At 57.6% G+C, this 57671-nt stretch carries 58 protein-coding genes and 1 tRNA gene (2 of these 59 running past the window's edge); 18 read left to right on the top strand and 41 right to left on the bottom strand.

Annotated features, from left to right (window positions below):
• The 7 genes from G439_RS11380 to rpmB all read right to left on the bottom strand — a co-directional run.
• Positions 1 to 133, bottom strand: partial view of a putative quinol monooxygenase gene (locus G439_RS11380; RefSeq protein WP_022868341.1) — the 5' end (the start) only. The gene continues 185 nt to the left of window position 1, outside the view; only the first 133 of its 318 coding nucleotides appear in the window; its start codon is at positions 131 to 133; its stop codon lies off the left edge, out of view.
• Positions 134 to 347: 214 nt separating this feature from the next.
• Entirely contained in the window at positions 348 to 518 is a 171-nt protein-coding gene (gene rpmF / locus G439_RS0106295) for a 50S ribosomal protein L32 (RefSeq protein ID WP_022868340.1), read from the bottom strand.
• A 150-nt stretch (positions 519 to 668) separates the two neighbouring features.
• Positions 669 to 791: a type B 50S ribosomal protein L36 gene (gene ykgO / locus G439_RS0106290; RefSeq protein ID WP_022868339.1), complete on the bottom strand. Its 123-nt coding sequence runs from the start codon at positions 789 to 791 to the stop codon at positions 669 to 671.
• Between the two features lie 11 nt (positions 792 to 802).
• Positions 803 to 1069 carry a type B 50S ribosomal protein L31 gene (locus G439_RS0106285; protein WP_022868338.1) on the bottom strand — a complete coding sequence of 89 codons (267 nt, stop codon included), beginning with the start codon at positions 1067 to 1069 and terminating at the stop codon, positions 803 to 805.
• Between the two features lie 58 nt (positions 1070 to 1127).
• Positions 1128 to 1433, bottom strand: coding sequence for a 30S ribosomal protein S14 (gene rpsN, locus G439_RS0106280; protein WP_022868337.1), 306 nt, complete (start codon positions 1431 to 1433; stop codon positions 1128 to 1130).
• Entirely contained in the window at positions 1433 to 1603 is a 171-nt protein-coding gene (gene rpmG / locus G439_RS0106275; RefSeq protein WP_022868336.1) for a 50S ribosomal protein L33, read from the bottom strand. The genes rpsN and rpmG overlap by 1 nt, the downstream gene beginning before the upstream one ends.
• Positions 1603 to 1839 carry a 50S ribosomal protein L28 gene (gene rpmB / locus G439_RS0106270; RefSeq protein WP_022868335.1) on the bottom strand — a complete coding sequence of 79 codons (237 nt, stop codon included), beginning with the start codon at positions 1837 to 1839 and terminating at the stop codon, positions 1603 to 1605. Before rpmB ends, rpmG begins: the two co-directional genes overlap by 1 nt.
• A gap of 108 nt (positions 1840 to 1947) precedes the next feature.
• Between rpmB and G439_RS11375 the strand changes: the two genes are divergently transcribed.
• The 5 genes from G439_RS11375 (at position 1948) to G439_RS0106245 (ending at position 6200) form a co-directional block, all read left to right on the top strand.
• Positions 1948 to 2991: a GTP-binding protein gene (locus tag G439_RS11375; RefSeq protein ID WP_022868334.1), complete on the top strand. Its 1044-nt coding sequence runs from the start codon at positions 1948 to 1950 to the stop codon at positions 2989 to 2991.
• A gap of 78 nt (positions 2992 to 3069) precedes the next feature.
• Positions 3070 to 3726 carry an IMPACT family protein gene (locus G439_RS0106260; protein ID WP_022868333.1) on the top strand — a complete coding sequence of 219 codons (657 nt, stop codon included), beginning with the start codon at positions 3070 to 3072 and terminating at the stop codon, positions 3724 to 3726.
• A gap of 212 nt (positions 3727 to 3938) precedes the next feature.
• Entirely contained in the window at positions 3939 to 4871 is a 933-nt protein-coding gene (gene cysK, locus G439_RS0106255) for a cysteine synthase A (protein ID WP_022868332.1), read from the top strand.
• A 96-nt stretch (positions 4872 to 4967) separates the two neighbouring features.
• Positions 4968 to 5576 (top strand): serine O-acetyltransferase, encoded by a 609-nt coding sequence (gene cysE / locus G439_RS0106250; protein WP_022868331.1) that lies wholly within the window; start codon positions 4968 to 4970, stop codon positions 5574 to 5576.
• Between the two features lie 129 nt (positions 5577 to 5705).
• The gene (locus tag G439_RS0106245; RefSeq protein ID WP_026459463.1) at positions 5706 to 6200 is read left to right on the top strand and encodes a GNAT family N-acetyltransferase; all 495 of its coding nucleotides are present in this window, start codon (positions 5706 to 5708) and stop codon (positions 6198 to 6200) included.
• Positions 6201 to 6286: 86 nt separating this feature from the next.
• Here G439_RS0106245 and G439_RS0106240 read toward each other — a convergent pair whose 3' ends face one another.
• The gene (locus G439_RS0106240) at positions 6287 to 7249 is read right to left on the bottom strand and encodes an Fpg/Nei family DNA glycosylase (protein ID WP_022868329.1); all 963 of its coding nucleotides are present in this window, start codon (positions 7247 to 7249) and stop codon (positions 6287 to 6289) included.
• Position 7250: 1 nt separating this feature from the next.
• Positions 7251 to 10181 (bottom strand): leucine--tRNA ligase, encoded by a 2931-nt coding sequence (locus G439_RS0106235; RefSeq protein WP_022868328.1) that lies wholly within the window; start codon positions 10179 to 10181, stop codon positions 7251 to 7253.
• A gap of 117 nt (positions 10182 to 10298) precedes the next feature.
• Here G439_RS0106235 and G439_RS0106230 point away from each other — a divergent pair, with 117 nt between their 5' ends.
• On the top strand, positions 10299 to 10745 hold the full coding sequence (locus G439_RS0106230) for an HIT family protein (protein ID WP_022868327.1): 447 nt from the start codon (positions 10299 to 10301) through the stop codon (positions 10743 to 10745).
• A gap of 10 nt (positions 10746 to 10755) precedes the next feature.
• Here the strand turns inward: G439_RS0106230 and G439_RS0106225 are convergent, their stop codons facing one another.
• Entirely contained in the window at positions 10756 to 11469 is a 714-nt protein-coding gene (locus tag G439_RS0106225; RefSeq protein ID WP_022868326.1) for a metal-dependent transcriptional regulator, read from the bottom strand.
• The gene (bcp, locus tag G439_RS0106220; protein WP_022868325.1) at positions 11469 to 11945 is read right to left on the bottom strand and encodes a thioredoxin-dependent thiol peroxidase; all 477 of its coding nucleotides are present in this window, start codon (positions 11943 to 11945) and stop codon (positions 11469 to 11471) included. Before bcp ends, G439_RS0106225 begins: the two co-directional genes overlap by 1 nt.
• Positions 11946 to 12027: 82 nt before the next feature.
• Between bcp and G439_RS11370 the strand changes: the two genes are divergently transcribed.
• The 5 genes from G439_RS11370 (at position 12028) to G439_RS0106195 (ending at position 18256) form a co-directional block, all read left to right on the top strand.
• Positions 12028 to 13665, top strand: a complete 1638-nt coding sequence (locus tag G439_RS11370; RefSeq protein ID WP_022868324.1) for a Na+/H+ antiporter NhaC family protein — start codon at positions 12028 to 12030, stop codon at positions 13663 to 13665.
• 18 nt (positions 13666 to 13683) lie between these two features.
• A complete protein-coding gene (locus tag G439_RS11365) occupies positions 13684 to 15051 on the top strand; it encodes a sensor histidine kinase (protein WP_022868323.1) in 1368 nt (455 codons plus the stop codon).
• A 19-nt stretch (positions 15052 to 15070) separates the two neighbouring features.
• Complete coding sequence (locus tag G439_RS0106205) at positions 15071 to 15820, top strand: response regulator transcription factor (RefSeq protein ID WP_026459462.1); 750 nt, start codon at positions 15071 to 15073, stop codon at positions 15818 to 15820.
• A gap of 97 nt (positions 15821 to 15917) precedes the next feature.
• Positions 15918 to 16676 carry an ABC transporter ATP-binding protein gene (locus tag G439_RS0106200; protein WP_022868321.1) on the top strand — a complete coding sequence of 253 codons (759 nt, stop codon included), beginning with the start codon at positions 15918 to 15920 and terminating at the stop codon, positions 16674 to 16676.
• On the top strand, positions 16673 to 18256 hold the full coding sequence (locus G439_RS0106195; RefSeq protein WP_022868320.1) for an ABC-2 family transporter permease: 1584 nt from the start codon (positions 16673 to 16675) through the stop codon (positions 18254 to 18256). The genes G439_RS0106200 and G439_RS0106195 overlap by 4 nt, the downstream gene beginning before the upstream one ends.
• Before the next feature lie 42 nt (positions 18257 to 18298).
• Here G439_RS0106195 and G439_RS0106190 read toward each other — a convergent pair.
• The 5 genes from G439_RS0106190 to G439_RS0106170 form a co-directional block, all read right to left on the bottom strand.
• A tRNA-Leu gene (locus tag G439_RS0106190) sits at positions 18299 to 18379 on the bottom strand.
• 45 nt (positions 18380 to 18424) lie between these two features.
• A complete protein-coding gene (gene mnmA / locus G439_RS0106185; protein WP_022868319.1) occupies positions 18425 to 19519 on the bottom strand; it encodes a tRNA 2-thiouridine(34) synthase MnmA in 1095 nt (364 codons plus the stop codon).
• Positions 19516 to 20727: a cysteine desulfurase family protein gene (locus G439_RS0106180; RefSeq protein WP_026459460.1), complete on the bottom strand. Its 1212-nt coding sequence runs from the start codon at positions 20725 to 20727 to the stop codon at positions 19516 to 19518. The genes mnmA and G439_RS0106180 overlap by 4 nt, the downstream gene beginning before the upstream one ends.
• Entirely contained in the window at positions 20724 to 21722 is a 999-nt protein-coding gene (locus G439_RS0106175) for an electron transfer flavoprotein subunit alpha/FixB family protein (RefSeq protein WP_022868317.1), read from the bottom strand. Before G439_RS0106175 ends, G439_RS0106180 begins: the two co-directional genes overlap by 4 nt.
• Before the next feature lies 1 nt (position 21723).
• Positions 21724 to 22515: an electron transfer flavoprotein subunit beta/FixA family protein gene (locus G439_RS0106170; RefSeq protein ID WP_022868316.1), complete on the bottom strand. Its 792-nt coding sequence runs from the start codon at positions 22513 to 22515 to the stop codon at positions 21724 to 21726.
• A gap of 177 nt (positions 22516 to 22692) precedes the next feature.
• On the opposite strand from G439_RS0106170, the gene glgX reads away from it, so the two are divergent.
• From glgX to glgB, 6 genes are all read left to right on the top strand, one after another.
• Positions 22693 to 24984 carry a glycogen debranching protein GlgX gene (glgX, locus tag G439_RS0106165; protein WP_022868315.1) on the top strand — a complete coding sequence of 764 codons (2292 nt, stop codon included), beginning with the start codon at positions 22693 to 22695 and terminating at the stop codon, positions 24982 to 24984.
• Between the two features lie 50 nt (positions 24985 to 25034).
• Entirely contained in the window at positions 25035 to 26135 is a 1101-nt protein-coding gene (trpS, locus tag G439_RS0106160) for a tryptophan--tRNA ligase (protein WP_022868314.1), read from the top strand.
• A 142-nt stretch (positions 26136 to 26277) separates the two neighbouring features.
• Entirely contained in the window at positions 26278 to 27030 is a 753-nt protein-coding gene (locus G439_RS0106155) for a VIT1/CCC1 transporter family protein (protein WP_022868313.1), read from the top strand.
• Between the two features lie 66 nt (positions 27031 to 27096).
• The gene (locus tag G439_RS0106150) at positions 27097 to 29136 is read left to right on the top strand and encodes an alpha-1,4-glucan--maltose-1-phosphate maltosyltransferase (RefSeq protein ID WP_022868312.1); all 2040 of its coding nucleotides are present in this window, start codon (positions 27097 to 27099) and stop codon (positions 29134 to 29136) included.
• Positions 29133 to 30170 (top strand): phosphotransferase, encoded by a 1038-nt coding sequence (locus G439_RS0106145; protein WP_022868311.1) that lies wholly within the window; start codon positions 29133 to 29135, stop codon positions 30168 to 30170. The genes G439_RS0106150 and G439_RS0106145 overlap by 4 nt, the downstream gene beginning before the upstream one ends.
• Positions 30171 to 30271: 101 nt before the next feature.
• A complete protein-coding gene (gene glgB / locus G439_RS0106140; RefSeq protein WP_022868310.1) occupies positions 30272 to 32458 on the top strand; it encodes a 1,4-alpha-glucan branching protein GlgB in 2187 nt (728 codons plus the stop codon).
• Positions 32459 to 32558: 100 nt separating this feature from the next.
• Here the strand turns inward: glgB and G439_RS0106135 are convergent, their stop codons facing one another.
• The 25 genes from G439_RS0106135 to G439_RS0106020 all read right to left on the bottom strand — a co-directional run bounded on the left by G439_RS0106135 (position 32559) and on the right by G439_RS0106020 (position 56227).
• The gene (locus G439_RS0106135; protein WP_026459459.1) at positions 32559 to 33452 is read right to left on the bottom strand and encodes a tetratricopeptide repeat protein; all 894 of its coding nucleotides are present in this window, start codon (positions 33450 to 33452) and stop codon (positions 32559 to 32561) included.
• Between the two features lie 71 nt (positions 33453 to 33523).
• Positions 33524 to 34537, bottom strand: coding sequence for a hypothetical protein (locus tag G439_RS0106130; protein ID WP_022868308.1), 1014 nt, complete (start codon positions 34535 to 34537; stop codon positions 33524 to 33526).
• Positions 34537 to 36042, bottom strand: a complete 1506-nt coding sequence (locus tag G439_RS0106125) for a hypothetical protein (protein WP_022868307.1) — start codon at positions 36040 to 36042, stop codon at positions 34537 to 34539. The genes G439_RS0106130 and G439_RS0106125 overlap by 1 nt, the downstream gene beginning before the upstream one ends.
• 127 nt (positions 36043 to 36169) lie before the next feature.
• Entirely contained in the window at positions 36170 to 36394 is a 225-nt protein-coding gene (locus tag G439_RS12770; RefSeq protein ID WP_424133827.1) for a hypothetical protein, read from the bottom strand.
• 71 nt (positions 36395 to 36465) lie between these two features.
• Complete coding sequence (locus G439_RS0106120; protein WP_026459457.1) at positions 36466 to 37689, bottom strand: N-acetylglucosamine-6-phosphate deacetylase; 1224 nt, start codon at positions 37687 to 37689, stop codon at positions 36466 to 36468.
• Between the two features lie 38 nt (positions 37690 to 37727).
• The gene (locus tag G439_RS11360; protein WP_022868305.1) at positions 37728 to 38951 is read right to left on the bottom strand and encodes a winged helix DNA-binding domain-containing protein; all 1224 of its coding nucleotides are present in this window, start codon (positions 38949 to 38951) and stop codon (positions 37728 to 37730) included.
• Positions 38952 to 38954: 3 nt separating this feature from the next.
• A complete protein-coding gene (gene nucS / locus G439_RS0106110; protein WP_022868304.1) occupies positions 38955 to 39653 on the bottom strand; it encodes an endonuclease NucS in 699 nt (232 codons plus the stop codon).
• Positions 39654 to 39677: 24 nt separating this feature from the next.
• Positions 39678 to 40085: a DUF2550 family protein gene (locus G439_RS0106105; RefSeq protein ID WP_022868303.1), complete on the bottom strand. Its 408-nt coding sequence runs from the start codon at positions 40083 to 40085 to the stop codon at positions 39678 to 39680.
• Between the two features lie 62 nt (positions 40086 to 40147).
• Positions 40148 to 40414, bottom strand: a complete 267-nt coding sequence (locus tag G439_RS0106100; protein ID WP_026459456.1) for a F0F1 ATP synthase subunit delta/epsilon — start codon at positions 40412 to 40414, stop codon at positions 40148 to 40150.
• Positions 40411 to 41859 (bottom strand): F0F1 ATP synthase subunit beta, encoded by a 1449-nt coding sequence (gene atpD / locus G439_RS0106095; protein WP_022868301.1) that lies wholly within the window; start codon positions 41857 to 41859, stop codon positions 40411 to 40413. The genes G439_RS0106100 and atpD overlap by 4 nt, the downstream gene beginning before the upstream one ends.
• A gap of 23 nt (positions 41860 to 41882) precedes the next feature.
• The gene (locus G439_RS0106090; protein ID WP_022868300.1) at positions 41883 to 42812 is read right to left on the bottom strand and encodes a F0F1 ATP synthase subunit gamma; all 930 of its coding nucleotides are present in this window, start codon (positions 42810 to 42812) and stop codon (positions 41883 to 41885) included.
• A 3-nt stretch (positions 42813 to 42815) separates the two neighbouring features.
• Positions 42816 to 44456, bottom strand: coding sequence for a F0F1 ATP synthase subunit alpha (gene atpA, locus G439_RS0106085; protein WP_022868299.1), 1641 nt, complete (start codon positions 44454 to 44456; stop codon positions 42816 to 42818).
• 45 nt (positions 44457 to 44501) lie between these two features.
• Complete coding sequence (locus G439_RS0106080) at positions 44502 to 45320, bottom strand: F0F1 ATP synthase subunit delta (protein ID WP_022868298.1); 819 nt, start codon at positions 45318 to 45320, stop codon at positions 44502 to 44504.
• Entirely contained in the window at positions 45317 to 45883 is a 567-nt protein-coding gene (locus G439_RS0106075) for a F0F1 ATP synthase subunit B (RefSeq protein ID WP_022868297.1), read from the bottom strand. The genes G439_RS0106080 and G439_RS0106075 overlap by 4 nt, the downstream gene beginning before the upstream one ends.
• A 10-nt stretch (positions 45884 to 45893) precedes the next feature.
• Positions 45894 to 46103, bottom strand: a complete 210-nt coding sequence (atpE, locus tag G439_RS0106070; RefSeq protein ID WP_022868296.1) for an ATP synthase F0 subunit C — start codon at positions 46101 to 46103, stop codon at positions 45894 to 45896.
• A 53-nt stretch (positions 46104 to 46156) separates the two neighbouring features.
• The gene (gene atpB, locus G439_RS0106065; RefSeq protein ID WP_022868295.1) at positions 46157 to 46999 is read right to left on the bottom strand and encodes a F0F1 ATP synthase subunit A; all 843 of its coding nucleotides are present in this window, start codon (positions 46997 to 46999) and stop codon (positions 46157 to 46159) included.
• A gap of 182 nt (positions 47000 to 47181) precedes the next feature.
• Positions 47182 to 47601, bottom strand: a complete 420-nt coding sequence (locus tag G439_RS0106060; RefSeq protein ID WP_022868294.1) for a hypothetical protein — start codon at positions 47599 to 47601, stop codon at positions 47182 to 47184.
• Complete coding sequence (locus G439_RS11355) at positions 47598 to 48782, bottom strand: glycosyltransferase family 4 protein (RefSeq protein WP_022868293.1); 1185 nt, start codon at positions 48780 to 48782, stop codon at positions 47598 to 47600. The genes G439_RS0106060 and G439_RS11355 overlap by 4 nt, the downstream gene beginning before the upstream one ends.
• 19 nt (positions 48783 to 48801) lie before the next feature.
• Positions 48802 to 49446 (bottom strand): L-threonylcarbamoyladenylate synthase, encoded by a 645-nt coding sequence (locus tag G439_RS0106050; RefSeq protein ID WP_051125715.1) that lies wholly within the window; start codon positions 49444 to 49446, stop codon positions 48802 to 48804.
• A gap of 2 nt (positions 49447 to 49448) precedes the next feature.
• Positions 49449 to 50318, bottom strand: a complete 870-nt coding sequence (gene prmC / locus G439_RS0106045) for a peptide chain release factor N(5)-glutamine methyltransferase (protein ID WP_022868291.1) — start codon at positions 50316 to 50318, stop codon at positions 49449 to 49451.
• Positions 50315 to 51427 carry a peptide chain release factor 1 gene (gene prfA / locus G439_RS0106040; protein WP_022868290.1) on the bottom strand — a complete coding sequence of 371 codons (1113 nt, stop codon included), beginning with the start codon at positions 51425 to 51427 and terminating at the stop codon, positions 50315 to 50317. Before prfA ends, prmC begins: the two co-directional genes overlap by 4 nt.
• Before the next feature lie 107 nt (positions 51428 to 51534).
• On the bottom strand, positions 51535 to 51756 hold the full coding sequence (gene rpmE / locus G439_RS0106035) for a 50S ribosomal protein L31 (RefSeq protein ID WP_026459451.1): 222 nt from the start codon (positions 51754 to 51756) through the stop codon (positions 51535 to 51537).
• A gap of 266 nt (positions 51757 to 52022) precedes the next feature.
• Positions 52023 to 53738: a transcription termination factor Rho gene (gene rho, locus G439_RS0106030; RefSeq protein WP_022868288.1), complete on the bottom strand. Its 1716-nt coding sequence runs from the start codon at positions 53736 to 53738 to the stop codon at positions 52023 to 52025.
• Positions 53739 to 53975: 237 nt separating this feature from the next.
• Positions 53976 to 54920: a homoserine kinase gene (thrB, locus tag G439_RS0106025; RefSeq protein ID WP_040434737.1), complete on the bottom strand. Its 945-nt coding sequence runs from the start codon at positions 54918 to 54920 to the stop codon at positions 53976 to 53978.
• Positions 54917 to 56227 carry a homoserine dehydrogenase gene (locus G439_RS0106020; RefSeq protein WP_022868286.1) on the bottom strand — a complete coding sequence of 437 codons (1311 nt, stop codon included), beginning with the start codon at positions 56225 to 56227 and terminating at the stop codon, positions 54917 to 54919. Before G439_RS0106020 ends, thrB begins: the two co-directional genes overlap by 4 nt.
• A gap of 355 nt (positions 56228 to 56582) precedes the next feature.
• On the opposite strand from G439_RS0106020, the gene G439_RS0106015 reads away from it, so the two are divergent.
• A protein-coding gene (locus tag G439_RS0106015; RefSeq protein WP_022868285.1) for a pyruvate formate lyase family protein crosses the window boundary here: on the top strand, positions 56583 to 57671 show its 5' portion. It continues 1038 nt past the right edge of the window; only the first 1089 of its 2127 coding nucleotides appear in the window; its start codon is at positions 56583 to 56585; its stop codon lies off the right edge, out of view.

Here is a 57671-nt window from a genome sequence, read left to right as displayed (position 1 = left end):
CCTCGTGTTGGAAGGGTTCGAAACGAATATTGCCGGGTTCTTGATGAACGTTGCGTGCAAGGTCGGCAAGCATGCTTGCGACCTCGTCAGCATTGCCCTGGGTGGCTGTGAACTGTGCGTACAGGATCTTCATTTCTGTCCTCTCCTCAATCGCTCTTGTCAATGCTGCACCGTCGCAGTCTGACCCGATTCTACTTCCCTTACTCCCCTGCGCCGAGAGCAGACTTTTTGGTCAAAATCGCCCATTTTCGGGCCGAAAACGACCATAAGGTCTGCTCTCGACGGGAAGGCAAAAAGAGCATGGAAAAGCCCGACACAAAAGTGCCGGGCTTCTGCAAAAGTCGAGATCAGGCCTCGACGTCCAGCAGACCATTCTTGTACGCCTTCGCCAGACGACGGGGGACGCGGACCTCACGACCGGAAACCTTGATGGTGTTCAGCTCGGTGAGATCTGCCTTCCATGCAGACCGGCGAGTGCGGGTGTTCGCACGGGACATCTTGCGTTTGGGAACTGCCATGTCCTATCCGCTCCTCTTCTCAATCGGATGATTGTCTTCACCGGGAGATCGCCCACAGGCATCTCATGCATTCCGGCAACCCAGAAACTTTAACATGAGTCCTGCCTCTCAACGAAGTCAGGACACCTCTCCAGCGGTGCGATTCTCGTCTCAGCCTTGGCGCGCCTTGAGTCGCGGATTCTTCTTATTAATGACGTACAGGTGACCGCGCCGGCGCACCACCATAGACCCCGGTTGCTTGGCCAGGGAACGAATCGATGCTCGTACTTTCATGTTAGGACTCCTTAATTTCCAGCGTTGGGGCGCGTGCGTTCGCCGTAACGCGCACGGAATTTCTCGACACGGCCAGCGGTGTCAACCAGACGAGATTTACCCGTCCAGAAGGGATGTGAGGCTGAGGAGATTTCAACGTCAACTACGGGGTAGGTATTGCCGTCTTCCCATTCGATGGTTTGCGCAGAGGTCATCGTCGACTTGGTGAGGAACGCAAAGTCGGCTGCACGATCGCGGAACACGATCGGATGGTAGTCGGGGTGGATTCCAGGTTTCATTCATGTGTCCTTGTATTTGAGGCTCGTCGCATTGTTTGAGGCTTACCACGTACGAGGTTCACCAAGACGACTTCGTGACGCCAGGCAGTTCCCCGCGCAGGGCCATCTGCCTAAATTGGACGCGGGACAAACCGAAGTGGCCCAGGTATCCACGAGGGCGGCCGTCACTCACCCCTCGGTTGCGTAGTCGCGTCGGGGAGGCATTGCGGGGCAGGGCGTGCAGGGCAGCCATAGCCTCGTCCCTTTCAGCCTGAGAAAGGTGGGGGTTAACGGAGGCTGCTTTGAGCTCGGCGCGACGCTGCGCATATTTAGCGACGACAGCTTCGCGTTGGATATTGCGAGCGATTTTGGATTTCTTAGCCATCAGCGGGTCTCCACGAATTCAACATGTCGGCGAGCAATCGGGTCATATTTGCGGATCCGAAGACGATCCGGGTTATTGCGTCGGTTCTTGCGGGTCGTGTAACGAAAGCCTGTGCCGGCGGTGGATTGCAAGATGATGATGGGACGCACATCGGCGCTTTTCGATGCCATTAGAACTTCTCCCCTCGGGCGCGCATGTTGGCAACAACGGCTTCAATACCAAGTTTGTCGATGGTTTTGATTCCCCTGGCTGAAACGGTGATGGTGATATTGCGCCCAAGTGAGGGCACCCAGTACCGCTTGGTTTGGACGTTTGGGTCCCAGCGTCGCGAGGTGCGTTTGTGCGAGTGGGAGACGGACTTGCTGAAACTAGGTTTGGTTCCCAGGATTTGGCAGCGCCTGCTCATATTGTTCCCTTCGGGTTGTGCTCATTTGGGTCATGTCGACCGTTCACTAGATTAGTTATAGTATTGATAATCATTTTCATCAAATGTGTGAGACTGAAAGAACATTCAATGAAGCTCTGTGCACTGACGAGCGGCTCTGCCCTGCTCCGATCCGCAGCACTCATGGCGTGCGCCGACCTATCCCCCATCCTCACCGTCGACATCGACGACGAGGGCGTGTCCATGCGTCTGACCAACGGATGGGAAACACTCCAAGACAGCCGCGTACCCTTAGCTCACTCCTGCATCACGTGCTCGCTTCGTGAGGGCATTCTCCCGTTGATCGCTGAACTTAGCGCCGATGGCCTCCAGACTCTAATCCTCGCTCTGCCCGTGGGCGTTGAAGCACTCAACGCTCTGCCTTCAATCTGTGATGCCTGCGAGGAACATCATGCCCTCAACGATGTCACTCTTTCGTCGAACCTCCACCTTGCAGACGCCGACACCGCAGCCTCGGACCTCTTCGAACACGTCCCATTGAACGAGGCCGGCATCGACCTGTTTGAAGGAGACGAGCGTTGCACCGGCGAACTCCTGATGAATGGAGTGGGCTACGCCGACCTCGTCTGTGTCTTGGGTGAAAACCAGCTCGGCCTCGACCTCATCGAGCACCTGCGACCACTCGACACCCTCATGGTCCACCACTTCGACGAACTCACCGAGGACCTTCTCTTCGCTGGCCGCCACGATCCTGACGAAGCCATCGCCCGCATCCATCCGGCCTCCACCCGTGCATGGGGCGGACCTGAGGCGGAAGGCGTGTGGACCCTCGACTTACATTCAGACCGGCCTTTCCATCCCGAGCGTCTCGCCAATGATGCGGCGATGCTTGCACCGCAAGGGGTCTGCGCGCGAGGCTGCTTCTGGATCCCGTCGCGCCCCACAATGGTGGGAACGTGGGAAGTCAGTGGCGGCGGCGCCTCAGTCGGGTCAGCAGGAGAATGGGTGGGCAATGCTTTCACTCACCTGGTCGTTACAGGAACCGGCCCACAGTCAGACAAACAGATGATCCTGGATGCTTTCGAATATCTTTTAATGACCGAAGAAGAAATGACTCAGGCTCTGCAATGGGTGGGCGTCGATGACGGAATGACTTCCTGGTTCGAAGGGTGATCTAGCAGCCTACGCCAACGTATTGAGCCGAATCTGCGTACTCTTGACCCCGGAAGGACCGGCAGACAAGGAGCAGCGATGGCCACGATCGAGACCATCAAAGCAGGCACCCGCATCTGCCATGAGATCGAGATTAAGAAGTCTCGGTTCATTGCCACCATCGCACGCACAGATTCTGTCCAAGACGCGCGCGCCCTCATTGATGAGGTCAAGGCCAGCCACCCGCAAGCCCGTCACAACTGTTCCACCTACCTGATTCACGCCGACGGTCTGAATCCTCAGCAGCATTCCAGCGATGATGGGGAGCCATCTGGCACTGCAGGAACTCCCATGCTTGAGGCCCTGCGACTTGCCGGTGTATGGAATGTGACAGGCGTGGTCACCCGATATTTTGGAGGCATTCTTCTGGGCGGCGGCGGCCTGATCCGCGCCTACTCGTCAGCAGTTTCCGAAGCGTTAGCGCTGTGCCCACGAGCACACCTGGCCGACCTGCACATCTTGGAAACACAACTCAATCCCGGCGACGCTGGGCGCATTGAAGCCGAGTTACGGGCCACCGGCGCCCACGTCCTGGGCACAGACTGGGCCAGCAAAGTCGCGTTACGCATCGGCGTTTACGAGGGCGAGCTGGGATCCTTCGACAATCTCCTGGCCGAGTTGACCAGCGGTGTTGCAAAGTTTCAACACGTGGGCACTGAGCAAATTGAAGTGGACGGCCCCTCCAACCAGGAATAGGGTGGCACACGTGAACGCCATGATCTGCATGAACTTAGGGCCCTGCCACCGTGCGGCCTCGTCCATGGCATCTATCTGCACCTGTCCTAGGGGCGAATGACCCTATTGGGTACACCTCTGTGTGCCGTCATTCGCCCTCGTTGCCGGTCTGAACGGCGCGGCCCACAAGCCGACTTCCCACTTTTCTGAACCCACCCATTTACGGAGAAATTATGTCTCGCATTGCTTCCAACGTCGCCGACCTCATCGGCGGATCTCCCCTCGTCCGCATCAACAAGGTCGCCGGCGAAGGCGTAGACGTCGTCGCCAAGGTTGAAGCCTTTAACCCCGGTTCGTCGGTCAAGGATCGTATTGCCCGTTCGATCATCGATGCCGCTGAGGCTTCCGGCCAGCTCAAGCCCGGGGGCACCATCATCGAAGCCACTTCGGGTAACACCGGTTTGGCTTTGGCCATGGTGGGTGCAGCTCGCGGTTACAAGGTCGTCATTGTCATGCCGTCTTCCATGTCCGTGGAGCGCCGCGTAATCGTGCGCGCCTTTGGTGCAGAACTGGTACTAACTGATGCCAAGGGCGGCGTTTCTGCTGCCGTGGCCGAGGCCGAGCGTATCCGCGATGAGCGTCCCGGCTCGATCATTGCCTCCCAGTTCACCAACCCTGCCAACCCCGCTGCACACGTGGCCACCACCGGCGAGGAAATCTGGGCAGACACCGACGGTCAGATCGACGTCTTCGTTGCTGGTGTGGGCACGGGCGGCACTATCTCTGGTGTGGCCGAGGTGCTCCACCGTCACAACCCCGACATTAAGATCATTGCCGTTCAGCCCGCAGAGTCTCCTCTGCTGTCAGGCGGTCAGCCTTCCCCTCACGGTATCCAGGGCCTCATGCCGAATTTCGTCCCGGATACCTACAACGTCAAGGTCGTTGACGAAGTGATCTCCGTTGCTTCAGACACTGCTATCGAGTTTGCGCGACGCGCTGCCGCCGAAGAGGGCCTACTCGTTGGTATTTCTTCGGGAGCTGCCCTGGCCGGAACCGCTGAGATTGCAGCCCGCCCCGAATTCGCAGGCAAGAAGATCGTCACAGTTTTGCCCGACACCGGTGAGCGTTACCTTTCGACGAAGCTCTTCGAAGACCTTCGCGACTGATCACCCTTTAGACTCGTCCTCGGGACCTCGCTTGATGGGCAAGGACCCGGGGGCGTTTCACCCTCGCAGCCCTCACGATAAGACTGAGAGTCACCCATGCCACTGCTGCCCCGCACGGCCATCCGCCTCTTCAAAGAGGATCTGCAGACCGCCCGCAGGCGCGACCCTGCGGCCACCAGCACCCTTGAGGTTGCATTGGCATATCCGGGGGTTCACGCGCTGTGGGCTCACCGCGTCTCTCACGCCCTGTGGAATCGCGGCGCTCACACGCCCGCGCGCGTCTTGTCTTCCATTAGCCGTACCTTTACCGGCGTGGACATTCACCCGGGCGCCAAGATTGGACGCAGGGTCTTTATCGACCATGCCACCGGCGTCGTCATTGGTGAAACAACTGAGGTTGGCGAGGACGTCGTGATCTTCCACGGCGTAACCCTGGGTGGCGTATCAATGAATCCCGGCAAGCGTCATCCCACTGTGGGATCACATGTGATGATCGGTGCGGGTGCAAAAGTTTTGGGGCCGATCACTTTGGGTGAGGGCGTCAAAGTAGGCGCCAACGCCGTGGTCACAAAGGATGTTCCCTGTGGGAAAGTGGCCATCGGTGTGCCTGCCAAGCTGCGACCCAACCCGGAGAAAAAGCCTGAGGATCAAGATCTGATCGTCGATCCTAACTACTTCTTTGACGAGCCTGAACTCTATATCTGAGCAGGAGTCCTAGCTGAGTCGGAGCCTGAGCTGCACAAATGCCCAGCCCAGGCCTCCTAGAATCGAGCGGACCGGCATTTTTGCATGGCACAGCCGGACAGAGTGATACCCGTCACCTATGCTTGGGTCATGGAACAGCGAACGTTACAAGCCCAGTTGGATGCGTTGGCCGAAACCGCCCGCCCTGCGGGTGTTGAAATTGCCACGCTGACCCAGTACGACATCCCCACCCTCGCAGTCCTCACCCTGGATGCCTACGGGGAGCCCACCACGCCAGAAAATCTCCTGGAAACCTCCGAAGAACTACGCCTCACCTTCGAAGGAGCTTTCGGCGAAACCACCGAAGACTCATTCGTTGGCGCATGGGATGGAGGAAGCCTCGTCGGAGCGATCCTGGTCGTCAAAGAATCCCCGTGGGACGATGCACCCGACGGCCCCTTCGTCACCGACCTCGTCGTAGACCCTGAATATCGCAGGAGAGGAATCGCCACCGCCCTCGTCAACGAGGTCGCCCAACGCTGTCAAGCCTGGGGATACGACAACCTTTCACTCCGCCTCGACGCCAGCCACGGGGACGCTTCCAAGCTCTACAACATGCTGGGCTTTGAGGAAGTAGACGGTTAACTCCTACCGCCAGCGCAAAGCTAGCCCCCCACACACAGAAGTGGCCACCGCTACCCCAGCGGCACTCCCTTGCGGTAGGCGCGACCTTACCGTTGGCACGACGGACACCAAAAGAGGCGCCGATTCTGCATGAGTGCTTCGCGCACGAGCGTGCCACAACGAAGGCAGGGGCGCCCGGTGCGATGGTAGACGTACCAGCGTGACGCTTCCTCATCGCCTTCAATCGGCGGGTTGGGAGCCTCATCAGGGTCCATGGTCTCTAACCTGCCCGCAGCCAAACCACGATTCATCAGGTCACAGATCAGCACCCAAAGCTCGCGCAGGCGCTTGACGGAGATGTTCGCGCCCTTGCGGTAGGGAGATATTCCCGCCAAGAAAAGGGCGTCAGCTCGATAGATATTGCCAACTCCAGCGATAATCGACTGGTCCATGACAATCTCGCCAATATTGCGTTTCTTCGCGTGGGCCACGGAAGCGAAACGCTCCATCGCCTCAGTGTCGTCTCGAGCCCCCTCATCTAAGGGATCGGGCCCAAGTCTGGCTTCAACAGTTTCGCGTTCCTCATCTGAAATGAGTTCACAGCGATTAGGGCCGACCAGGTCTGCCACAGCGTGATCGTTGTAGAAACGCAGGCGTACCTGGCCGACCGGTTCTGGAGGTTCCCACGTGCCAGCCTCAGCCTGACCATAGCCTTCGCCCCAGCGAGTCTCCGAGTGCCCATCCCACTGTCCTTTAGGCACAGGAGCAATGCGGTGGACCACGCCATGGCCCTCATCGACCAGAGTTTCATCGCCGTTAAAACGCCACCAGCCGTACAGTCCCAGGTGGACGTGCACCCAGTCTTGGGGCCAAGAACCCGCCGCATCCGCAGGCACAAAACCAATGAACATGTGTTTGCCGTGGACTCGGACACGTTCCACAATCATGCCGTCGAGGCGCTCGGTCGCTCGGGCAAAACGCCCTTGCGGGGACGAGGCCGAAACCTCACCCCCAACGAAGAGCTCATTCAAAGTTCCAGCGAGCCGCCGGACTGCATCTCCTTCAGGCATATCACTTAGGAATGACGACGTTGACCAGGCTGGGCACCCGCACGATCACCTTGAGAGGATCGCGTCCCTCCAGAGCCTTAACGATGGGGCCCTGAGCCAACGCCATTTCACGTAGCTCGTCCTCGCCAATGGAGGGAGCAACATCCATGCGCGCACGCAGTTTGCCATTGACCTGAATGATGGCTGTCACCGATTCTTCGACCAGTAATGACTCATCCTCAACTACTGGGAAAGGTTCGCGCGCCAGCGACGTCTGATGCCCCAGACGCATCCACAATTCCTCACAGATGTGAGGGGCTACCGGGGACAGCATGAGCACCAGGGCTTCAATGGCTTCGCGTGGCACGGCATCAAGCTGCGTCAAGTGGTTATTGAGCACAATGAGTTTAGAGATCGCCGTGTTGATTCGCAGATTCTCATACTCAACCGTTGCGTCAGCAATAGTGCGTGCCACCAGACGCTTCGTTTCGAGGTCTGCTGGCTCATCCACAATGGTCAGTTCGCCGGTTTCTTCGTCCACAGTATTGCGCCACAGTCGCTGCAAGAAACGCTGCGAGCCAACAACTGCGCGCGTATCCCAAGGTCGGGATACATCCAGGGGACCCATGCTCATCTCATACACACGGAACACATCTGCCCCGTATGCGTCATACATTTCGTCCGGAGTGACAATGTTCTTCAGGGACTTGCCCATCTTGCCGTACTCGCGGGTCACAGGCTCACCCTGCCAGGTAAAACCAGACTGCTCGTCACCCTCAACCTCGTCGGCCGGTACGTACTGTCCGCGCGCATCCTTGTACGCGTAAGCCTGGACGTAGCCCTGGTTAAAGAGCGTGTGGTAGGGCTCAGCGTCGGGCACGTGGCCGAGGTCGAAGAGCACCTTTTGCCAAAAACGCGAGTACAGGAGGTGGAGCACAGCGTGCTCCACGCCGCCGACGTACAGGTCCGTACCGCCGGTGGGCTTGCCTTCGCGCGGCCCCATCCAATAGTCAAGGTTTTCGGCAGATGCCAAGGCCTGAGAATTCGTTGGGTCCGTGTAGCGCATCTCGTACCAGCACGATCCTGCCCACTGCGGCATCGTGTTTGTTTCGCGACGGTACTTCTTGAGGCCATCGCCTAGATCCAGCTCCACATTGACCCACTCTTGGGCGCGGCCCAAGGGAGCCTCGGGCTCAGTGTTGGCATCGTCAGGCTCGAAGCTGCGCGGCGAATAGTCTGTGACTTCGGGCAGCTCGATCGGCAGCATCTCTTCTGGCACAGCGTGGGGCAGGCCGTCCTCATCCCAAACGATGGGGAAAGGCTCACCCCAGTAGCGCTGGCGTGAGAACAGCCAGTCACGCAGACGGTAGGTGACGGTGCGGTAGCCCAGCCCCTTGGATTCGAGCCATTGCGTCATCTTTGCTTTGGCTTCGTCCTTGCCTAAGCCATTCAAACTCACCTCGTCATTAGATGAATCTACGGCCACGCCATCACCGGTGTAAGCCGACTCACCTAGATCGTGGCTGCAGGGGTCGTCAGCTGGACCAATGGTGCGAATAATGTCGAGTTCGTACTTGCGGGCGAACTCCCAGTCGCGGTCATCGTGAGCCGGAACAGCCATAATCGCGCCCGTACCGTATCCCCACAGCACATAGTCAGCAACAAAGATCGGAACCTGGCGGCCATTGACCGGATCAATACCGAAGAGGCCGGTAAAGACACCCGTCTTGGCACGTTCCTCGTCAATACGTTCAGCATCGGTTTTGGATGCCGCTTGTGCGCGGTAGGCAGCAACTGCTGCACGAGGCGTCCTTGCGCCGTCGGTCCATGCATCCTTGGTGCCTTCGGGCCACGAATCGGGCACAGTCAGTGCGGCTTCGTCTGCCCCGTCTCCTACAGTGGCGCCACCCAGAATCGGATGTTCGGGAGCAACCACCATGAAAGTGGCGCCGAAAAGAGTATCCGGGCGGGTCGTGTAGACCTCAAGTGAGGTCTGCGATGCTCCAGCGTCTGTGGCCGCGGGAACCTCAAAGCGCACGGTGGCGCCCTCGGAACGCCCAATCCAGTTGCGCTGCATGGAACGCACCTTGTCTGGCCAGTCGATGGTGTCAAGGTCATCAGCTAGGCGCTTGCCGTAGGCGGTGATCCGCATCATCCACTGACGCAGGTTGCGTGTGAATACCGGGTAATTTCCGCGCTCGGAACGCCCCTCGGCGGTCACTTCCTCGTTGGCGAGCACAGTTCCCAGTCCGGGGCACCAATTCACCGGAGCTTCGGAGACATACGCCAGCCGGTAGGAGTCAACGGCTTTGGCTTTTTCAACCTCGTCCAGGTCACTCCACTTGCGTCCGTCTTCGAGCTCGACCTCGCCAGATTCGAGCTTGGCTCGCAATTCGCTAATGGGCCGGGCGGCACCAATAGAGCCGTCGGGCGCGGTAGCCTGCGGGTCGAACCATGAGTTGAAGATCTGCAGGAAAATCCACTGCGTCCAATGCACATAGTCGGTGTCCGTGGTGGAAAAGGACCTGCGTGAATCATGGGAGAGCCCCAGGCGGCGCAGCTGCCTGCGCATATTCGCGATGTTCTCGTCAGTAGTGATTCGTGGATGCTGGCCGGTCTGCACAGCGTATTGCTCGGCAGGCAAACCAAAAGCGTCATACCCCATCGTGTACAGGACGTTGTCGCCCTTCATGCGGCGGAAACGCGCCAAGGTGTCGGTGGCGATGTATCCCAGGGGGTGGCCAACGTGCAGGCCTTTTCCTGACGGGTAAGGGAACATGTCGAGGAGGAAGAAAGGAGGCTGATTGGCCAGTGGGCCAGCAAGGTCACCCTCGGGGTTGTCGGCGTGGAATGTTCCCTGTTCGTCCCATCGATCCTGCCACTGGGTTTCGATCTGCTGGGCGAGCTGCGCGGTGTATCGCTGCGCAGGCTCGGTTCCCGGAGTCTCAGCCATCGGGTTTCTCCCCTTTAATTCGACGATTCAAAGCCTCATCAAGAATAGGCCATCGGCGCTGCGCCGCGCCGCCACCAGCCACTAGTCGGATCGCATGCGGTGAGTGACAATGAACCCATGAGCACTGTTTTTACCAAGATCATCTCAGGCGAGTGGGCAGGCCGATTCGTATGGGCCGACGACATTTGCGTTGCTTTTGCCACCATCGAGCCCACCTCCCCCGGCCATGTCCTGGTTGTTCCGCGCGAGGAATACGACAAGTGGACCGAAGCTCCCAGTGATGTTGCTGCCCACCTCATGAAGGTTGCGCGCACGATTGGTCTGGCGCAAGAAACGGCTTTCAACGTGCCAAGGTCAGGACTTGCTATTGCCGGATTCGAGGTACCTCACACGCACCTGCACGTCATTCCCTTGCGCGATGAAACAGACATTTTGCTGTCCAAGGCTGCCAAGGCCGGTAATGAAGAACTCGATGAGGCAATGACGATTCTGCGTGAACAACTCATCGCCTCGGGGCACCGGGCACACGTTCCCGCGTCAATGAGCTCGCCCGCCCTGGGCTAATCGCTGCCCGCTACTGCGGTTGAGGTGCCGAGTCTTCGTCCACCAAGACTTGTATTGCCGCTAACTGTTCTGGGCTCAGACACACGCTTTCGCCCTCGTTGCCGTTTCTAGTCACGAGGACGAAAGTGTCTCCCGACGAGGAACGATCCTGAATCTGCACTTTGGTATCGAGCAGCAGGCCCGCCTCTTCGAGGTCGCGCAGCACCTGCGGATGGGCATCAGAAATACGGGCAACGAGGGCACGCCTGCCCACAGCTAGGCTGCCCAGGGGAACAACTTGAAGGCTGGTCACTGATCCGTCCTCACGCGGGATTGGGTCTCCATGAGGGTCGCGAGTCGGGTAGCCCAACGCCCGGTCAAGGTGTTTGAGGAGGCGATCGGACACCGCGTGCTCAAGAATTTCAGCCTCTTCGTGCACCTCATCCCAATCGAAGTCCAACTCTTCATGCAGGTAGGTTTCTAGGATTCTGTGGCGTCGAATCATACCGACGGCGACCTCGTGCCCTCGGTCAGTCAAATGCACTTTCTGGTAGGGCTCATGGAAGACCAACCCCTGGTCTTTGAGACGGCGCACATTTTCCGATGCGGTGGAGGCAACAACCCCAGCCTTAGCTGCCAATTCGTTGATTGAAACCCCCACTGCCCCGGCTTCCTGGGCTGCCCAAATGATCTTGAGATAGTCCTGTGTGACAGGGGTCTGCCAACCTTGTGACAGGGCGTCCATCAGTCGTCGATACCCAGGTCGCGGCGCAGTCGGGCAACGTGGCCCGTGGCTTTGACATTGTATTGGGCCAGCTCAACCGTGCCGTCTTTGGCAACAACAACGGTGGAACGGATGATACCCACGTAGGTGCGCCCGTAGTTTTTCTTTTCGCCCCATGCTCCCCATTCTTGGAGGATTTCGTGGTCGGGGTCCGAAACTAGGGGGAAGTTCAAAGACTCTTTGTCCGCGAACTTTTCTAGCACCGACTTCGAGTCGGCGCTGACGCCCACGACCTCGTATCCAGCGGAACGAAGCGAGTTGAGGCTGTCGCGAAAATCGCAGGCTTCTTTCGTGCACCCTGGGGTTGAGGCTTTGGGGTAAAAGTAGACGACGACCCCCTTTTGACTCTTGTCCAGAAGGTCGGCTAGCGAAAGCGAGCCAGAAGTTGAGTCGGCGGTGAAGGAGGGGGCCGGGGTACCGGTGGTCAGCTGAGTCATGGACACAGTCTAAGAAGACAACGTCCTTTGCGCAGTCTTGACCGTCGTATGCTTGCTCCTGATTGCCCCCAGCATGATGCGAATGGAGATCTTTGTGATCGAGTCTTATCCGATTCTGACCCTTGTCCCGCCGATCCTGGCGATTGCGCTGGTGATCGGAACCAAGAAAGTCATCCCTTCCCTTGCTGCAGGTGTGGTTGCAGCAGCCTTCCTGGTCGCAGACGGCGCCATTGTGGAGACAGTCAAAAAGGTGTGGGCTGCTTTCTCCCAGATTTTCTGGAGCGAGGGCGCCCCAAACTCCTACTACATCCTCATCCTGGTATTCCTGCTGACCTTGGGCATCATCACGTCGCTGGTACTCATGTCAGGTGGCACCCAGGCCTTCTCAGAATGGGCGATGACGAAGATCAAGTCGCGCCGCGGCGCCCAAGTTTTGGCCGCCGCACTGGGTACGGCCATCTTCGTTGACGACTACTTCAACGCCTTGGCGGTAGGCCAGGTGGCCCGGCCAGTGTCAGATCGCCAACGGGTCTCACGAGCCAAACTTGCCTACCTGATTGATTCCAGCTCAGCTCCGGTTGCAGTCCTGGCCCCCTTTTCGTCCTGGGGTGCGTCGATTATTGGCATTATGGGGCCGATCGTTGCTGCCGTCGGTATCCAAGTGTCTGATGCTGGGGCTTTCCTGCGCTCAGCCGGAATGAACTACTACGCCATCGCAGCTCTACTGCTGCTGTGGATCACCGTGGTTTTTGAGATTGACTTTGGTGCGATGCGACGCGAAGAAACACGTGCGGTCTCGCGCGGAGACCTATACGACCCGGAGGATCAGATTCCTGGCCAGCTCACCGATTCTCTGCCTCGCCACGAACCAGGGGCAATGCGTGCCCTCATCGTTCCCTTCGTCGTCCTCGTCGTTGGCGTCATAGCCGGCATTTTTCTCACCGGCTACCAGGCGTCGGGTTCAGCCAGTGTCCTGGACATGATGGCGAATACGGATGTGGCTCTGTCTTTGAACATTGGTGGTGCTGCCGGACTGGTTGTTGCGGCCTACTACTATTTCCGTTTCACTCATGCCGACCCCACGTTCGAAGCCAAAACCTTCGTCAAAGGAGTTTGGGAGGGTGCTCGTTCTATGCTTCCCGCAATCGAGATTCTGCTCTTCGCGTGGATGCTCGGATCGTTGATCTCTGAGCTCGGAACCGGAGACTATCTCGGTTCCCTAGTTGTTTCGGCAAATGTGTCAGCTCAATGGCTGGTGCCGCTACTGTTCTTGGTGGCTGGCGCAATGGCATTTTCTACCGGCACGTCGTGGGGGTCTTTCGGTATTCTACTGCCGATTGCCGGGGAGATCATGGGTGCGGTGCCCGAGGGCGCCCAGTGGTTGCTTCCATCCTTTGGAGCGGTGCTCGCCGGAGCCGTGTGGGGTGATCACTGCTCGCCTATTTCGGATACAACGATCCTGTCGAGTACGGGGGCGGGCTGCAATCACATCACTCACGTCAATACTCAGCTGCCCTACGCTCTTCTTGGTGCTACCGGCTCACTTCTGGGATACGTGGTGTTTTCAGCCACGGGGTCAGGCATCGGCGGCCTAGCCGTGATGATCGTGGTGACCTGCGCCTTAGCCGGCGTGATCGGGTGGAAGATGCCGCTAATTGACTCAGATCGTTCACTGGATGTCGGATCCATCACACCTGCTATCAGTCATTCAAACGACTAAGTACCTTCAACGCCGCCGATGTCTGTCTATACGAAGGATCGGGACCAAGCCAGTCGCCTCTATGCGATCGACTGGCGCCGCCAATGCACGCTTCTAGGTTCTCAAAAATCACGTTGGGCGGTTCCTCTGGTAGACGTGATGCTCTCAGCTCTAGTTCTCATAATTGCGGTGATTGACGCTGAGTTCCTCGTCAAGTTTGGTCCGCTTCCGACCTATGTGGCTAGCTTTATCCTCACCCTCATCATCGCTGTTGCTCAGTTCATTCGGCGCACAGCGGTTCGCACTTCATTCGTCATTACTGCATTGGCGCTGATCGCCTTGGGTATTCTATTAGCTGTTTCGCCGGTGCCTCTAGGTTTATCTCCGGTCTATCTCACAGCTCTGACGACCCTGCATGCAGTAATCCGTTGGGATGGAGCGAAGCAGTGGTGCAGAACGGCCGTCGCCCTCGCAATCCTCGGAAGCCTCGCGAATCCTCTCCTCCTCTTGCGTGTGTCACCTGCTTATTCAGCGCTGACAGGTCAGATGGCCGTGGACGGTTCTGGAGGCTGGCTTATCACTGTGCTGCTCGCCGCTGCTGTTTGTCTGCTTTCCGTGGCTTTGACTGCGATGGATGCCTCTGTTCGGCGCCGTCGCGTTCAAGACTGGCACCGTGAACTTGAACTGACAAAAGAGGCCGCTCGCCAAGCCACCGCCGCTGAAGAACGTCTCCGATTGGCTCGTGAACTACACGATCTGGTCGGCCACAGTTTGACTGCGATCAAAGTCCAGGCCGCATCCGCTCTGGTTGTTTCAAGCGAGGAGGACGCATCACCAGCGCTCAAACTCATTGAGGAGACAGCCGCATCTTCACTTCAAGAAGTCCGCGAACTCGTGCGGCTTTTACGCGGCGTTGGAGACATCGAACCGTCAGCAAGCCTGAGTGCTCTCAGAACGGAAGTCGATCGATTTCAATCGGTCGGACTGGCGTTGACTGCCCACATATTGGATTCAAATGAGATCACAATGGCTGACACACAATGGACACGGATGCAACGCCTCGCTGTCTTGCGCGCCACCCAAGAGGGGTTAACAAACGCGCTCAAACATGGCGACGGAACAGCCACTGTGCACGTCAGCATTGATACAGGGTGGTGCGTCATCTGCGTGACTAATCCTTTGCGTTCGGCTGCACTCACAACGGCAGCACAAGCAGGTACGGGATTGGACGGTTTACGTGAACGAATGCGATTGGTTGGCGGAGCGATGACAACAGAATTACGCCAAAATTCGACAATCCCCGTCTTCATATTGAAAGTACGAGTGCCTGTCTCCACCCAACCCTTAGACAGCATTTCAGCTAATTCCAGTCAAACAGAACACCAGAACAATGACGGTATTAACTAAATCAGCAACTCATGCGCCTTTGAATGACACACAACGATTGATCCGCATTCTCATCGTTGATGACCAAGAGCTTGTACGCAGCGGCTTCGAAATACTTCTCAATTCCCAACAGGACCTGCACGTCATCGCAAGCGCAGCTAACGGGGCTGAAGCGCTCGACATCATACGAACGCGCAGCACTGAGATCGACATGGTTCTACTCGACATACGGATGCCCGTCCTCGATGGTCTCGGTGTACTTCGCGCGGCCCGTAAAGAGCATGCATTGGCAGATCTCCCCTTCCTTATCCTGACAACTTTCGATGAAGAGCACCTCATCCTTGGCGCGCTGCGTGCGGGAGCTCGAGGCTTCTTACTCAAGGACGCGAGCCCTGCTGTACTTCTTGAAGCTGTACGTACGATCGCTGCAGGCGGCGCATGGCTGGACCCCGCTATTACGGGCACGGTCTTGTCTCACTTAGGGGATGCCCCGGATGCGGACTCGAATAATTTTGCTCATTCGCGCACTCCAGCAGAATCCGCCCCCACACATCACCAGCAATCATCACCAATAAACGATGCTCTTCATGAACCCTTGACTGATCGTGAGCGTGACGTCCTCAACCTGGTGTGCGAAGGACTGACGAATGTGGCTATTGGGCAACGGCTTTTCCTAGCAGAATCAACGATTAAAACACACGTCAAATCAATTCTAGGAAAAACTGGCTGTTCCAATCGTGTTGAACTGATTGTGCATGCTTATCGCACGAACCTCGTCGCTATACATTGAGCCTCCGCCTTAGGGAGGAGACGGATACTCTCAAGACGCAACATCGGGTACTCAAGGGGGATCCGCCCACCTTGAGTTATCAGACAAGCTGGGGCGTATGGATACCTCAGCAGTTTTAGGCAACTCCACTCTTACTGGACTTACCCTACGCAACATCACGTGTTCTTATGGTCGCCACACGGTTTTACATGCTTTGAATCTGACCGCCAAGCCGGGTCGAATTTATGCACTGCTTGGCCCCAATGGTGCTGGCAAATCAACGGCGTTATCAGTTGCCCTGGGCCTATTGAAACCCAAGACTGGTCACGTTGAGATTCTCGGGAAGCCCTGGAGCCGTACGGCTCTATCTCACGTGGGTGCTTCTATCAACGGTCCTGCACTTTTCCCCCAGTTATCTGCACGAGGCAACCTCCTTGTTCACTGCCAGCTCACAGGTACGGACCCAGATGTCATCGATCCTGTCTTGAACGTCGTCAACCTTTCAGGGGTTGGACGTAAGCGAGCCAAGAGTTTTTCCATGGGAATGCAGATGCGCTTAGCTCTAGCGATTGCCATGATCACCGACCCTGAGGTTTTAATTCTTGATGAGCCGCAGAATGGTCTCGACCCGCAGGGCATCATCGAGCTGAGAGACCTTTTGCGTTCTCTGGCTCAATCCGGAAAAACGGTTGTTGTCTCCAGTCACCAGCTTGGTGAGATGACCCGTATGGCCGATGACGTGGGCGTGCTTGTTGCAGGTCGTCTTGTTTATGAAGGCGCTCTTGATGGGTTGGCTGATCGGACAAGTTCAACAAGTTTGGAAGAGGCTTACCTTTCTCTTGTGTCGACAGCTGTCCCCCAGGAGGGTCTGAGGTGAAGAAGACTCGTCCACACGTCATACGCGCTGAACTTATTCGCCAACATCGTACTTTTACCTTGGGCGCTAGCCTTGTGAGCCTGGCGGTTACAGCATTTTGCATGTACATGGCAGCCGCAACCGTTGATAGTGGGCTCGCCTACGCTCAGGGACGCTGGAATGGCAACATCCTGGGTTGGTTGTCCTTTTATCCATTCGCGGTGTTGATCCCACTAGGGATGCTCATGGGAGCACTGTGCCAGTATCGCGAGCAACGCTGGCGCGAGGGCGGAACAGGATGGCGTAGCGTAAACCCCCAACGCGTTGTCTTAGCACGGATCGGTGTACTTACTCTGGGATCTTTCCTGTGCCAGCTCACGGTATTCTTTCCTATCCTCATTCAGTCTCTTGTCGTAGGTGAAGGTTTGGGGCCTGTCAACACATGGATGGCTCTTTTGTTTCTGTTCACACTTTCACAATCAGCAGGCGCAGCTTGGGGACTCTTATTCGCTCGTTTTGCCGGTGGAGCTAGTGTTGCAGTCGCCCCAGCCGTGGGTTTCATATGGTCGATGGCCGGTGCAATCCAAGCAGAAGGCGACTCATGGCTGGTTCAGCCGTGGGCGTGGCTACCACATTCTTTGCTTCCTTTACTGGGCGTACACGGCAACTCAATTAATCTTGAGCCCGGTGCGCAGGCGTGGACCTATCCGGTCTGGCCAGCCTTTCCTCTCACTGTCCTCATAGGCACGATCCCCGTGGTTGTTCTAGGTCTATTGGGCAATCTAACGAGTAGTAAACGCGAAGCTCTATCCAGAATAAAGAGCAATCCTTTACCTGATGAGCTGGTCACGAACGCAGTTAGTTCTAGCGACGCGAGACAACCTTCCATCCACAGAGAAGACATTCCTGTACGTCATCCTCGACGCCGGTGCTCTCTGGCCCTTATTCGGACACTTCCGTGGATTGTGTGGCTGTCGCTCAGCGTTGTACTCGTTGTCATCTTGACAACGATTAGGTTGACCTACTCCCCCAGCAGAGCGCTCGACGTACTCGGCCTCGTTGGAGTGCCAGTAGCGAGCTCCATTGTTGGAACTATGACTTGGCGTGCCGTCAGTGAACCCTGGCGCAGTCTGCTGACAAGAGACAGTCCAACACGCATGATCCTGGTACTGGTAGCGATTCCGTCTGGTGTACTCTCCCTCGTCTTCCTTGCAGCAGGGTTAGTAACTGGTTTCGATCAAATACCGTTGTCCTCAACCACAAATACGACTCCGTCATTCTCAGGAGTCCACATGCTATTGCTCCTGCCTTTCATTACCTGGATGCTCACCACTGTTTCGATGGCATTAACACAGCGATTCGGTATCGGGATTTCAGTTGCCGTAACTGTGGTGGGAGTACTTGATTCCCTCGTCATCGCAGGCAACGAAACGCTTTCATCCTATTTCTGGCGTTTAGCTCCCTGGGGCTGGGCCACCACCGCTGGAATGTACCCGAACTTGTGGCCCCAAATTGTCCTCTTGAGTGTCCTCGCAACCACTGTGGCATTGGGAATTCTCATAACAGGCTCCGGTAAAGCATCGACAATTCACGCCCAGTGACACCCAAGATTATGTACGCCACCCCTGTGTCGGAGCATCCGGTACGCGAGATGGGACTCGAACCCACACGTCAAAGACACTGGAACCTAAATCCAGCGCGTCTACCAATTCCGCCACTCGCGCGCCCATCTAGTGTAAGGGCAAGTTGGGCCAAGGTGGGAATCGAGCTCAACGGCGGGCAGTTGAAGAAATGGTTGCCTCACCCAGAACCCGGGTGCCTCGGTAGACAACCAAAGACTGTCCGGCTGCGACTCCCCGCAGTGGTTCAGCCAATTCCACCGTCAGGCCCACTCCCCCATCCGTGTGCGTCAAAGAGGCGACGGGGACGGGAGCACCGTGAGCGCGAACCTGGACAAAAAGCTCGGCATTGTCAGAGGCATCGTCGTCGGACGCCAACCACACGGCATCCGTGGACTCAATGTGGTTGACCGACAAGAGTTCTGCAGCTCCCACAACAACCTGGTTCGAGGACGGTCTGGTTTCCAGCACGTAGCGAGGCCGGCCGTCGTCTGCAGGCTGCTCAATACGCAATCCTTTTCGCTGGCCGACCGTGAAGTTCCAATACCCGCGGTGGGTACCCAAAACCTCGCCATCGACGGACACAATCTCGCCCTCGTCGTCGCCCAGATGAGCACGCAGGAATCCTTGCGTGTCCCCGTCGGGAATGAAGCAGATGTCGTACGAGTCAGGCTTATTGGATACGCCCAGGCCCAGACGTTCAGCCTCGTCACGAACCCACGCTTTCGATGGGGCATCTCCTAAGGGGAGCACCACCCGAGACAATTCCTCTGGCCCCATGATCGCCAGGACATAGGACTGGTCTTTGAGGGAATCGGCTCCACGATGTAATTCCGGCCCATGAGCGCCATCAACAATCGCGGCATAGTGGCCGGTACACACGGCATCAAACCCCAGAGCCTTCGCACGCTGCGCCAGCTCACGGAACTTGACGAATTCGTTGCAGCGCACGCACGGGTTGGGGGTGTGCCCAACCCGATACTGCTCAACAAAATCTGCGATCACCGTTCGTTCGAACTCCTCAGCCAAGTCCCACACGTAGAAGGGAATGCCAATGATTTCAGCCGCACGGGCAGCATCTCCCGCGTCTTCAATGGAGCAGCAGCCGCGTGACCCGACCCTACATTGGGCAGGCTCTGAGGAAAGAGCCATATGCACTCCAACCACCTCGTGGCCAGCTTCCACCGCTTTAGCGGCTGCAACCGCAGAATCAACCCCGCCCGACAAGGCTGCCAAGACCTTCACCTCTTACTCCTTCCGGACTGCACGTGCTCAACTTGATCGAGCGACTGGCCAGCGCGAATAGCCTGGGGCAAAGCCGTTAAGAACGCGTCAATATCGTCTTCGGTTGTGTCAAAACCTGTTGAGATTCTCAAGACCCCCAGCGCCTGTTCTTCACTTCGTCCCAAGCGCATGACTATTGCCGATGGGCGGGTCACTCCCGCATGGCACGCCGAGCCAGCAGACACCATAACCCCAGCCATATCCATGGCCATCAACACGGCTTCTGGCCGCGAGGTTGGCAAAGACAGGTGGATGATCGCAGGGCAAGCACAGTTAACCGGCACAGTCGTTGCCACACCCGCGGGCAATCCTGCGATGAGGCGGTCACGCAAAAGTGCAGCCTTGCGGGTCCATTCATCTCGCCTCTGGACACTCTCTTCGAGGGCGGCCGCCAAGGCGCATGCTCCAGCAACGTCTGGTGTTCCTGAACGCAGACCGCGTTCGTGTCCTCCCCCGGGCCGGTCTGTGGACAGTGGTACTCCCCTGCGTGCAAGCAACACACCTGTGCCCACGGGCGCCCCCACTTTGTGTCCACCAACAGTGAGCAAATCCAAACCGGATTCCTCAAAGTTCACGGCGACCGTTGTCACGGCCTGAGCAGCGTCACTATGGACCAGAGGCCGCGAATCGCCGTGAGCCTCGTCGCCGTCATGGAGGCCGCGAACGAGCTCAGAAACGGGTTGGATTGTTCCAATCTCAGAAGACACCCATGCCATCGAGGCCACAGCGATCGTGTCACGTGTCGACGCGAGGGCGTCCTGGCCAATAATGCTGACTCCATCTTGCCCGAGGGGAAGCGTCCGCCACGCAAAGCCCTCACCTTCTAGGAGAGCCTGCTGCTCGGCCACCGCGTCATGTTCCACGAGCGAAGACAAAACCACCGTGCGGGCGTCATCTTTCTTGCGTATGCCGCGCGCTGCGCCCACGACACCGAGAGCATCGGATTCGGTAGCCCCCGACGTCAAAATCACCTCGTGTCGATCTGCTCCCAAAGCTGAGCCGATGCGCTCGCGGGCATCCTCGAGCATCCGTCGGGCAGTGCGCCCGCCGGAGTGAAGGGCCGCGGGGTTTCCTGGGACCACGCCTAAATCGCGCTGTGCTCGTGTCCAGGCTTCGAGGGCCCGCTGGCTGATAGGAGCCGTTGCTGCGTAGTCGAGGTAGTGCATCACTGTTGCAAACGGGCCTGTTTGATGTATTCAATAGCCTGGGGAACGACCTCGAACAGATCCCCCACAACCCCAAAATCAGCGAGCTCAAAGATCGGAGCATCCGGGTCGTCGCACACGGCAACGATGTGGTTGGACGCCTGCATGCCGACGGTGTGGTGGATGGCGCCGGATACTCCCAAGCCAACGTAGAGTTGCGGTGACACGCTGACGCCGGTCTGGCCGATCTGGCAGGACCGCGGAACCCAGCCTTCGTCGGTGGCCACTCGTGTGGCACCCACAGCCCCTCCCAGGAGCTGAGCAAGTTCCTCAACCGGACTGAAGTCTCCTTCCGTACCGCGACCACCCACAACAACGACGGGTGCCTCATTGAGACTCACTGAGGCATCGGTGTCACGTTTGCGACTCGAAATAACCTCGACCGCTCGGGCTTCGGGGGTAAAGCTGACGGGAATGGGAGTGACTTGGGCGGGCGCAGTTCCTGGAGCAAGTTCAAGATCTGCTGTGGCGCCCGAACGCACTGCAATGATCGCGGTCGGCGAGGACACCTGCAGTGTGGTCGACCATGTACCGGCCAACACAGTCTTGGTCGCATAGATGTTTCCCTCAGCAATGTGCACCGACGATGCATCCACGACCGCTCCGCAGCGAAGCCTCGTGGCAAGGCGAGAAGAAATCTGACGGCCTCGATAGGTTGAGTCAATGAGTACGAGACGGTAGGTGTCTGCACCCAGGCAGGCCTCTACTGCATCGGCAGCAACGGCGGATGTGCGCGGATTGAGCCCGCCCAAGTCGGGTGTCCAAATGCGTTGGAGAGCAGAAATCTGGAGGGATTGGGCGTCGTTGTCTGATCCCAACCAGACTGCGTCAATGGGTCCGGTAGTCAGCCGCGACGCCAAAGTAACCAAACGCAACGATGCGTGGGTTGCTTGCGGTTTTGCCGCGTCTTCCTGGGGGTCAAGGAGAATGAGGATCGGAGCATCTAACAATTCGTTCACCTCACTTCACCACTTCCAAGATATATTGCGCCAGGCGTACCCCACCGTGCCCAGAATCCGTCACAATCACCGGTTCAGTGTCACGGGTGGTCTGGTGAGCATCGACGACGTGAACCCGTGCTGGTTTGCTCTGGACGAAGGACTGATCAAGATGGGGCGCAATGTCATCCAGATTCCACTGGTCCATTGGTTTCGAGCGCGCTGCTTTCATGGCAGCGAAGGCAGGATATCGAGGTTCATTGATTTGGTCGGTAACAGATACCACAGCAGGCAGAGAAGCTCGTAGAACTTCCTCATACCCATCGGTGTCGCGAGCGATCTGGACACTCTTCGAATCCAGGTTGAGATCTAACTGATGGGCGAGGCCGAGCATCGGATAGCCAAGATTGGCAGCAAGGGCCGCAGGCAGCATCGATGTCATGGCATCAAGGGAGGCCATTCCGGTGGCGACTAGATCGACGGGCGTTTCGGCATGAAGTGCGCGAATAGCTGCGGCAAGGACGGCTGCGGTGCCGACGGCATCTGCTGATTCAAGGTGATCATCACTAATGAGGACGCCCCGATCCGCCCCCATTTGGAGCGCTCGTATGAGCGCGTCTTGGGCGTCCTCGGGCCCCATTGTTAAGGCAATGACCTCCCCGCCATGCTTTTCGCACAGGCTCACAGCCTCTTCAATAGCGTTTTCGTCAAGTTCGTTCAGCACATCATCTTCGCCGCGCACAATACAGCCATCGTCAATTCGACGGTCCGACTGCGTGTCTGGGACATGCTTGACGCACACAACAACTCTCATGGTTCATAGCGTGCCACAACCCTGCACTCCCTCCCCGCTCAGATCCGAGTCCATGAGGATTTGCACATGTGACGATCCTTCCCATGCCGGTAAGGGATACTGAAAGAGCGTCATCTATGATCTGTTCGTTCACGACTCATATTCAACGATTGGTAGACGAAAAGAAGGGGATGTCTAGTGCCGCTCTCAGCAACGTCGGAGCACCGCACCACCTCCATCGACGCAACAGTCCCAAACTCTTTGCCTGGGCGACTTGGCGTTCGCCCCAACGCCGGCGGACTCGACGTTTCAGTGGTGGCTCGCAAAGCGTCAGGCGTCGATTTCTGCGTCATCGGCGACGATGGGTCCGAGACACGCTATCGACTCCTTGGGCCCCTTGAAGGTGTCTGGCACGCCCACATTCCCGGCCTCGGCCTGGGGACACGCTACGGCTTCCGCGTCCACGGCACCTGGGACCCCGAAGGCGGCCTCTTCCACAACCCTGCCAAACTCCTCATTGACCCCTACGCCAGGGGCCTCGAGGGAGTTGTGGATATGGGGCCGGAAGTTTACGCTCACAGCGTCGACGACGATCTCTACCCGTCGACTTTCCCCTGGCAACGATCCCCCTTGGACTCTCGCGGTCATACTCCCCTAAGCGTCGTCACAGCTGAATCTTTCCCCGTGGCCCCTAAACCGCGTATCCCCTGGTCACAAACAGTGATCTACGAAATCCATGTCAAAGGATTCACAAAAAATTTCCCCGGAGTCCCAGAAGAATTACGAGGAACATACGCCGGCCTCGCCCACCCCGCGACTGTTGCCTACCTCAAAGACCTTGGTGTCACATCAATCGAGTTGCTCCCCATCCACGCCAAGTGTGACGAGACGTTCCTCACCGAACGTGGGCTGACCAACTACTGGGGATACTCCACTCTCAACTATTTCGCGCCCGAGCCCAGTTACGCCACCGCTGCTGCCCGCGAGCGCGGCGTCCAAGCAGTCGTCGATGAGTTCCGAGGAATGGTGTCGATTCTTCACGAGGCCGGACTCGAAGTCATCCTGGACGTCGTGTACAACCACACGTGCGAGGGCTCGGATTCTGGCCCATCGTTGTCGTGGCGAGGGCTGGACTCAGACCTGTACTACCGCCATACCAATACCCGCCCCACTCAGATGATTGATGTGACCGGCTGCGGTAATACCGTCAATGTTGATCAGCCACGCACCATGCAGATGGTCTTGGATTCGCTTCGATACTGGAGCGCTGAAGTGGGAATTGACGGTTTCCGTTTTGACTTGGCTGCGACTCTGGGCCGTTTTTCGACCGGATTCACCCCATTACATCCCCTCCTCATAGGGATGGCTACCGATCCTGAACTTGGTAATTCCAAGCTCATCGCAGAACCCTGGGACGTCGGCCCAGGGGGTTGGCAAACGGGAAGTTTCCCTGCTCCTTTCTCGGAGTGGAATGACCACTACCGTGGAGTCTTGCGAGGATTCTGGCTCTCGGATATTCGTACCTTGGCTACCGGAGGACTGCCCGCTGGGCCGACCGACCTTGCCACCCGCATATCGGGTTCGCAGGACGTGTTTGAGCACGGGGTGGGACGCTTACGAGGACCGCGCGCATCAATCAATTTCATCACTGCCCACGACGGCTTCACACTCGCGGATCTGACGTCCTACGACCGCAAGCACAATATGGCCAATCTGGAAAATAACCGAGATGGTTCAGATGACAATAGGTCGTGGAACCACGGAGTCGAAGGAACCGTCGCTGCCACCTTTGATGGGGCCGACCTCGACCTCGATCCAGTTCCGCTTGCAGATGCATCCACGACGGCGCTGCGCCACAGAACCCAGCGCAATATGCTGACATCTCTTTTTATTTCTGCCGGCACTCCGATGCTTTTGGGGGGCGATGAGTTTGGGCGCACCCAGTACGGCAATAACAATGCCTACTGCCAAGACTCACCAATTTCCTGGGTTGACTGGGAGCTTGAGGATTTCCAACACGATCGCATCGACTTCATGCGATGGTTGATTGCATTGCGGCGCGCTCACAGGGTGTTGCGTCCAGATACCTTTGCTACCGGCCAGATTTGGGTGGGAGACACGATTCCAGATCTGTCCTGGTGCACGGCCGAGGGTATGCCCATGCCTGAAAATGGTTGGCACGACTGCACGAACCGGACTTTCCAGATGTTGCGTTCGGGGGTGCCTAGTAAGGATCATGACGCCCTCGTCATTGTTAATGCCACCCTTCAAGATCGGGAAGTCACCTTGCCTGGAGGCCATGGTCTGGACTGGATGGTAACCATTAACACCGGATGGAAGAACATTGCAGACGGTGGCATTACCAGAGACACCGATCCTGTTTCGCTGTCGCATGACCTTGAGCAGATCCCGTCAAGTTCCACCATTGGTGTCGAAGCTCTGTCAATGCTCGTGCTCTTATCGGATATTCCCGCTCGCCCCATGGGTTAAGGATCGGTCTGAGAGCCCGAGTCCGGGCGCTGTCACGGTAGGCTGGGACTATGACTAGCACTGAAGACGCCCTCGCTTATTCCACCTCCGATGCGTCCTTGGCCCGCTCAAAGGCCAGGTCTGCTCAAATCGAGGTAGCAATTGATGAAGATCCGTCACGCTTCAGGATCCTCACGGGTGATCGCCCAACTGGACACCTGCATCTCGGCCACTATTTCGGAACTCTGCGTAATCGAGTTCTCCTGCAAGATCGCGGTGTCGAAACCTGGGTTCTAGTCGCCGACTATCAGGTCATTACAGACCGTGATGGAGTCGGGCCGATTCGCGAACGGGTACTCGGTCTAATCGCTGACTACTTGGCTGCTGGAATTGATCCGCAGCGTTCAACGATCTTCAACCATTCAGCTATTCCCGCTCTCAACCAGTTGATGCTGCCTTTCTTGTCGGTGGTCACCGAATCCGAATTGCATCGCAATCCGACGGTGAAGTCTGAGTTGGAAGCAACTGATGGGCGGGCAATGACTGGTCTCATGCTGACCTATCCGGTCCACCAAGCCGCCGATATTTTGTTCTGCAAAGCCAACCTGGTGCCTGTGGGGCAAGACCAACTCCCCCACATTGAGCAGGCTCGCGTCATCGCTCAACGCTTTGATAAACGCTACGGGCGCGTAGTACCCGAGCGTCCCGTCTTCCCTCGCCCCGAGGCTCTGCTGTCTGAAGTTCCGTTGCTGCTGGGCACTGACGGGCAGAAGATGTCCAAGTCTCGCGGTAACACCATCGAGTTGCGGATGAGTGCCGATGAGACAGCGAAGATCCTCAAGAAAGCCAAGACCGACGGGGACCGTGTCATCACCTATGATCCGCAGGCGCGTCCCGAGGTGTCTAACCTCCTAATGCTTGCGTCCCTGGCGTCTGGTCAGGCTCCCGAAGCAATTGCGCAGTCCATTGGAGACAAGGGCGCTGGCACCTTGAAGTCCGTGGTCACTGATGCGCTCAATGACATGCTCGCTCCAATGCGTGCGCGCAGGGCGGATTTGATTGCAAATGAGGACTATCTGCTCGACGTTCTATGTGCGGGCAATGAGAAGGCTAACGAACAGGCAGATCAGACTCTCAACGAGGTGCGACAGGCCATGCAGATGATCTACTGAGTGAGCCTATTTGATCTCACACAGGGCCCCTGAGTTACGTACTCAGGGGCCCCTACGTATGTGTATTAGAGGCTTTCCAACAGCACCTCAGGAACGCTTGACCTTCGTAGATTCGTTGAAATATCGGGCATAAACTCCTGCCATGACAACGTGCGCCCAGCATCTTTCAACCGTCGAAGTTGGACAGTCAACCCCGACACGCTCACACCCCGCAGAGCAATCTTTGGCATCGCGGCTCAACTGGCTGCGAGCAGGTGTGCTCGGCGCCAATGACGGCATCGTCTCCATCTCCGGCCTGTTGATTGGTGTTGCGGCAGTCGATTCCACCGATACTCGTGCCATCCTTATCGCTGGAGTTGCGGGAATCGTGTCGGCAGCACTATCAATGGCGGTCGGCGAATACGTGTCAGTTTCGGCTCAACGCGACGCTGAACGCGAAGTCGTTGCACGGAAAACTCGCGAGCTAACAGTTAATCCCCAGGCAGCTCAAAAGCGTCTAGCCAATGCGTGGATTCAACGCGGTCTCACCCAGGAGACAGCCGACCTGGTGGCTCAAGAACTCAGCCAGGCTGATCCTTTGCGCGCCCACCTTGAGATCGAACACCGTATTGATTCTGACGACCTGACCAGCCCGTGGGCGGCAGCGATCTCGTCATTCTTGGCATTTGTCATTGGCGCTGCTCTGCCACTGTTGACCATTCTTGTCTCCCCGCCTCCTCTCAGGATCATTGCCACGATTGGCGCGGTGATTGTCGCTTTGGCTTTGACTGGCTGGGTGAGTGCCGCTTTGGGGCAGGCGCCTCGCACGAGGGCGGTGCTACGCCTGGTTGTCGGCGGAGGCGCAGCCATGGTTCTGGCCTACGGTGTCGGGCACCTTTTCGGCGTCGCCGTTTGAGACAGCAACAACAGGTTGGTAGTTCTGTGGGTCACATTGGAGCCTGGGAACCATTAGGCTGGCCTCGTGACTGAGAACCTGCTCCCCCGTATACCCGCCCTCGAAGTTTTCCCAGTTGTCGAGGGAGGGAGCCTGGCCGCAAAAGCTGGCGAACACGAGCCCTTCCCCATCCGAGCGACCGTCTTCCGTGAGGGGCATGACGCCTTCGCTGCAGAAGCCGTGCTCCTCGATCCCTTAGGTCAAGAGTTTTCACGTACTCCAATGGTCGACATCGCACCGGGGAACAACCGCTACGAAGCGTGGGTCGTGGCTGATAGGCCGGGGGCTTGGTCATTCCGGGTCGACACCTGGTCTGATCCGTACGCAACGTGGCGCCACGACGCAACAATCAAAATTGACGCACACGTCGATGTTGAGTTGATGTTAGAAGAGGGCGCGCGCCTCCTCGAACGGGCAGCAGCCGGCCGGGCAATGGCCAATCCCTCGCAGCAACCCGCATCCTCCCAGGATCAAGAGATGCTCCTCAAAGCGGCCCAGCGGATGCGCGACACTGAGCGTTCTGCCCAGCAACGCTTGTCGGCTGGCGTAGCATCGCGCGTGCGAGCCTACTTCCGTGACCACCCACTGCGAGATCTGCTGGGATCAACGAAGACATACCCCCTGGCCGTTGCTCGACAAAAGGCTGTTTATGGGTCCTGGTATGAAATTTTCCCGCGTTCAGCCGGAGCCTTCCAGAAATCAGACGGCACCTGGGTATCGGGCACCCTTGCCCACGCTGCCCAAGACCTTCCCCGAGTTGCCTCTATGGGGTTTGACGTCATCTACCTGACGCCCATTCACCCCATTGGAACCACTCACCGCAAAGGCAAGAACAACTCTTTGGAGGCGGGCCCCCAGGACCCCGGCTCCCCCTATGGCATCGGTTCACCCGATGGCGGCCACGATGCCATTCATCCTGACCTCGGCGACTTCAACGACTTTGATGACTTTGTGAAAAAGGCCCGCGATCTGGGTATGGAAGTCGCCCTCGACCTCGCATTGCAGTGCTCCCCTGACCACCCATGGGTAGCCGAACACCCCGAATGGTTCACTGCCCGAGCTGACGGAACCATCGCCTACGCCGAGAATCCACCCAAAAAATACCAGGACATCTATCCCCTAAACTTTGACAACGATCCCGAGGGAATCTACGAGGCAATCCGCGACGTGGTCGAACTGTGGATTGAACACGGCGTAACGCTCTTCCGCGTTGATAACCCGCACACCAAGCCTGTCAATTTTTGGCAGCGGTTCCTGACCGAGATGCATCAAAAACATCCCGATGTTCTTTTCTTGGCAGAAGCGTTTACTCGCCCCGCAATGATGAGAACTCTCGGCGCTGTTGGTTTCGACCAGTCGTACTCGTACTTCACCTGGCGCACCGACAAAGAAGAAATCGAAGAGTACCTGAGCGAAGTCGCCAACGAGACTGCCCACCTCATGCGCCCAACTTTCTGGCCCACCACGCATGACATCCTCACTCCACAGATGACCACCGGCGGCACAGCCATCTTTGCCATCCGTGCAATTCTTGCAGCTCTGGGCTCGTCAAACTGGGGAATCTACTCGGGTTATGAATTTGTCGAGAACGTCCAAAGACCCGGCTTCGAAGAACAAAACGATAACGAAAAGTACGAATACCGTCCTCGAAATTGGGACGAGGCTGATGCCATCGGCATTTCACGCCTATTGACCTTGCTCAATGCTGCTCGCGCCAAGCATCCCGCTTTACGCCAGCTCCATCAGATTCGTATCCATCCCACCTCCCATCCGAGCCTCCTGTGCTTCTCCAAGCAGGTTCCAGGACGCTTTACAGACTCGGGTGTGCCCGACACCGTCATCTGTGTCCTATCCCTGGATCCTCACCACGGAGTCGACGGAACAGTGGAACTCGACCTTGGGGAACTTGGGTTGGAGACCTCCGGTGGACATATCACGGTTGTCGACGAACTTGACGGCATCGAGTACACATGGGGCACAAAGAATTGGGTATCCCTCTCTCCCGTGACCCGCATCGCACACGTCTTCTCGGTCGAACCACCCGTGACGGCGCGTTGGGGACGTTGAAATCCCTGGCGTCGCGCTCCAAGCGCGAAGACGCATCTGACTGGGTGTGCGCGTGGGCCCAACGGTCACAAGACCAAGGACACCTTGCTGAGCCTTTGCGCAGGCTGGTCAGTGACGTTCCCAAGGGACACGCCAATCTACCAGCGGGTTGGTCTGCCGACTTTTTCGACGGGCACCAGAGCAATCGATCGGTTATCGTTTCAATAGATGAGGCTCCCAAGTGGATCATTAAGCGATACGCCAGGGAGGCGATGGACAATCCGGAGTTAGAAGTTTTGCAGACGCTCCAGAGCCAGCGTTGGGAGCACTCGCCCTCGGTCGTGGGATGGACCCGCACGCCCAAAGGCGCCCTCGATACCCTAGCGACGCAGTGGATCGACGAGGCGAACGACGGTTTTGCGACAATTTCATCGCTGGCGCGCTCTGGCCAAGACGGCACCAATGTGCTCGCCAAATTAGGTGCTGTCACCGCGCAGCTCCATCAAATATTGGGCGAGAGGTTTCCTGAAGGCCAAGCCCTCTCGGCGTCATCGCTTGCGAAGCGAATCGACAGACAACTCAAGCAGACGCAGGATGTTGCGCAGCTGAGTCCGGCTATCGTTGCTGGCCTGAAGAGGCATCTCAACGACTTAGATCACATGGCTGTCGCTTGGCCCACACAGCGTATCCATGCTGACTTCCATCTAGGTCAGACGCTATTAGGCCAGCGGTGGTTCATTCTTGATTTTGAGGGCGAGCCCCATAGCGCAAGCTCCTCACCTGGCAAATGCGACCTGGTTGAACGTGATGTTGCAGGGATGCTGCGATCTATCGACTATGCCGCGACTGGCGACGTTGAGTCCGAGTGGGCTTACCTTGCTCGCCGCTCGTTTCTTCAAGGGTGGAATGGTGGCAAGGAATTATCTTCGCAAGATGAAAAACTTCTGCGTTGCCTCGAGATCGAAAAGGCCCTTTACGAGGTCGAATATGAACTGGCTTATCGACCGGATTGGGTAGAAATTCCCCTGCGAGCACTAGAAAAACTCAGTCGTTAGAGGTGGAGATATAGTCAAATAGCAGCAGCATTGAGCAAGTCAAATGAATCCACAATGAGTCCCGGCTCACAATTGAGACAAAATCGTGCAAGGATTGCGCTATGGAACCCGAACTCTGCCCCATTCCCGTGGCCCCCGACGTCCTCGATGCCGTCGCAGCGGGCTGCCACTACATGCCCCACAATGTGCTTGGCGCACACATCGGCGACGGATCAGTGACGATCCGAACCGTTCACCATCTGGCCGACGCCGTAGATATTGTCACCGTCGATGCGAGCTACCCGGCTACCCATGAGCGAGGGGGCGTCTGGTATGCGGTTCTGCCATTTGAAGACATCCCTGATTATCGGGTCCGGGTGACCTACGGCGATCAGATCACCACGATTGATGACCCATATAGATTCTTGCCGACCCTGGGAGAAATGGACACTTACCTCATCTCCGAGGGGCGCCACGAGAATCTCTGGAAAGTTTTAGGCGCTCACGTCAAGCATTACGAGGGCGAGATGGGAACCGTTAAAGGCGTTGCTTTTGCCGTGTGGGCTCCCAATGCACAGGCAGTGCGTGTCGTTGGCGACTTCAACTACTGGGATGGCAGCGCGACCGCTATGAGGTCCCTGGGAGCCTCGGGCGTGTGGGAACTCTTCGTGCCCGGTGTCAAAGTGGGCGCACGCTACAAGTTCGAGATTCAAGGCCCTGGCGGAAATTGGTTCCAAAAAGCTGACCCCATGGCCAGAGCCACGGAGATTCCACCAGCAACTGCTTCCGTTGTCACCGATTACTTCCATGAGTGGACCGACGACGAGTGGATGAATAATCGGGCCCTCAAGAGCCTCCACAATGGTCCGATGTCCATTTACGAACTTCACGTTGGTTCATGGAAGCAAGGACTGGGGTACCGAGGCCTGGCCGACGAGCTGGTCCCCTACCTCAAGGAAATGGGCTTTACCCATGTGGAGTTCATGCCCGTTGCCGAACATCCCTTCGGTGGTTCGTGGGGCTATCAGGTGACTTCCTACTACGCCCCCACAGCCCGATACGGAACCCCCGATGATTTCCGTTACCTAGTCGACGAACTGCATAACGCGGGAATCGGGGTCATTCTTGACTGGGTTCCCGCCCACTTCCCCAAGGACGAGTGGGCGCTGGCCCGCTTCGATGGAACTCCCCTCTACGAGGATCCGGATCCTCTGCGCGGGGAACATCCTGACTGGGGCACCTATGTATTTAACTTCGGCAGGCGCGAAGTCCGTAACTTCCTCGTTGCCAACGCCCTGTACTGGCTCGAAGACTTCCACATTGACGGTCTGCGTGTCGACGCCGTTGCATCCATGCTCTACCTCGATTACTCGCGCAAGGACGGCCAATGGCGTCCCAATCAATACGGTGGGCGTGAAAACCTCGAAGCCATCGAGTTCATCCAAGAAGCCAATGCAACTGCGTATCGTAACCATCCCGGCATCGTCATGATTGCCGAAGAATCAACCGCATGGCCAGGCGTCACGGCCCCAACGTCAGGGGGCGGTCTGGGCTTTGGAATGAAGTGGAACATGGGGTGGATGAATGACACCCTGCGCTATCTGGCAGAAGATCCGGTTAATCGCCGCTGGCACCATGGAGAATTAACTTTCTCCCTCGTCTATGCGTTCTCAGAGAATTATCTGCTGCCGCTATCCCACGACGAGGTCGTCCACGGTAAGGGTTCCTTAATTGCAAAGATGCCTGGCGACGATTGGCAAAAACTTGCCGGCTTACGTTGCCTCTACGCCTATCAGTGGTCTCATCCGGGTAAGCAGCTAGTTTTCATGGGCCAAGAGATTGCTCAAGGCCAAGAGTGGAACGAAGCCTACTCATTGGACTGGTGGCTCACCGACAACTCCGGTCATGCGGGAGTGCAACGCCTGGTGCGCCGCCTCAATGAGATTTACACGTCGAGCCCCGCCATGTGGGATGACGACTACACGGGCTTTGAGTGGATTGATGCCTCTGACGGCGATCACAACCTGATCTCCTATCTTCGTAAAGGTACGAACGGCCACGGCGATCAAGAGGTCCTCGTTTGCGTTGCTAACTTCGCTGGCAATCCTCATGAGGGCTACCGTGTCGGTTTGCCCTTTGGAGGAGAATGGGAAGAGATCCTCAACACCGACGATGAAGAATTCGGTGGTTCGGGAGTGATTAACCTGGGTTCGGTCATTGCGGAAAACATGCCGTGGAATGGCAGGCCTACTTCCGTGGAGCTTAGGGTGCCGCCACTGGGCGCTCTATGGCTCAAGCCCAAGCGCTGACTAAAAGATCGGTGGCCTTGACCCGTTGGGTCAAGGCCACCTCTGTTTCAATACGCTGAGAGATGCGACCTGGCCAGATCCCCAGCCTCATTTCCTGGTTTCACACCAAAAGCATGGTTGCCAAACGCATACGGGCAGCTTTGACTTCAGGAGTGGATCCAGCCACGCGGAAGAGGTCAAGTAGGCGCAAACGCGCGCTGTTACGCCTGTCCTCATCCGTTTCGGATTCCAAGATCCCCAGAAGTAGATCAAAGGCTCCTTGAGCATCACCGGAGGCGAAAAGCGCGTCCGCGCGATCTGCAGGGTCGTCACCATCTGCGCTGGCCGATCGGGCAAGCAGCCGAACGCGAGCTAAATGAGACTTAGCGGCATCGTCACGAGGATTGAGCTCAATGACTCGTTCCCAACCCGAGATGGCCAGATCCAAATCCCCTGCTTCTTCAGCTGCCAACGGAGCCTCGTGCTCGGCAGGAGTCGGTGGGGCTGTTTGCTCTTGAGTCACGGCAACGCGTCCCGTGACACCCATCTGTGCGGCAGCCTCGAGCAGCTGATCGATCACCGGCCGGATCTGTTCCTTTGAGGCAGCACCTTGGAAGAGAGGCACCGGTCGTCCACCAATTAAAGCGACGAAGGCCGGAACAGCCTGCACTTGGAAAGCCTGAGCAATCTGGGGAGCCTGATCAATATCGATTTCGACAAGCTGGAATGCTCCCGCAGCCTCTCGGGCGGATTCTTCAAACGCCGCCAGAGCGGGCTTGGACTCTAAGGACCTGCCCGACCACAGTGCGACGATGACAGGAACCGTTTGTGACGCTGCCATAACGTCTTGGAAAGTTTCATCCGTCGCCGAAGCAATCAGAGGAACCTCTAAGCCAACTCCACCGTGATCCGTCTGCGTCGCAGTATCACCATCGACAGGTGGCTCTGCCCGCCCGGATAGATCGACGGCTCCGTGGGAGTCGGCAGGCATTGTTTCAGGCGTGTTCGTATTCATTAAAGTCATCCACCTTCCACTGGAAGCTCAATTATGGATCCGTTCGAGGTCGGCATCCGGCCCGTGCAGCCTCACCCCTGCTGGTCGGGGTTGGATGAGCCGTCAAGGGATACTGATTCGATGAATCTGTCAGCTCCAACGATTTGAATCTGGCCACCAGCTTGAGCTGAAGGAATCCTCATGAGGATCGTTGCGACATAGGTTGCAGTTGCTTTGCCGGCAACAGTGTCATCATCACCTGAGTTCAGAACTGCGGTTTGGCCGCCAAGACGCATAGTAGACCCTGCCACGGTTCGTTCGTAGGTCAGCGTGTAGGTCAGATTCGCAGCGACGAGGGCGGACCCATCCTTAGTGAGGATACCCGAGACAGGGTATTCGGTTTCTTGGGCGGCGGCGCTGACCTTGCCCGCAGCTTCAACGCTCTTATTGAGTTTGGAGGTGGTCTCGAAGTAGTTGGTGGTGAACTCGTCGCTGGTGAAAGTCTGCGAATCGGGGGAACCAGAGTTCAGCATCTCGATGTAGCGAACAACTGCCTCATCAGGAGTCATGACAAAGCCGCTGGCATTGCCGCCCACATACGATGATCCTGATTCTGCTGGGGCCAAGGTGAGCTGCGTAGATCCAAGTAACCTTGCCCAATTCGTCAGACGGTATTCGGAGCGTGCGTCGTCTTGGACGAGGATTTGAACGACGGGAAGCTGGGAGGATCCACTCTCGCTGATATTAAAGATCGCACGTGGCCAGGATGATGAATTGGTGATGGCCACAGTCTGTGGAGTCAGATCGAGGGGCTCAACGCTATCACCGGAGGCATTTGAGTACGCGTATTGGGCTGTTCTGACGCGAAGCGCTGCCTCATCGACGCGCCCAGCCAAAATCGACGCATCCTTTTGTTCATCAGCTTCGACCAAAACCTGTTCTGTTTCAGATAAAACTGCGCTGATGCGTTCATTATCAAGATTGGCTTCGGAGCTGCCCGATTGAGGTGTCATTTGGGACGGTGGGACCACAAGATCCCCTGCGTTACAGCCCGCACAGGCAAGAATAGACACTGCTGCGATTGCGATGAGGCGCCTGTGAATCATCAGTCCTCCTTCTGTGTGCGGTTCTTCCAGTTAGTCATTAAAGACTTCCATCCGCTTCCTGAGGATTTTTCATCGGACGCATGCTCTTGGTTGGCTGGCTCGACATCTTCGTCCGCCTTGACGACAGGAATAATGCCGGTATCAAACTCATGGCCGTCAATGACGATCTTGTGCTCACCCTTTTCGCGAGCTTCACGCAGGGCACGCCGGCTCGGCAGAACTGCACCTGGACGAATGGCAGACAGATCGATGATCCCCGTGTCGGTGGGAACCTTCTCGGGTGGATCCTCATCGATTGGACCATCTGTAGACCCATGCCTGCCACGCACAACTGGCTCGGCCTGCTCAACAAGGAGCACAGGGGCAGGATCACTTTCGTCTGCCTGCTCGCCCTCAACATCTTGCTCGGCCTCATGGTCGGGCTGAGCATCGCCAAGGACATTCACGTCATCCTCGTCAAAGCCTGAATCCACCTGCAGCTGAGCATCGGACTGAATGGAATGTTCGAAGTCTTCCGATTGGTCTTTCGACTCGTCATCAACGACAGATAAGTGATCGTGCGATGAGACGGCATCAACACCAAGAACGTCGGGGCTGGTCTCGCCAAGTTTGTCGAGACGTTCCTTTTCAGCCATGGCCGCAACTTCAGCCGTATTGATCGATGTTGTATCCGTAATGTCTGCGCCCTGGCGTTGTGCCACACGCTGTGCGCGCTTCTCGCGATCTCGCATGCTCTTCCACTTCGGCAGGAAGAGAACACCTGCGGCCAAAAGGAAAATAGCAGCAAAGAGGAAAGAGACAATGGCAAGAGTATTTGCGCGATGGACCTTCCAAGTCAGCGTGAGAGTCAAATCGTCACTACCAGCAGCCGACACGGCCATTACCGAGCGGCCAGTCGGGATCTGCGCGATCGATAACGAGGCGGTGCCTTGTCCCGACGCCTGGTCCAACCACATATCGGACTTTTCAATCTGTTCAAGCAGAGCCAAGGCCTGAGGATCTGTTTTCGACGCTGAACCAGACTGGGCTTGCTCCCCTGACTGAGTCTGCTCGCCAGACTGCGATGAGGACTGCGCACCAGATTGATTGTCGGAGCCAGATTGGGAGGCATCGCCCGATTGGGAGATGTCGCCGGACTGGGCTCGGGCACCTGACTGAGCAGTGACCTCCTCGCGTTCTTCGACTTTAAGCTTCTCGCGGTCTGACTCAATCCCAATGACCTCGGTGTGTGCGTCAGCACCCACCCACCCAGCAACATCGGAGCTGGTTCCCAAGATAACGACAACATCTGCCCCGGAAGCCGAAGAAGCACTCACCTGTACTTTGTCTCCCAGAAGTGGCAGTACGCCATCGCGAGTCATCACAATGTCGGTAGCGGGCACGACAGACGAACTCTGTTCCTGCGCAGGCTTGAAGACGGTGACAGCAAGAATTCCCACAATGACGAGAATCAAAGCAATCACCGCGGCCACCGCCGATGCGTAGAAGTGCTTGATGCGCTCCACTAGTGTCCACTCCTCTTTCGGATGCATAGATTTTTCAACGATACGGTGTCGGATAGGTACTCGGCATCTCCCAGCACAAGTCCGTGACGCATCACATGCAATTCACAGGGAAAACACAAAGGAAGCATCAATTCGGACGCAAGCCCCGACGCCAACAATCTGAATGCCAGTGCCGACGGCCCTCAACACCCTGCGGCATGCCATAAGGGGCTTCTTCAGGCCATGCGACCACATGCGCGCTCCCCTGCGGAATCTGACGCAAACATCCCGGGCAAACGTAGGGCTTCGCCGAATTAGCGAGATGTTGCACCTGATAATCAAAACCATCCGGTCCGATTTCCGAATGTGGCATCGAGTGAAGTGACGTCAAGTCCAAGGGCCGATGGCTAGCTGACCACGGCCTCTTTGACGAGCGACGAGCCATCAGTCGACCGGCCTTCCTCGCCGCCACACTCGTACGGGCCGCAAGTCCCCATCGACCTCGACAATATCGGCCCGCACGCCCTCGCACAGACGACCGATACTCGTATCTCCCAAGATCTTCGCCCCCTGCACGCTAGCCATGTAGACAGCGTCAACCAAAGGGATCTGCGCTTGCTGGACCGCCACACGCACACAATCCAGCAGATGCGCGGTGCCACCTGCAATAGCACCGCCCTGAGTCAGCCGGGCCACCCCATCTAGCACAGTGACTTCTTGGGGGCCCAACACATAATCCCCATCCGCCATGCCAGCGGCAGCCATTGCATCAGTCACGAACACCGTTTGATCGCGGCCCGCGATCTCATACACGTCGCGGACCAAACTTGGATCAACATGGATGCCGTCGCAAATCACCTCAACAATAGTGTGGTTACGGGCAGCCGCAGCCAGGAACTCTCCAATAGGTCCGGTATCGCGATGGTGAAGAGGACGCATGCCGTTAAAAAGATGAGTGATCGTGGATGCGGTTGCACGAACAGAGCCGGAATCACGATGTCTCTCAAGGGAATACTGGATTGCTTCACGCGCTGGCACAGCCCCAGAATCGGTGTGGCCCCACGAAGGAATAGCTCCACCATCAATCAGGGCTTCGGCAACAGAATCGGGCCCGTAGGCACCAGGTTTTTCTTGCGCAACCGTCATTGACAGACAGTGCCCACCACAAATGTCGAGCAATTCGCGCGTCAGATCCGCGTCAGGATCAATAATGTGGGCCGGATCCTGGGCTCCGCAGCGTTCATGGGAGACAAACGGACCCTCAAAGTGGATGCCCGCAAGTTCGCCGGCCTGCGACAGTGCGGCCAAGGTTGCGGCCCTCGCGCGCAGATCGTCGGCACAAGCGGTCACGCATGAGGCCACCAATGAGGTTGTGCCGTGGCGACGGTGTTCTAGAACTGCAGTCATCGCTTGTTCTTCGGTCACAGCGTTAGGAAAGGACTCTCCCCCACCACCGTGACAGTGAACATCAACCAAACCGGGCAGATAAGTCTTATCGCTGCCGGTCACGCTGGCCACAATACTGCGGTCGTCTTGGCTCAGCTGCGTCGGTTCGTCAGCATCGATCACACGCGTGATTTCTTCGCCTTCGATGACCAGGACACCGTCTTGGATAATACGGTCGCTCAGTACAAGGCGTCCGCGCAGGAGCACTCGTTGTGTAGTCATAGGCTTATTGTGCCACTGGGCGATCCGCTTATAGTCCGTCACGACGCTAGTCGTTGCTCCATTTGATCGATCTTGCGCTCAAGCGACGCTATTAAATGCGACGAGGGGGACGCCTGTACCGCGATGATCCCTTGAGTAGGTGGGCGCACAGCCACCAAACGTCCGCCTTCAATGAGAAGGGGACGAAACATTCCATTTTTGGCCGGACAGATCAGCGCTTCTCCGGCTTCGTCCGTTAAACATGTCCGATCCGCGTAACCTACATGGAGTTCATCAAAAGCCCCGAGGAATAAAGGGGCAGACGCGCTACGTCGATGTGAGAGGAGGGCTTCCCAGTCAGCACGGGCGTAGAGGATACGGTCAGATGACGAGCCCGACTTATAGGGAATGAGGCGGCGGCGACCGTGCTTCTGGACGCAAAGCCTGACCACTGGGACTTCGTTGTCAATCTGCCCCATCTCAGCGGCGTTTTCGAGAGCATCTCGGCTCGCAGTTAGCGTCAATCCGGTCCAGCGAGCCAGATCGCGAGCGTCAATAGGCCCATGACCCAAGGCGTAGCGTCTAGCAATTTCAGCAAGCGCACTGCGGTGCCCTTCCTGGCCCCTCGCCACTCCTACCCCATCGTCTACTCCCCTTGAGGGTTGAGGCAGGATGGAAGCGTCGAAGAAAAGGTGCTCTCCTGCACGCACTGGCCCCTGCGCTAAAACACCGTCGAGGTGCAATCGCATGATGAGGTGGCGTGGGTTCACACCCTGGTCGCGTTGACCACCTTTGGGACGTTCACCCGCCTGAATCCACTGCGGCGCGCAGGAGAAGAGACCGTTGGCATCCCACGCATTGACGAGCTCACTGCGACTGATGGGGCCACGGGAGGTGATCAGTTCCAAGGCAATGTCTGCGCCACGTTGAACGAGGTCGTCGGTTGTCCCCGCTCGCCGAGTTGCGTCAATCCACGATGAGTAGCGATGCCGCAACGATGTGCGTAACCAGTGGTGATCGGCCGCAGAAGTGACATGAATGGTGCCGCGCATTGGCCACGATCTAACCAATTCATATCTGTTAAAAGCCGCCACTACATCAGACTTGCGCCCCGGACTCCTCGCCAGGATCGCGTGGGCAATGGCGCTGGGTTGTTGTCCTTGAATAGCTAAGAGGCTGTCAACGGCCTGGAGCGCGCTGTCGGCACGAGTCGCCAGGATCAGTCCCTGAGCGGCAATTCTGAGCAGCGAGATATCCCGAGGCAGGGTGTTGGGCGTAGCCATATCTCAGAAGAGTCGCGACTCAGGATCGTCAAAGCCTCGCATGGCATCGTAGTCGAGGACGCGGCAGACGATTCCGCGATCTTCGGCTAGGGTGCGAGCCTGTTTAGAGATTTCTTGAGCAGCAAAAATACCTGTAATGCCCTCGAGGAGCGGGTCACGACCAAGAAGCGACAGGTAGCGCGTGAGCTGCTCTACGCCATCAATACCACCACGACGTTTGACTTCGATAGCTACCGGCAGGCCTTGCGGTGAACGGACCATAAGGTCTACGGGGCCCACGGGGGTTGGATATTCGCGCCGGACAAGTTCCCATCCGTCGCCTAGGACCTGAGGGACCTGCTCAGCTAGCAGCTCTTGGAGATGGGTTTCAACACCATCTTTGACCAGCCCTGGATCCACCCCCAGATCCTCGGTCACATCGGATGCGACCTCGTGAATACGAATGACCAAACGATCATCGGTCTTGTCAGCTTGGACAGTCCACACTTGAGTGACGCCGTCGAACTCTTCGCTCTCCGCTGGTTCTTCAACTGTGACGGTGCACGGAGCGTTCATCCAATTGAGAGGTTTATAGGAGCCGCCGTCAGAGTGAATGAGAACGGAGCCATCCGCCTTCATCATAATGACGCGTTTGGCAGGATCCAGGTGAGCTGAAAGACGGCCGGAATAATCGACGGTACAGGTGGCAATGATGACTCGCACGGATGGGAGCCTATCAGGATCGTGTTAGACGACGTGCGGCGGACCCGACTCAATCCATGACACCAAACCAGAGTAGGTTTCTCGAGCGACAGCCAACTCATAGCGACGTTCTTGGTATTTGATACGGATTTCAACAACCGTTCCGTCAGAGGAATGTTGGATGGGCGTTGAGATCTCCAAGCCTCTGCGCGGCAACGTGTAAACGGGCTTATAAGAAAGGTCGACGAGTCGGTACCAACTCAGGGTGTCTAGGCCGTACATGCCTATGCCAGAAGTCCAGCCTGAGAGAGTATCGGGACGTGACCAGCAGCGGAAAGAACCCACCTGATCGGTGAGTTTACGGGCTCGCAGATTAATATACGCCCAGCCCAGCACGCCGATAATGACGAGGGCGACGAGGGCCCACACCATGAAACTCAGGACGCCTCCCATGCCCTTGACCTCCAGCCGCTGTGAAGTTTGAGCCCCGCCCGGGTCCCGGGCGGGGCGCCTTACTAGAGAACTGTAGCGTGATCTGCGACGACGGTCACGAAATCGGAATCAATGGAGGCAAACCCGCCCTCGACCTCGAAAGAAACCGGGCCAGACGCCGTGATCACAATGACCTTGCCTTCCCCCAATGTTGTCAGCAAGGGTTGACGACCCGGCAAAATGCCGAGCTGACCATCGGACGCAGGAATCTGAACCTGTGAACCTCTCCCATGCCAGAGTCGCCCCTCATGTGAGACGACCTCGACCTGTAAAAGCCGATCGCTCATCACGATTCCTTGGATAGCTCGTGCCAGCGACGCTCAAGATCCTCAATGCCGCCAATGTTGAAGAACGCCTGCTCGGGAACATGATCGTATTGGCCTTCAGCAATGCGCTTGAACGCCTCGATCGTTTCCCCAAGAGGAACCGTCGATCCAGGAACACCGGTGAACTTTTCAGCCATGTAGGTGTTCTGCGAGAGGAACTGCTCGATACGACGAGCCCTGGACACAGTGACCTTGTCTTCTTCAGAGAGCTCATCGACACCCAGAATGGCGATGATGTCTTGAAGTTCCTTGTTCTTCTGCAAAATGGCCTTGACGTGGGTGGCCGTGTCGTAGTGCTCACGCCCCACAATCGCCGGATCCAAAATCCTCGAGGTCGAAGCCAGGGGGTCCACTGCGGGGTAGATACCCTTCGAAGCAATCTCACGTGAAAGCTCGGTGGTCGCGTCCAGGTGAGCGAAGGTTGTAGCAGGAGCCGGGTCAGTGTAGTCGTCGGCGGGCACATAGATGGCCTGCAGCGACGTAATCGAGTGACCACCTGCGGAGGTAATGCGCTCCTGGAGCTGGCCCATCTCATCAGCCAGGTTCGGCTGGTAGCCCACTGCCGAAGGCATACGGCCCAGAAGCGTCGACACCTCGGAACCTGCCTGGGTAAAGCGGAAGATGTTATCAATGAAGAGCAGCACATCCTGGTGCTGAACATCGCGGAAGTATTCCGCCATCGTCAGACCTGTCAGTGCGATTCGCAGGCGGGTGCCCGGCGGCTCATCCATCTGGCCGAAGACCAGAGCGGTCTTGTCGAAGACTCCGGCCTCGTCCATCTCATGGATGAGGTCGTTTCCTTCACGAGTACGCTCACCCACGCCAGCGAACACGGACACACCACCATGATCTTGAGCCACGCGCTGAATCATTTCCTGAATGAGGACTGTCTTGCCAACGCCTGCACCACCGAAGAGACCAATCTTGCCGCCCTGCACATACGGGGTCAGTAGGTCGATCACCTTGATGCCGGTTTCGAACATCTTGGTGCGAGCCTCAAGCTGGTCGAATGCCGGGGGTTGACGGTGGATCGGCCACCGCTCGGTAATCTCCAGCTGCTCGCCGGGGGCAAGGTTGAGGGGTTCACCGGTCACGTTGAACACGTGTCCCTTAGTGATGTCGCCAACGGGCACCGTGATGGGAGATCCGGTGTCTGTGACCTTGGCTCCGCGAACCAAACCATCAGTCGGTTTGAGGGCAATGGTACGAACAAGGTTGTCACCCAGGTGCTGGGCGACTTCCAGTGTCATGGTGAACGAGCCTTCGCCCTCGCCCTGGCCAGCCAGGTCAATATCGACGTGCAAGGCGTTGTAGAGCGGCGGGATGCGATCCGGCGGGAACTCGACGTCCACGACAGGACCGACGACGCGGGCGACGCGGCCTTCCGCGACTGCAGTCTCTTGAGTCATTTTTCTTCTCCGTATCCGCGGTGTCAGCCCGCAACCAAAGCGTCGGCCCCGCCCACGATCTCGGTGATCTCCTGGGTGATCTCCGCCTGACGGGCCGAATTCGCCAGGCGCGTGTACTTGGTAATGAGTTCTTCAGCGTTATCCGTTGCCGTATGCATGGCGCGCTGACGCGACGCCAGCTCCGAAGCCGCCGATTGCAATAGCACGTTGTAGATACGACTCTCTACATACAGAGGCAATAGCTCGTTGAGCACTCCCTCCGGTGAGGGGTAGAACTCGTATTCGGGGAAAGCAGCATCAGGATCGTCCTGGAAACCCCGCTCCACTCCGCGTTCTTCGTCCCCCTGCGGGGCATCAACCACCGTCAAAGGAAGCATCTGTCGAATCTCCGGGACCTGAGTCATCACGGTCTTAAAGCGCGTGTAGACCAGGTGGACCTCCCCGACACCCGTGACGGGATCGCCGTCCATGAACCGACCAAGCAGCTCGGAGGCAATAGCACGAGCCGTCTGGACTGTAGGCGAGTCGGACTCGCCTTCCCAGGATTGCTGAATCGGCACCGAACGGAAACGGAAGTATGCCGAAGCTCGACGACCGAAGGTGTAGACGACGGGAGTCTTGCCGCGTTCTTGAAGTTGAGAGATCAGTCTTTCCGATTCGCGCAGGATGGTCGCCGCGTATGCGCCAGCCATTCCGCGGTCGGATGCCACAACGAGGACGGCCACGCGCTCAGTATCCACTCGCTCACGAGTGAGCGGATGGTCCAGGTCTGTATGGATAGCTACCGCTGCGACGGCCTGAGTCAGAGCCTTCTGGTAGGGCCCTAACTCTGTGGCAGCACGCCTGGCCGCGCCGATGCGCGAAGCAGCGATCATCTCCATTGCGCGGAAGACCTTCGCCAGCGTCTGCGTCGAAGCGATCCGCTGTTTATAGATCCTCTGCTGTCCGCCCATCGATCAGGCCTTCCCACCGGCGGGACGGGTACGCGTGATCTCTTCGCGAGTGTGTTCGGCTGCGACCTCGTCCTCACGCAGGGGTTCTACGCCGCGACCGGCAACGATCCACTGATCGTGGAAGGCCTTGACGTCAGAACGCAACTGCTCTTCGGTTTCCTCCGACAATTGACCGGTCTGAGCAATCGTTGCGAGAACGGTCGAATTGGCACGTAGGTGGTCCAGGAGCGCCGACTCGAATGTCAGGACATCATTGACTTCGATGTCATCAAGGAATCCGTGGGTGCCCGTCCAAATCGAGGCAACCTGTTCCTCGACCGGGTAGGGCGTCGCCTGAGGCTGCTTGAGTAATTCCATCAGACGTTCACCACGCGTGAGCTGCTGGCGAGTCGCCGCATCCAGGTCGGAGGCAAACATCGCGAAAGCTGCCATTGAACGGTACTGGGCCAGGGTGAGCTTAAGCGTACCGGCAACCTTCTTCATCGCCTTGATCTGCGCATCACCACCGACACGCGACACCGAAATGCCGACGTCCACAGCGGGGCGCTGGTTCGAGTTGAATAGGTCGGACTGCAAGAAAATCTGACCGTCGGTGATGGAGATGACGTTTGTCGGAATGTACGCCGACACGTCATTGGCCTTGGTTTCAATGATCGGCAAGCCAGTCATTGAACCGCCGCCAAGTTCATCTGAGAGCTTCGCGCAACGCTCCAGAAGACGCGAGTGCAAGTAGAAGACGTCACCGGGGTATGCCTCGCGGCCCGGCGGGCGACGCAAGAGAAGGGAAACTGCACGGTAGGCTTCGGCCTGCTTCGACAAGTCATCAAAAACGATGAGGACGTGCTTACCCTGGTACATCCAATGCTGACCGATGGCCGAGCCAGTGTAGGGGGCCATGTACTTGTAGCCGGCAGGATCGGAAGCCGGGGAGGCCACAATGGTCGTGTATTCCATTGCGCCGGCATCCTCAAGGGTCGAACGCACCGAAGCGATGGTTGACCCCTTCTGGCCGATGGCAACGTAGACGCAACGCACCTGCTTATTGGGATCGCCGCTCTTCCAGTTCTCGCGCTGGTTAAGAATCGTATCCAGCGCAATGGCGGTCTTGCCGGTCTTGCGGTCGCCAATAATGAGCTGGCGCTGGCCGCGTCCCACCGGAATCATCGAGTCAATAGCTTTCAGACCCGTTTCGAGCGGCTCATGCACGGACTTACGCATCATGACGCCTGGGGCCTGCAATTCCAGGGCACGACGTCCGTCAACATCGGTGATATCGCCAAGTCCGTCAATCGGACGCCCCAGAGGATCAACCGTACGGCCCAAGTATCCGTCTCCGACGGGAACGGAGAGGACCTCTCCGGTGCGATGAACCGTCTGACCTTCCTCAATGCCACCGAAGTCACCGAGGATAACCGCGCCAATCTCACGCTGGTCAAGGTTCATCGCGAGGCCGAGTGTTCCGTCCGCAAAGCGAAGGAGCTCATTAGCCATGGTGCCGGGAAGGCCTTCAATGTGGGCGATGCCATCGGCGGTTTCAGTCACGTGGCCCACCTCTTCAGTGGCCACCTCCGAGGGGCGGTAGGAGTCCATGAAAGAATCCAGCGCTCCGCGGATCTGATCGGGACTGATGGAAAGGTCAGCCATGAGCATTCCTTCTGTGTGCGTTTCGTACAGTGGTATGTGGTCGGTTCAGCCGACGAGTTGGCGCCGCATATCGTCAATACGAGTCGCCAAGGAAGCGTCAATCGCAGTGGTTCCGGCCCGCAGGCGGAATCCTCCGATGACGTCGGGTTTGATAGAGAAAGCCAATGAGATGTCGTTATCGAAGCGACGTTGCAGAAGTGAATGCAGGCGCTCAATTTGACTATGCGACAGGGGTACAGCGGATTCAACAGTCACCAAGAGTCGGTTTTGCATGGTGGCAGACCATTCCGCAAAACGCCTAAGGTTAATCAGAAGGCGTCCGTGCTTCGAGCGTCCCACAGCTCGCCGTACCAGTCGCATCGTCCAAACGGATACCCGATCAGCGAAGATCGAGGATGCGAGGTCTCCGCGTTCGTGGGGACCGGCCAGATCTGAGTCAGAAAGTTTGATTCGAAGCTGTCGTTCATCTGCCAGAACTTGACGGACCGCAAATAGCTCTTCTTCAACCTGTTCTAACTGTCCTTGACGAAGGGCATCAGTCAGGACCGACAAGATGCCCAGGACCTCGAAGGTATCGAAGACATCGTCGGGGTTCGACCAGTGCCCGGTTGTCACCTCGGTGACCACCTTCATGGTGGAATCTTGAACATGACCACCAAAGGCTTGACGAACAAGGTTCTCTTTGTCGCTATGAGACCGAGCCGGATCGGTCATCGCACGCAGCAGCCGCGAATCGGCTCGCACAATATCTGCCAGTCCGAAGAAATCTTCGGCCACTTTCATGGCGTCTACGCCGGGGGTAGCCAGCGCTGAGTCCAACTCGTGGGCATAGGCGACGGATTCGATCCTTTTGATCTGAGTCATAGCGACGGAACCTCGCCAACCTTGGCGTTGTCAGCTTCAAGCTGATCGAGGAAGCGGTCCACAACTCGGCTGGTGAGCTCGGTGTCCGTGAGCTGTTCGCCAACGATCTTGGCAGCAAGTTCGGTGGCAAGTAGACCGACATCCGAACGAAGCGTAATCTCAGCAGCTTGCTTTTCAGCAAGGATCTGACGCTGAGCGTTGTCCATGATCCTGGCGGCCTCAGCCTGCGCTTCACTACGAGCAGCGGCAACGATTCCCTGAGCTTCGGCAGTTGCCTTCTCGCGGATCTCGTGAGCGTCCGCGTTGGCCTGGCGGATAACGGCGTCGCGCTCACGAGCGGCAGCAGCCTGATCCTCCTTGGCCTTTTCAGCGGCTCCCAGTCCTTCAGCGATCTTGGCTTGACGCTCGTCCATCGTCCCGTATAGACGGGGTAGGGCGAACTTGCCGACGACCAGCAAGACGACGAGCAAGACGACCGCCGACCAGAAGATCTCATACAGCGGCGGGACGACGACGGCTAGTCCGCCGGCCTCCGCTTGTGCCGCAACGAAAATCTGGTGCATCGGGGGTGCCTTACTTAACGATCAGCGGCAGAACGAAACCGATGAGGCCCAGGGCCTCAACCATGCCGGCGCCGATAATCATGTTGGTGAAGAGGCGGCCAGCGACCTCGGGCTGACGGGCAGTCGACTCCTGGGTCTTGCCGACGAGGATGCCAATACCGAGGGCGGGGCCAAGGGTGGCCAGGCCGTAGCCGATGTAGGCGAATGCTGCGGTTGCCATAGTGGTTATTCCTTCTGGGTCGAACGCTCGCGGGCGTTTGGTTTCATCGAGGATCAGTGACTCTCGATGGACAACTTGATGTAAACGGTGGTCAAGATCGTGAAAATGTAGGCCTGCAGGAAAGCGACGAACACCTCGAAGGCTGTCATCACAAACATTGCTGCACCCGTCAAAAGTCCCGCTGCTGAAAGCAAGGACATCTGTTGGAGCAAGAAAGCCGTTCCAAAGTAGGTCATGCCCAGCAAAAGGTGGCCCGAAATCATGTTACACAGCAGACGTAGAGTCAAAGTGACGGGTCGGACGATGAAAGTTGAAAGAAACTCAATCGGAGTGATGAGCAGGTAGATCGGCAAGGGAAGTCCGGGCGGGAAAAGCTGGGACTTGAAGAAGTGGCCAACTCCCTGGGCGCGAATACCTCCGCCGATAAAGACAACGTAGGAGATCAGCGCGAAGACCATCGGTACAGCCACCACGGACGAGGCTGCGATGTTAATACCGGGGATGATTCCTGCCAGGTTCATGGCGAGGACACCGAAGAAAGCGAAGCCGAGGAAGCCTGCGTACTTGCGACCCTGCTTGGGTCCGAGCATGTCAAGGGCGACATTGGAGCGCACGTAGTCAGCGATGAATTCAACCGCCAGTTGGCCCTTGCCGGGAATGAGCTTGGGTTTGCGGGCAACGAGCACCATGACCAGACACAAGAGCGCTGCCATAATCACTCGAGCCAGGGTGAGTCGGGTGAATTGGAAGATCGTGCCTTCGCCGAAGATTGTCTCCGGGAAGAAATCAGACAGGCCTGGCTGGTGCGGGTCTTGCGTGAATGCGGGCACCGCCGTAACAGCGATGACTGCGACGAGGACGATAAGTAAGACCCAATACCAAAGGGGCTTGCGCATGGTAGACGTCGCCTGCGACGCCGTGGATTGCGTGGACAGAACGTCCTCCTGAACACTGTGCCATCGGAATGTCGAAAACCGAGAAAGTCCCGGCAATTCCGAAATAGTAGCAGGGGTTTTGTCATTCGCTCATCTCGTCGAGGGGGCAAACGACGAAATGTGCATATCGGCTCAAAATTGGTTCAGTGTTCGGCCTCGTGCGAAGGAGGTGCGTCGACGTTGAACTGACGCATGCGTGTCATGACGACCACCTCACTAGCTGCAGCTATGAGGACCGCGATCACAACCACCACTGCCGGAAAACGCACGTCCATCCCCATCAAACGAGGCACGTACAATCCAGCAAAAACTAAGACGATTTTTGCTAGATAAGAGACCATGACCCACACGACGCTGCCGCCACGATCACGCGCAGCCAAATGCAAGAACAACCACTGAGCTGCGAAAACGGCAAGGGCTAAAGCAAGTCCCACTAGGCCTTCCCACAGCGGGCGTTCAAATGCAACGGTGGCCGCGAAGACACCAACAAAAGCGACAAGGGCTGCCACCGTCAGAATCTTGGCAAGGGATCGTACGGCACTTTCGAGGGGGGATGGGCTCACTGCGTGACCTCCTTGGTGGCCTGGGGCGTGTCGTCCGAAATCTCTGCAACTTCGACTTGCACTGCTTCCCCTTGTCCCTTTGTAACGGGGCGCGCCAGATGTCGCGCGTCGGGGAACTCAGTCAAGGTGATAATGACGGCCACAACAATTGCTGGCAAAGCAAACGCTGCGACACGCTGCCAGTCAAAGATCAGTAAGCCCACCGCTGGAACGCAGACAATAGCCGTCCACATCCACAAAATTGCGACAACGCCTCGGTGCGTGTGCCCACGCATCAACAGCCGATCGTGGAAGTGAGATCGATCTGCCTTAAATGGACTGTGTCCGCGACGCATCCGATGGATAGAGGTGACGATCAGGTCGAGGACGGGCATGAAAATAACTGACAACGGCAGAATAAGAGGCAGGAGGCCGACAAGGATCTGCTGGTTGCCCAACAATGAAGCATCCATTTGCCCCGTGACAATAATTCCTGCTGCTGCCAATACGAGTCCAAGGGTTTCTGCTCCCCCACCCATCATGATCGAGGATGGGTGGAAGTTGAACCATAGGAATCCCAGGCACACGCCACACAACGCGATAACAATCAGTGAGGCCGTGGTCGCGTATGACGCGGCTCCCATAATTCGGGTCAAAACGTAGGAATAGATGAAGAAAGCACCGGCACCGATCCCAACCATTCCGGCAGCTAAACCGTCGAGCCCATCGATGAAGTTCACGGCGTTGACAATCCCAACGACCAAGAAAACAGTGACGATCAGAGACAGGCGAGAAGAACCGATGGTGATGCCAAAAATTGGGAAAGACACTAACTGAACGCCGTTGAAGGCCATGGCCCCAGTAATAAGAATTTGACCGGCAAGTTTGGCGATCCAATCGAGTTCGAAGACGTCGTCGACGACTCCCAGAACGCACATCGCGGCCGCCCCGCCCATGACAGCCCACGGCACAGATGTCTCGAAAAGAGGAGCCATGTAGGGGATCCTGTAAGCGACAAGCATGGTGACCAGCAGGCCTCCAGTCATCGCGATTCCTCCCAAGCGTGGGATAGGCGCCTTTTGCAAATCTCTGCTGCGCAATTCAGGGACGATTCCCCATTTGAGGCACGCCCAACGCACAATCGGAGTCAAAACAAGGGTGACTCCCATCGCGATCAGCAGCAGAAGCAGATAGACCTTCATACCGGGGTGCCAAGTTCTTTCAGTCGGCGGGGAGGATGACTTCACCCGCGCTGGACGATAGCTCCTCCAAGGATAAGGTCCCGAGACGGATGGCTCTGGGTTGGCCGTGGGCGAGGTCGATGATTGTTGATGGCGTTGTCCCAGGGGTTGGACCAGCATCCACATAGGCCCCGACCTTGTGTCCAAAAGCTTGGATCGCCTCAGTAAGAGATGTCGCTGGTTCTTGGCCCGTCAGATTTGCGCTAGTCACAGCTAGCGGGCCTGTCTGATCGAGAAGCTCGAGAGTGCAGCGATGATCGGGCATGCGAAGAGCCAGCGTTCCATGTGTCTGCCCAAGATCCCACCCCAGGTCACTACGCGCCTGAAGAATAAGTGTGAGTCCGCCGGGCCAGTGTGATTGGGCCAGTCTGCGAGCCGTTGCAGGTACGTTGACGCACAAGTCATCGATAGCGTCGCCACCACTGACGAGGACGGGAGGTGGCATCTGTTTTCCGCGTCCCTTGGCGGCGAGAAGCTTCGACACGGCATCCGGGTCATCGGCGTTAGCGGCAATCCCGTAGACGGTGTCAGTGGGGATCACAGCAAGTTCTCCGGCTCTAAGAACCTCGATCACGCGGTCTAGATCTGCAGGTTGCCAGCCGTAGCGGGCGTCAATGACAGGCATATTCACTCGTCTATTGTTCCACGCCTGGCAACCAGGACTCGGTCCTTACCCGTTAGATCAACAACCGTTGTCACGTCGCTGAATCCGTACGAGCTCGCACATTGACGCATAAGTGCTGATTGACTTGCAGAGTGTTCAACAATGAGCGTGCCGGATTCTTTTAACAGGCCGGCGGCGCGTCGAATAATCTTTTCTGGAATCTCCATTCCATCAGCGCCACCCCCATATAACGCAAGGTCTGGATCGAGAAGTGCTTCGGGTTGAGTGGGAGCTTCTGCCGCCGGCACGTATGGAGGATTAGAGACCACGATGTCGACGCTTCCATCCAGCTGTGTCAAGGTGGCGTCTGACGTTGCATCCGCATTGTGTAGCATCACTGCACCAGCTGCAATTGCGTCGATATTCTGGGCAGCAAGCTCACAAGCCAGGGGCGAGAGCTCGACTGCGTGAACCAGTGTTGCGGGGCACTCTGTTGCAATAGCTAACGCGATCGCACCTGACCCCGTGCACAGGTCAACCACGATATCGCCGGGTTTACTGGCCTCAATGGCAAGGCCTGCAACAATTTCCGTTTCAGGGCGACAAATAAAGACGCCTGGCCTGGCATGCAGTGTCAGGCAACGAAAGTACATCCGACCAGTAATAAGTTGAAGGGGCCGGTTTTGAGTTCTCTGGGCCACCGCCTCGACGAATCGTCGGGTTGATTCTTCATCCACAGTGTCGCCAAGTTGCCAGCGGTTCGCAACGCCAGCTGCCCACTCCAGCAACTCTGTGCTTTCAACGCTCGGATTACAGGCCTCAAGAGCTGCAAGTTCCCGTCTAGCCCAGGCAAGCAGTTCACCGACTCGCCTACTCGAGGTAGGTCTGATCACTGTCGGTTCTCCGCTGCCGCGGCCAGTCTCTCAGCCTCGTCAGCTTCTTGGAGTGACGCAATGACCGGGTCCAAGGCTCCAGAGAGCACCTGGTCGAGGTTGTGCGCTTTGAATCCGGTTCGGTGGTCGGTGATTCGATTCTCAGGAAAGTTGTAGGTGCGGATTCTTTCAGACCGGTCCACTGTTCTGACTTGAGAGAGTCGTTGGGCTGATGCCTCGGCCTCGCGTTTGGCTCGAGCTTCCGCTGCCAGACGGGAAGCGAGGACGCGAAGCGCCGCTTCTTTGTTTTGCAGCTGTGACTTTTCGTTTTGCATTGAGACAACAATGCCTGAGGGCATGTGAGTAATCCGCACAGCTGAATCGGTTGTATTGACGGATTGTCCTCCGGGCCCCGACGAGCGATACACGTCGATTCTTAAATCATTGGGATCGATGACGATCTCCCCCTCGTCCTCGATCTGGGGCATCACAAAAACACCAGCCGCACTGGTATGGATGCGTCCTTGCGATTCGGTGACGGGCACGCGTTGGACCCTGTGCACGCCGCCCTCGTATTTAAGGTGAGCCCACACTCCTTCTTCGGGGGCTGGGGTTCCGTGCGCACGCACGGCCAATGTGATGTCTTTGTATCCGCCGAGTTCGGTGTGTGTGGCTGACAATTCGGTGACCGACCAGCCTTTGGTTTCGCCGTAGCGGGCATACATTCGCGCCAAGTCCGAGGCGAAGAGAGCGGATTCTTCGCCGCCTTCGCCGGCTTTGATTTCGACGATGACGTCGAGGGCGTCCTCGGGGTCGCGCGGAGCCAAGATCTTCAAGAGGCTAGCGTGGGCTGACTCCGCTTCTTCCTCCAGGGCAGGAATTTCTTCGCTAAATGAGGGATCTTCTGAGGCGAGCTCACGCGCAGCTTGGAGATCGTTACGGGCTGCGACGAGGCGATCCGCCGCTGCTTTGATACGTCCTAACTCTGCGTATCGGCGCCCGACACGTCGCATCCGATTGGGGTCTGCGAGGGTTTGGGCAGAGGCCATGTCCTCTTCGACCTGCGCGTATTCAGCGAGGAGAGGTTCGAGGGCCGAGAGTTCATCGGCTGACGCGGCTTCGTTGCTCATGTTGTGGCTCCTGGACGAGAATTGCGCTAATGACAACACCGCGGCGCCGGTGACCCGAAGATCTCCGGCGCCGCGGCGAAAGCACTACTGCTGTGCGATGACTCGACTCACTTGGAGGAACGATCACGCTTGCCGTAGCGGGCCTCGAAGCGGGCGACGCGACCACCGGTGTCGAGGATCTTCTGCTTGCCCGTGTAGAACGGGTGGCAAGCCGAGCACACGTCCACGCGCATCTCACCGGAGGTGAGGGTGGAACGGGTGTTGAAGGTGTTGCCGCACGTGCAAGACACGACGGTATCCACGTATTCGGGGTGGATGTCCTTCTTCATGGAATTACTCCTGGATTCGTTGAGTGCCCCGGGTCCAAACCGCGAGTCCGCCACATCTGGTGGCGGGTTGCTCTTCCGTCTGCCGTGCTCATGGCACGGGCGCGGCGGCGGAGAGGTGAACCGGAAGCCGACCGTGACATTGTGCCACTTTCGGCACCCTAAGTGGTACTTCAAGCCGGATCCAGGTTGCGTGAGGTCGCCGACAGTTGTGAAGGAAACGCCCCGCTTCCTGATGAAAGCGGGGCGTCACACATATGCACGATATATCAGTCAGCCGACGGTGTGGTCTTTTGGACAAGCATGAGGAACTCTGCGTTGGATTGAGTTTCTTTGAGCTTGTCGAGGACCAATTCGAGGCTGGACTGCTGATCGAGGGTGCCCAGAACACGGCGCAACTTCCACATGATGCGAAGTTCTTCGGGCTTGAAGAGCATTTCTTCGCGGCGAGTACCCGAGGCATTGACGTCGATGGCCGGGAAAATACGGCGATCTGCGAGCTGGCGGGACAGACGCAATTCCATGTTGCCGGTGCCCTTGAATTCTTCGAAGATCACTTCGTCCATCTTCGAGCCGGTTTCAACCAGCGCCGAAGCGATGATGGTCAGCGAGCCACCCTCTTTGAGGTTTCGTGCGCCCCCGAAGAATTTCTTGGGCGGGTAAAGGGCTGAGGCATCAACACCACCGGACAGAATGCGTCCCGAGGCAGGTGCCGCCAAGTTGTAGGCGCGCGACAGACGGGTCAAAGAGTCGAGCAGAACGACGACATCCTGGCCAAGTTCGACCAGACGCTTCGCCCGTTCGATTGCCAGTTCGGCAACGATCGTGTGATCGGAAGCCGGGCGGTCAAAGGTTGAGGCAATGACCTCTCCCTTGACGATCGACCGCATGTCGGTGACCTCTTCTGGGCGTTCGTCAACAAGGACAACCATGAGGTGAACTTCGGGGTTATTGACCTCGATAGCCTTGGCGATCTGCTGGATGACCATTGTCTTACCAGCCTTAGGCGGAGAAACGATGAGGCCTCGCTGGCCCTTGCCAATGGGGGCCACCAAGTCAATGACGCGAGGGGTGAAGGCTTTAGCCGAGGTTTCAAGGCGAAGCTGTTCATTGGGGTACAAGGGGGTCAGCTTGCCGAACTCGCGGCGGGCCTGCGCCTCTTCAATCGTCATTCCATTGACCGAGTCAACACGGACCAAGGCGTTGTACTTCTGACGCTGCCGCTCTCCCTCACGGGGCTGACGCACAGCACCGGCGACGGCGTCTCCGGCGCGCAAGCCCCAGCGGCGCACATTGCCCAGAGTCACATAAACGTCTTTAGGTCCAGGTAGATAACCCGAGGTACGCACGAAAGCGTGATTGTCTTGGACATCAAGGATGCCGGCAATGGGAGCAAGCTGTTCGTCTTCGCGAACTTGATCGTCACGATCGGTGCGAGTTGCCTGGTTCTGACCGTCTGCACGGTTGCCATTGCGCTCTCGCCTATTGGTGTTGCGATCGCGGCGACTACGCCGGTTGCGATCGCGCCGATTGCGTCCGCGTCCGTCAGCATCGTCGCCCTCGGGCAGCTCGATGGAGTCAAGCGAGTCCGGGGTTTGCTTTGGCGAGACGTCTGACGCTGTCTCATTGGCCTTGTCGGACTGCGGCGTCGGCAAGTCGAGTTGGACCTGCGCCGGGTCAATAGCTTCAGTTGTGGCGACGCGGCGCCTACGGGTCTTTCGCGGCGTTGACGAAGCTGTTTCTTCTTTTACGTCCTTGTCGCGGGTGACCTGGGAGGGGGCCTGATCGGCAGGGGCCTGATCGGCAGGGGCCTGTGCCGGGGCACTTGGAGCCGACGCAGCACCACTGAGTGCCTCGACGAGCTGGGACTTGCGCATTTTGGAAATGCCTTTGAGTCCACGGGAAGAAGCGAGCGCCTGCAATTCGGCGAGCTTCATGGCGGACAGCGATTTGGTGGGCGCGTCTGCAGCCTGTTCGTTGCTCACGAATGTTCCTTACTGGAAAAGCCCTACGCGGGCGGTTCAATTCCCCTGTTGTTTTTGACGGGGGATGACGCGGCGGAAAGAAATCGCGCGGCGTTGACAGATGCCGACAAGCGGCGGGTCACAAGGACCGATAGACAGATAGTACCAATGTTTAGCCTTTGCTGGTGGCGATCCGGGTCGCTACTGCCCACCGTCGGACAAATATCACACATCCGCGCCTACCCGAATCGCCCGACTTTACTTCCCTGCCAGACGTCCTCGGGTAATGGTCACCGCCCGCTCAGCCACCGCAAGCTCCATGACCTTCCATCCTGCTGCCTGCGCTTCGTGCCGAATGTCTGCCCCAACGGATTCCAAGGACAGCACCGTGGGACCCGCTCCAGACACCACCGCCGCGAGGTCCGCGCTGCGCAACCAATCGACTAGTGCAAGGGAGGGTTCCATCGCGCCTCGACGCTGTTCCTGATGGAGGCGATCTTGCGTGGCATCCATGAGCATGTCGTGAAAGCTGTATTCCCCTGTCCCCTGGGACGCTCCCGATAAGAGTGCTGCAAGAAGAGCTGAACGGCCCAGGTTGAAGCGGGCATCCTCATGACTGACACGTTCTTCGAGGGCTTCACGTGCCTGCGAGGTCGATAGCTCAAAATCTGGAATGAACGCAACCGGGCTAATCTGCGCGGGAGGCATGACGCGAACCGCACCCGCCCGCTCCCCTTCCATCCAGGCAATAGTGGCTCCACCGAGCACGGCCGGCGCCACGTTATCGGGGTGGCCTTCAAGTTCAGAACCGATAGCCAGAATATCGGCAGGAGTCAGAACATCCTCCTCACCAATGAGGGCCCTGGCAAGGGCGAGACCTGCGACGATTGCTGACGCTGATGACCCGAGTCCTCGCGAATGAGGGATCCTGTTGGTGCAGTGCATGCGGATCCCAATTTGAGGCGCTCCGACGCGATCAAGAGCGAGCCTGACGCACTTGACGACAAGATTGTCCTCCCCCTCGCCGACAGTTCCGGCGCCCTCGCCCTCGACAACTACCGAGGTTGCCCCGGCGGTGGCGTGGATCGACACTTCATCCCACAGATCCAAGGCCATCCCCATGGAGTCAAAGCCTGGCCCGAGGTTGGCGGTGGTCGCCGGCACTTTGACGGCAACAAAGTCGTCACGTAGCCGCACGCTCATTCCTCCCCTTCGACTCGGATAGCTGACGTGACTTCCCGAACAGCTTCGGACACACCCAGAGCCCGTGTTACAGCTTGCAGGTCAGCCTCCCGAGCCAGGTGTGTAGTTGCAACAATCACGCATGCCCCGGGTTCACGGTCATCGCGTTGATGTACGGATTGAATGGACACTCCGTGGCGAGCGAAGATGCCGGCGACGTCAGATAAAACCCCGAGCCTGTCTTCGACTTGGAGTCGAATCTGGTAGCGAGTCCGAGCAATACCTGGATCAAGGATTGGCAGGTGTGCGTAGACAGATTCGCGGGGAGCGTGTCCTCCGTATGCGCGATGATGCGCTGCTGCCACGAGGTCGGACAGAACTGCTGAAGCCGTTGGTGCACCACCTGCGCCCTGTCCGTAGAACATCAGACGTCCGGCAGCCTCGCCCTCGACAAGAATGGCATTGAATGCGCCATCGACACTGGCCAGCGGATGGTCATTAGGGACGAGGGCGGGATGGACTCGCATACCGATTCCTTCTCGCCCATCCTCGCCGATGCGTCGCTCAGCGATTGCCAGCAGTTTGATGGTGCGGTTAAAGAAAGCGGCCTCAGACATGTCATCAGCGGCGATTGAGGTGATGCCTTCGACCTCGACATCGTCGATTCCAACGCGGGAATGGAATGCAAGGGAGGCCAAAATTGAGCACTTTGCCGCTGCATCTAGTCCTTCTACGTCGGCGGTTGGGTCGGCTTCAGCGAACCCAAGTTCCTGAGCTTGTGCGAGGGCGTCCTTGTAGCTCAGGCCGCGGCTGGCCATGGAATCGAGGATGAAATTGGTCGTGCCATTGACGATACCCATGACCTTGGTAATGCGATCGCCTGCAAGAGACTCACGAAGGCCGTAGACGACTGGGACTGCACCAGCCACGGCAGCTTCGTAGTAGAGGTCCGCTCCAGAAGCGTCGGCAGCCGCATAAAGTTCGGGGCCGTGGGCAGCCAATAGAGCCTTATTGCCCGTGACAACACTGATGCCTTGGTTGAGGGCGCGCAGAACGTAGGTGCGCGCGGGTTCAATACCGCCGATCAGTTCAACGACGATATCTCGGCCGTCAATTGCTTGGGCGGGGTCGGTGGTCAGAAGGGCAGAGTCGATGGGAGTGTCGCGAGGCGCGTCAAGGTTTCGCACGAGGACCGCATCAACACTCATTGCCGCACCAGATCGGGCGGAGAAGTCCTCAGCTTTCTCGGCGAGCATGTGAATAACCTGAGCTCCCACGGTTCCGGCACCCAGTACACCGACGCTGAGTTGTGGCAGGGACTGCGTCATGGCTCTCCTCTTTCAATCATCACGGTGCGCGCATCGGATGTTCCCCGCGCTTGCCGTTGACGAGCAGTCTAAGCGCTTGCAGTCTCAACTCGGAGATCAGTCCATTTCGGCGCTCATGCAGCACCACAACGCAAAAAGTAAACGTAGGCCCTTAGTCCTACACAAGGTTGGCAGAGAGGCGTTTTTTCGCAACCTGAGACCGACAACATACATAGTTCTTTGGTCCCCTGTAGAAAATTGTTAACAACCGTCGAAGAATAGATCGCAGATGCCTACACGGCACGACGACGAAGTCGAAAGGCTTCGACACTGGTCCCCCAGACCGGGAGGCCGGCTTGACCCGAGAAGAGGAAAGATGACGAACGAGCAGCCCGCTTCTGACGCCCTCACCAAGGACGCCTGGGACGGATTCGAAAAGGGCACCTGGAACCAGGAGATCGACGTCCGCGACTTCATCCAGCGCAACTACACGCCATTCGAGGGCGACGCTTCATTCCTAGCTGGCCCCACCGACAAGACTTTGCGCGTGTGGGACACCCTTGAAAAGGAATACCTAGCTGAGGAGCGCAAGGTTCGCATCCTTGACGTTGACACCCACACCCCCGCTGACATCGACGCATTCAAGCCGGGCTTCATTTCCAAAGACGATGATGTCATCGTTGGTCTGCAAACCGACACCCCTCTCAAGCGCGCCATGATGCCCAACGGCGGCTGGCGCATGGTCGAAACCGCCATCCACGAGGCCGGCAAGGAACACGACCCCGAGGTCAAGAAGATCTTCACGCAGTACCGCAAGACTCACAACGACGCAGTCTTCGATATCTACACGCCCCGTATTCGCGCGGCACGTTCCTCTCACATCATCACTGGCCTGCCCGACGCTTACGGTCGAGGCCGCATCATCGGTGACTACCGTCGCGTTGCCCTGTACGGCGTGGATCGTCTCATTGAGGACAAGCTCGAAGCCAAAGACAAGTACGCCGACCAGGGCTTCTCTGAGCACTGGGCACGCTACCGCGAGGAACATTCCGAGCAGATCAAGGCTCTCAAGAAGCTCAAGAAGATGGCCGCCGATTATGGCTACGACATCTCCGGTCCGGCCACCACCGCCCAAGAAGCCGTCCAGTGGACCTACTTTGGCTACCTGGCTTCGGTCAAGTCCCAGGACGGCGCCGCCATGTCCATTGGCCGCCTCTCCGGTTTCTTCGATATCTACTTCGAACGCGATCTTGCCAACGGCACGCTGGATGAGTCCGGCGCCCAGGAAATCATCGACGCCCTCGTCATTAAGCTGCGCATCACCCGCTTCCTGCGCACCATCGACTACGACCAGATCTTCTCTGGCGACCCCTACTGGGCCACCTGGTCAGACGCAGGCTTTGGCGACGACGGACGCACCCTGGTTACGAAGACCTCTTTCCGACTCCTGCAGACCCTGCGTAAC

It is taken from the genome of Schaalia vaccimaxillae DSM 15804 (genome assembly GCF_000420425.1).
GTDB classification, from domain to species: domain Bacteria; phylum Actinomycetota; class Actinomycetes; order Actinomycetales; family Actinomycetaceae; genus Pauljensenia; species Pauljensenia vaccimaxillae.
This window is presented reverse-complemented; position numbering and strand designations above follow the sequence as displayed.

Excerpts from the sequence above, each read along its gene's own strand:
- rpmF (WP_022868340.1), bottom strand. The coding sequence starts at position 518 with ATGGCAGTTCCCAAACGCAAGATGTCCCGTGCGAACACCCGCACTCGC.
- ykgO (WP_022868339.1), bottom strand. The coding sequence starts at position 791 with ATGAAAGTACGAGCATCGATTCGTTCCCTGGCCAAGCAACCGGGGTCT.
- G439_RS0106285 (WP_022868338.1), bottom strand. The coding sequence starts at position 1,069 with ATGAAACCTGGAATCCACCCCGACTACCATCCGATCGTGTTCCGCGAT.
- rpsN (WP_022868337.1), bottom strand. The coding sequence starts at position 1,433 with ATGGCTAAGAAATCCAAAATCGCTCGCAATATCCAACGCGAAGCTGTC.
- rpmG (WP_022868336.1), bottom strand. The coding sequence starts at position 1,603 with ATGGCATCGAAAAGCGCCGATGTGCGTCCCATCATCATCTTGCAATCC.
- rpmB (WP_022868335.1), bottom strand. The coding sequence starts at position 1,839 with ATGAGCAGGCGCTGCCAAATCCTGGGAACCAAACCTAGTTTCAGCAAG.
- G439_RS11375 (WP_022868334.1), top strand. The coding sequence starts at position 1,948 with ATGAAGCTCTGTGCACTGACGAGCGGCTCTGCCCTGCTCCGATCCGCA.
- G439_RS0106260 (WP_022868333.1), top strand. The coding sequence starts at position 3,070 with ATGGCCACGATCGAGACCATCAAAGCAGGCACCCGCATCTGCCATGAG.
- cysK (WP_022868332.1), top strand. The coding sequence starts at position 3,939 with ATGTCTCGCATTGCTTCCAACGTCGCCGACCTCATCGGCGGATCTCCC.
- cysE (WP_022868331.1), top strand. The coding sequence starts at position 4,968 with ATGCCACTGCTGCCCCGCACGGCCATCCGCCTCTTCAAAGAGGATCTG.
- G439_RS0106245 (WP_026459463.1), top strand. The coding sequence starts at position 5,706 with ATGGAACAGCGAACGTTACAAGCCCAGTTGGATGCGTTGGCCGAAACC.
- G439_RS0106240 (WP_022868329.1), bottom strand. The coding sequence starts at position 7,249 with ATGCCTGAAGGAGATGCAGTCCGGCGGCTCGCTGGAACTTTGAATGAG.
- G439_RS0106235 (WP_022868328.1), bottom strand. The coding sequence starts at position 10,181 with ATGGCTGAGACTCCGGGAACCGAGCCTGCGCAGCGATACACCGCGCAG.
- G439_RS0106230 (WP_022868327.1), top strand. The coding sequence starts at position 10,299 with ATGAGCACTGTTTTTACCAAGATCATCTCAGGCGAGTGGGCAGGCCGA.
- G439_RS0106225 (WP_022868326.1), bottom strand. The coding sequence starts at position 11,469 with ATGGACGCCCTGTCACAAGGTTGGCAGACCCCTGTCACACAGGACTAT.
- bcp (WP_022868325.1), bottom strand. The coding sequence starts at position 11,945 with ATGACTCAGCTGACCACCGGTACCCCGGCCCCCTCCTTCACCGCCGAC.
- G439_RS11370 (WP_022868324.1), top strand. The coding sequence starts at position 12,028 with ATGGAGATCTTTGTGATCGAGTCTTATCCGATTCTGACCCTTGTCCCG.
- G439_RS11365 (WP_022868323.1), top strand. The coding sequence starts at position 13,684 with ATGTCTGTCTATACGAAGGATCGGGACCAAGCCAGTCGCCTCTATGCG.
- G439_RS0106200 (WP_022868321.1), top strand. The coding sequence starts at position 15,918 with ATGGATACCTCAGCAGTTTTAGGCAACTCCACTCTTACTGGACTTACC.
- G439_RS0106170 (WP_022868316.1), bottom strand. The coding sequence starts at position 22,515 with ATGAGAGTTGTTGTGTGCGTCAAGCATGTCCCAGACACGCAGTCGGAC.
- trpS (WP_022868314.1), top strand. The coding sequence starts at position 25,035 with ATGACTAGCACTGAAGACGCCCTCGCTTATTCCACCTCCGATGCGTCC.
- G439_RS0106155 (WP_022868313.1), top strand. The coding sequence starts at position 26,278 with ATGACAACGTGCGCCCAGCATCTTTCAACCGTCGAAGTTGGACAGTCA.
- glgB (WP_022868310.1), top strand. The coding sequence starts at position 30,272 with ATGGAACCCGAACTCTGCCCCATTCCCGTGGCCCCCGACGTCCTCGAT.
- G439_RS0106135 (WP_026459459.1), bottom strand. The coding sequence starts at position 33,452 with ATGAATACGAACACGCCTGAAACAATGCCTGCCGACTCCCACGGAGCC.
- G439_RS0106130 (WP_022868308.1), bottom strand. The coding sequence starts at position 34,537 with ATGATTCACAGGCGCCTCATCGCAATCGCAGCAGTGTCTATTCTTGCC.
- G439_RS12770 (WP_424133827.1), bottom strand. The coding sequence starts at position 36,394 with ATGCCACATTCGGAAATCGGACCGGATGGTTTTGATTATCAGGTGCAA.
- G439_RS0106120 (WP_026459457.1), bottom strand. The coding sequence starts at position 37,689 with ATGACTACACAACGAGTGCTCCTGCGCGGACGCCTTGTACTGAGCGAC.
- G439_RS11360 (WP_022868305.1), bottom strand. The coding sequence starts at position 38,951 with ATGGCTACGCCCAACACCCTGCCTCGGGATATCTCGCTGCTCAGAATT.
- G439_RS0106105 (WP_022868303.1), bottom strand. The coding sequence starts at position 40,085 with ATGGGAGGCGTCCTGAGTTTCATGGTGTGGGCCCTCGTCGCCCTCGTC.
- atpD (WP_022868301.1), bottom strand. The coding sequence starts at position 41,859 with ATGACTCAAGAGACTGCAGTCGCGGAAGGCCGCGTCGCCCGCGTCGTC.
- G439_RS0106090 (WP_022868300.1), bottom strand. The coding sequence starts at position 42,812 with ATGGGCGGACAGCAGAGGATCTATAAACAGCGGATCGCTTCGACGCAG.
- atpA (WP_022868299.1), bottom strand. The coding sequence starts at position 44,456 with ATGGCTGACCTTTCCATCAGTCCCGATCAGATCCGCGGAGCGCTGGAT.
- G439_RS0106080 (WP_022868298.1), bottom strand. The coding sequence starts at position 45,320 with ATGACTCAGATCAAAAGGATCGAATCCGTCGCCTATGCCCACGAGTTG.
- G439_RS0106075 (WP_022868297.1), bottom strand. The coding sequence starts at position 45,883 with ATGCACCAGATTTTCGTTGCGGCACAAGCGGAGGCCGGCGGACTAGCC.
- atpE (WP_022868296.1), bottom strand. The coding sequence starts at position 46,103 with ATGGCAACCGCAGCATTCGCCTACATCGGCTACGGCCTGGCCACCCTT.
- atpB (WP_022868295.1), bottom strand. The coding sequence starts at position 46,999 with ATGCGCAAGCCCCTTTGGTATTGGGTCTTACTTATCGTCCTCGTCGCA.
- G439_RS11355 (WP_022868293.1), bottom strand. The coding sequence starts at position 48,782 with ATGAAGGTCTATCTGCTTCTGCTGCTGATCGCGATGGGAGTCACCCTT.
- G439_RS0106050 (WP_051125715.1), bottom strand. The coding sequence starts at position 49,446 with ATGCCTGTCATTGACGCCCGCTACGGCTGGCAACCTGCAGATCTAGAC.
- prfA (WP_022868290.1), bottom strand. The coding sequence starts at position 51,427 with ATGAGCAACGAAGCCGCGTCAGCCGATGAACTCTCGGCCCTCGAACCT.
- rpmE (WP_026459451.1), bottom strand. The coding sequence starts at position 51,756 with ATGAAGAAGGACATCCACCCCGAATACGTGGATACCGTCGTGTCTTGC.
- thrB (WP_040434737.1), bottom strand. The coding sequence starts at position 54,920 with ATGAGCGTGCGGCTACGTGACGACTTTGTTGCCGTCAAAGTGCCGGCG.
- G439_RS0106020 (WP_022868286.1), bottom strand. The coding sequence starts at position 56,227 with ATGACGCAGTCCCTGCCACAACTCAGCGTCGGTGTACTGGGTGCCGGA.